Annotated in this window: 49 protein-coding genes and 1 pseudogene (2 of these 50 cut by a window edge); 21 read left to right on the top strand and 29 right to left on the bottom strand. The window is 44.7% G+C overall.

Annotation, left to right across the window (positions count from 1 at the left end; all coding sequences use genetic code 11):
* Positions 1-318, bottom strand: partial view of an AlkA N-terminal domain-containing protein gene (locus Vt282_RS14280; RefSeq protein ID WP_162063815.1) — the 5' portion only. 1,038 nt of this gene lie to the left of the window's left edge; only the first 318 of its 1,356 coding nucleotides appear in the window; its start codon is at positions 316-318; the stop codon falls past the left edge of the window.
* A 242-nt stretch (positions 319-560) separates the two neighbouring features.
* On the opposite strand from Vt282_RS14280, the gene Vt282_RS14275 reads away from it, so the two are divergent.
* The 3 genes from Vt282_RS14275 (at position 561) to Vt282_RS14265 (ending at position 4,348) form a co-directional block, all read left to right on the top strand.
* Entirely contained in the window at positions 561-764 is a 204-nt protein-coding gene (locus Vt282_RS14275; protein WP_162048624.1) for a hypothetical protein, read from the top strand.
* A gap of 512 nt (positions 765-1,276) precedes the next feature.
* Entirely contained in the window at positions 1,277-3,574 is a 2,298-nt protein-coding gene (gene pflB, locus Vt282_RS14270) for a formate C-acetyltransferase (RefSeq protein ID WP_162063814.1), read from the top strand.
* A gap of 195 nt (positions 3,575-3,769) precedes the next feature.
* Positions 3,770-4,348, top strand: a complete 579-nt coding sequence (locus Vt282_RS14265; protein WP_162063813.1) for an FMN-dependent NADH-azoreductase — start codon at positions 3,770-3,772, stop codon at positions 4,346-4,348.
* 65 nt (positions 4,349-4,413) lie between these two features.
* Here Vt282_RS14265 and Vt282_RS14260 read toward each other — a convergent pair whose 3' ends face one another.
* On the bottom strand, positions 4,414-5,295 hold the full coding sequence (locus tag Vt282_RS14260) for a LysR family transcriptional regulator (RefSeq protein WP_162063812.1): 882 nt from the start codon (positions 5,293-5,295) through the stop codon (positions 4,414-4,416).
* Between the two features lie 243 nt (positions 5,296-5,538).
* Here Vt282_RS14260 and Vt282_RS14255 point away from each other — a divergent pair, with 243 nt between their 5' ends.
* The 3 genes from Vt282_RS14255 to speB all read left to right on the top strand — a co-directional run bounded on the left by Vt282_RS14255 (position 5,539) and on the right by speB (position 9,076).
* Entirely contained in the window at positions 5,539-5,895 is a 357-nt protein-coding gene (locus Vt282_RS14255; protein ID WP_162047736.1) for a MaoP family protein, read from the top strand.
* A 343-nt stretch (positions 5,896-6,238) separates the two neighbouring features.
* Positions 6,239-8,149, top strand: coding sequence for an arginine decarboxylase (speA, locus tag Vt282_RS14250; protein ID WP_162047735.1), 1,911 nt, complete (start codon positions 6,239-6,241; stop codon positions 8,147-8,149).
* Positions 8,150-9,076 carry an agmatinase gene (speB, locus tag Vt282_RS14245; RefSeq protein WP_162047734.1) on the top strand — a complete coding sequence of 309 codons (927 nt, stop codon included), beginning with the start codon at positions 8,150-8,152 and terminating at the stop codon, positions 9,074-9,076.
* A 98-nt stretch (positions 9,077-9,174) separates the two neighbouring features.
* On the opposite strand, the gene Vt282_RS14240 is transcribed toward speB, so the two are convergent.
* The 5 genes and pseudogenes from Vt282_RS14240 to Vt282_RS21745 all read right to left on the bottom strand — a co-directional run bounded on the left by Vt282_RS14240 (position 9,175) and on the right by Vt282_RS21745 (position 13,619).
* Positions 9,175-9,447 (bottom strand): nitrogenase-stabilizing/protective protein NifW, encoded by a 273-nt coding sequence (locus Vt282_RS14240; protein WP_162064517.1) that lies wholly within the window; start codon positions 9,445-9,447, stop codon positions 9,175-9,177.
* Positions 9,448-9,584: 137 nt separating this feature from the next.
* The gene (locus tag Vt282_RS14235) at positions 9,585-10,973 is read right to left on the bottom strand and encodes an SLC13 family permease (RefSeq protein WP_162047733.1); all 1,389 of its coding nucleotides are present in this window, start codon (positions 10,971-10,973) and stop codon (positions 9,585-9,587) included.
* A gap of 118 nt (positions 10,974-11,091) precedes the next feature.
* On the bottom strand, positions 11,092-11,946 hold the full coding sequence (locus tag Vt282_RS14230; protein WP_162063811.1) for an alpha/beta hydrolase: 855 nt from the start codon (positions 11,944-11,946) through the stop codon (positions 11,092-11,094).
* A gap of 116 nt (positions 11,947-12,062) precedes the next feature.
* Positions 12,063-12,657 (bottom strand): annotated as a pseudogene (locus Vt282_RS14225) (TetR/AcrR family transcriptional regulator).
* Positions 12,658-13,478: 821 nt separating this feature from the next.
* Positions 13,479-13,619: a helix-turn-helix domain-containing protein gene (locus Vt282_RS21745; RefSeq protein ID WP_415663461.1), complete on the bottom strand. Its 141-nt coding sequence runs from the start codon at positions 13,617-13,619 to the stop codon at positions 13,479-13,481.
* Between the two features lie 997 nt (positions 13,620-14,616).
* Here Vt282_RS21745 and Vt282_RS14215 point away from each other — a divergent pair.
* Positions 14,617-15,639 (top strand): acyltransferase, encoded by a 1,023-nt coding sequence (locus Vt282_RS14215; protein WP_162063810.1) that lies wholly within the window; start codon positions 14,617-14,619, stop codon positions 15,637-15,639.
* A gap of 53 nt (positions 15,640-15,692) precedes the next feature.
* On the opposite strand, the gene Vt282_RS14210 is transcribed toward Vt282_RS14215, so the two are convergent.
* The 5 genes from Vt282_RS14210 to Vt282_RS14190 all read right to left on the bottom strand — a co-directional run bounded on the left by Vt282_RS14210 (position 15,693) and on the right by Vt282_RS14190 (position 23,889).
* Positions 15,693-16,223 carry a DNA mismatch repair protein gene (locus Vt282_RS14210; RefSeq protein WP_162063809.1) on the bottom strand — a complete coding sequence of 177 codons (531 nt, stop codon included), beginning with the start codon at positions 16,221-16,223 and terminating at the stop codon, positions 15,693-15,695.
* Positions 16,217-16,603, bottom strand: a complete 387-nt coding sequence (locus tag Vt282_RS14205) for an MAPEG family protein (protein ID WP_162047728.1) — start codon at positions 16,601-16,603, stop codon at positions 16,217-16,219. The genes Vt282_RS14210 and Vt282_RS14205 overlap by 7 nt, the downstream gene beginning before the upstream one ends.
* 130 nt (positions 16,604-16,733) lie before the next feature.
* On the bottom strand, positions 16,734-18,914 hold the full coding sequence (gene glgB, locus Vt282_RS14200) for a 1,4-alpha-glucan branching protein GlgB (RefSeq protein ID WP_162063808.1): 2,181 nt from the start codon (positions 18,912-18,914) through the stop codon (positions 16,734-16,736).
* Positions 18,915-19,203: 289 nt separating this feature from the next.
* Positions 19,204-21,393 carry a 4-alpha-glucanotransferase gene (gene malQ, locus Vt282_RS14195; RefSeq protein WP_162063807.1) on the bottom strand — a complete coding sequence of 730 codons (2,190 nt, stop codon included), beginning with the start codon at positions 21,391-21,393 and terminating at the stop codon, positions 19,204-19,206.
* Between the two features lie 42 nt (positions 21,394-21,435).
* Positions 21,436-23,889, bottom strand: coding sequence for a glycogen/starch/alpha-glucan phosphorylase (locus tag Vt282_RS14190; RefSeq protein WP_162063806.1), 2,454 nt, complete (start codon positions 23,887-23,889; stop codon positions 21,436-21,438).
* 471 nt (positions 23,890-24,360) lie between these two features.
* Here Vt282_RS14190 and malT point away from each other — a divergent pair, with 471 nt between their 5' ends.
* Positions 24,361-27,018 (top strand): HTH-type transcriptional regulator MalT, encoded by a 2,658-nt coding sequence (malT, locus tag Vt282_RS14185; RefSeq protein ID WP_162063805.1) that lies wholly within the window; start codon positions 24,361-24,363, stop codon positions 27,016-27,018.
* A gap of 7 nt (positions 27,019-27,025) precedes the next feature.
* On the opposite strand, the gene Vt282_RS14180 is transcribed toward malT, so the two are convergent.
* Entirely contained in the window at positions 27,026-27,244 is a 219-nt protein-coding gene (locus Vt282_RS14180) for a hypothetical protein (RefSeq protein ID WP_162047720.1), read from the bottom strand.
* Positions 27,245-27,443: 199 nt separating this feature from the next.
* Here Vt282_RS14180 and Vt282_RS14175 point away from each other — a divergent pair, with 199 nt between their 5' ends.
* The 3 genes from Vt282_RS14175 to ascB all read left to right on the top strand — a co-directional run bounded on the left by Vt282_RS14175 (position 27,444) and on the right by ascB (position 30,831).
* Positions 27,444-28,103, top strand: a complete 660-nt coding sequence (locus tag Vt282_RS14175; protein ID WP_162063804.1) for an NAD(P)H-dependent oxidoreductase — start codon at positions 27,444-27,446, stop codon at positions 28,101-28,103.
* A gap of 190 nt (positions 28,104-28,293) precedes the next feature.
* Entirely contained in the window at positions 28,294-29,148 is an 855-nt protein-coding gene (locus Vt282_RS14170; protein WP_162047718.1) for a tetratricopeptide repeat protein, read from the top strand.
* 285 nt (positions 29,149-29,433) lie between these two features.
* Complete coding sequence (ascB, locus tag Vt282_RS14165; protein ID WP_162063803.1) at positions 29,434-30,831, top strand: 6-phospho-beta-glucosidase; 1,398 nt, start codon at positions 29,434-29,436, stop codon at positions 30,829-30,831.
* A gap of 71 nt (positions 30,832-30,902) precedes the next feature.
* On the opposite strand, the gene Vt282_RS14160 is transcribed toward ascB, so the two are convergent.
* Positions 30,903-31,886, bottom strand: coding sequence for an MBL fold metallo-hydrolase (locus Vt282_RS14160; RefSeq protein ID WP_162063802.1), 984 nt, complete (start codon positions 31,884-31,886; stop codon positions 30,903-30,905).
* Positions 31,887-32,149: 263 nt separating this feature from the next.
* Between Vt282_RS14160 and Vt282_RS14155 the strand changes: the two genes are divergently transcribed.
* Positions 32,150-33,478 (top strand): ferredoxin reductase family protein, encoded by a 1,329-nt coding sequence (locus Vt282_RS14155; protein WP_162063801.1) that lies wholly within the window; start codon positions 32,150-32,152, stop codon positions 33,476-33,478.
* Between the two features lie 50 nt (positions 33,479-33,528).
* Here the strand turns inward: Vt282_RS14155 and Vt282_RS14150 are convergent, their stop codons facing one another.
* The 3 genes from Vt282_RS14150 to Vt282_RS14140 all read right to left on the bottom strand — a co-directional run bounded on the left by Vt282_RS14150 (position 33,529) and on the right by Vt282_RS14140 (position 36,564).
* Positions 33,529-34,515 (bottom strand): cytochrome-c peroxidase, encoded by a 987-nt coding sequence (locus tag Vt282_RS14150; protein WP_162063800.1) that lies wholly within the window; start codon positions 34,513-34,515, stop codon positions 33,529-33,531.
* Positions 34,516-34,837: 322 nt separating this feature from the next.
* A complete protein-coding gene (locus Vt282_RS14145; protein WP_162063799.1) occupies positions 34,838-35,377 on the bottom strand; it encodes a GNAT family N-acetyltransferase in 540 nt (179 codons plus the stop codon).
* Between the two features lie 17 nt (positions 35,378-35,394).
* Positions 35,395-36,564 (bottom strand): MerR family transcriptional regulator, encoded by a 1,170-nt coding sequence (locus Vt282_RS14140; RefSeq protein ID WP_162063798.1) that lies wholly within the window; start codon positions 36,562-36,564, stop codon positions 35,395-35,397.
* 167 nt (positions 36,565-36,731) lie between these two features.
* On the opposite strand from Vt282_RS14140, the gene sodC reads away from it, so the two are divergent.
* Positions 36,732-37,259 (top strand): superoxide dismutase family protein, encoded by a 528-nt coding sequence (sodC, locus tag Vt282_RS14135; protein WP_162063797.1) that lies wholly within the window; start codon positions 36,732-36,734, stop codon positions 37,257-37,259.
* Between the two features lie 51 nt (positions 37,260-37,310).
* Here sodC and Vt282_RS14130 read toward each other — a convergent pair whose 3' ends face one another.
* Complete coding sequence (locus Vt282_RS14130; RefSeq protein ID WP_162063796.1) at positions 37,311-38,183, bottom strand: LysR family transcriptional regulator; 873 nt, start codon at positions 38,181-38,183, stop codon at positions 37,311-37,313.
* 127 nt (positions 38,184-38,310) lie between these two features.
* On the opposite strand from Vt282_RS14130, the gene Vt282_RS14125 reads away from it, so the two are divergent.
* Entirely contained in the window at positions 38,311-38,739 is a 429-nt protein-coding gene (locus Vt282_RS14125; protein ID WP_162047704.1) for a PACE efflux transporter, read from the top strand.
* Between the two features lie 52 nt (positions 38,740-38,791).
* Here the strand turns inward: Vt282_RS14125 and cra are convergent, their stop codons facing one another.
* Positions 38,792-39,772: a catabolite repressor/activator gene (gene cra, locus Vt282_RS14120; RefSeq protein WP_162063795.1), complete on the bottom strand. Its 981-nt coding sequence runs from the start codon at positions 39,770-39,772 to the stop codon at positions 38,792-38,794.
* Between the two features lie 229 nt (positions 39,773-40,001).
* Here cra and fruB point away from each other — a divergent pair, with 229 nt between their 5' ends.
* Genes fruB through fruA form a run of 3 tightly spaced genes read left to right on the top strand, consistent with a single transcriptional unit; the run spans position 40,002 to position 43,857 of the window.
* Positions 40,002-41,147 carry a fused PTS fructose transporter subunit IIA/HPr protein gene (gene fruB / locus Vt282_RS14115; protein ID WP_162063794.1) on the top strand — a complete coding sequence of 382 codons (1,146 nt, stop codon included), beginning with the start codon at positions 40,002-40,004 and terminating at the stop codon, positions 41,145-41,147.
* A 9-nt stretch (positions 41,148-41,156) separates the two neighbouring features.
* A complete protein-coding gene (pfkB, locus tag Vt282_RS14110) occupies positions 41,157-42,107 on the top strand; it encodes a 1-phosphofructokinase (RefSeq protein WP_162063793.1) in 951 nt (316 codons plus the stop codon).
* Between the two features lie 28 nt (positions 42,108-42,135).
* Positions 42,136-43,857 carry a PTS fructose transporter subunit IIBC gene (gene fruA, locus Vt282_RS14105; protein ID WP_162063792.1) on the top strand — a complete coding sequence of 574 codons (1,722 nt, stop codon included), beginning with the start codon at positions 42,136-42,138 and terminating at the stop codon, positions 43,855-43,857.
* A 94-nt stretch (positions 43,858-43,951) separates the two neighbouring features.
* Here fruA and Vt282_RS14100 read toward each other — a convergent pair whose 3' ends face one another.
* Positions 43,952-45,421, bottom strand: a complete 1,470-nt coding sequence (locus tag Vt282_RS14100; RefSeq protein ID WP_162063791.1) for a glutathione synthase — start codon at positions 45,419-45,421, stop codon at positions 43,952-43,954.
* 310 nt (positions 45,422-45,731) lie between these two features.
* On the opposite strand from Vt282_RS14100, the gene Vt282_RS14095 reads away from it, so the two are divergent.
* Positions 45,732-46,478, top strand: a complete 747-nt coding sequence (locus Vt282_RS14095) for a phosphatase (RefSeq protein ID WP_162063790.1) — start codon at positions 45,732-45,734, stop codon at positions 46,476-46,478.
* A gap of 40 nt (positions 46,479-46,518) precedes the next feature.
* Here Vt282_RS14095 and Vt282_RS14090 read toward each other — a convergent pair whose 3' ends face one another.
* From Vt282_RS14090 to Vt282_RS14070, 5 genes are all read right to left on the bottom strand, one after another.
* Positions 46,519-47,583 (bottom strand): DUF4056 domain-containing protein, encoded by a 1,065-nt coding sequence (locus Vt282_RS14090; protein WP_162063789.1) that lies wholly within the window; start codon positions 47,581-47,583, stop codon positions 46,519-46,521.
* 8 nt (positions 47,584-47,591) lie between these two features.
* Positions 47,592-48,713 carry a BamA/TamA family outer membrane protein gene (locus tag Vt282_RS14085; protein ID WP_162063788.1) on the bottom strand — a complete coding sequence of 374 codons (1,122 nt, stop codon included), beginning with the start codon at positions 48,711-48,713 and terminating at the stop codon, positions 47,592-47,594.
* A 12-nt stretch (positions 48,714-48,725) separates the two neighbouring features.
* The gene (locus Vt282_RS14080) at positions 48,726-49,562 is read right to left on the bottom strand and encodes a TonB-dependent receptor (protein WP_162047688.1); all 837 of its coding nucleotides are present in this window, start codon (positions 49,560-49,562) and stop codon (positions 48,726-48,728) included.
* 452 nt (positions 49,563-50,014) lie between these two features.
* On the bottom strand, positions 50,015-50,194 hold the full coding sequence (locus Vt282_RS14075; RefSeq protein ID WP_162047686.1) for a hypothetical protein: 180 nt from the start codon (positions 50,192-50,194) through the stop codon (positions 50,015-50,017).
* Between the two features lie 89 nt (positions 50,195-50,283).
* Positions 50,284-50,709 carry a hypothetical protein gene (locus Vt282_RS14070; protein WP_162047685.1) on the bottom strand — a complete coding sequence of 142 codons (426 nt, stop codon included), beginning with the start codon at positions 50,707-50,709 and terminating at the stop codon, positions 50,284-50,286.
* Positions 50,710-51,155: 446 nt separating this feature from the next.
* Here Vt282_RS14070 and Vt282_RS14065 point away from each other — a divergent pair, with 446 nt between their 5' ends.
* Positions 51,156-51,437, top strand: a complete 282-nt coding sequence (locus Vt282_RS14065; RefSeq protein WP_162063787.1) for a hypothetical protein — start codon at positions 51,156-51,158, stop codon at positions 51,435-51,437.
* Positions 51,416-52,783 carry a methyl-accepting chemotaxis protein gene (locus Vt282_RS14060; protein ID WP_162063786.1) on the top strand — a complete coding sequence of 456 codons (1,368 nt, stop codon included), beginning with the start codon at positions 51,416-51,418 and terminating at the stop codon, positions 52,781-52,783. Before Vt282_RS14065 ends, Vt282_RS14060 begins: the two co-directional genes overlap by 22 nt.
* Before the next feature lie 79 nt (positions 52,784-52,862).
* Here the strand turns inward: Vt282_RS14060 and Vt282_RS14055 are convergent, their stop codons facing one another.
* The 4 genes from Vt282_RS14055 to Vt282_RS14040 all read right to left on the bottom strand — a co-directional run bounded on the left by Vt282_RS14055 (position 52,863) and on the right by Vt282_RS14040 (position 56,331).
* Positions 52,863-53,588, bottom strand: a complete 726-nt coding sequence (locus Vt282_RS14055; protein WP_162063785.1) for a class I SAM-dependent methyltransferase — start codon at positions 53,586-53,588, stop codon at positions 52,863-52,865.
* 129 nt (positions 53,589-53,717) lie between these two features.
* On the bottom strand, positions 53,718-54,527 hold the full coding sequence (gene yidA / locus Vt282_RS14050) for a sugar-phosphatase (RefSeq protein ID WP_162063784.1): 810 nt from the start codon (positions 54,525-54,527) through the stop codon (positions 53,718-53,720).
* A 138-nt stretch (positions 54,528-54,665) separates the two neighbouring features.
* Complete coding sequence (locus Vt282_RS14045) at positions 54,666-55,181, bottom strand: YgjV family protein (RefSeq protein WP_162047677.1); 516 nt, start codon at positions 55,179-55,181, stop codon at positions 54,666-54,668.
* An 88-nt stretch (positions 55,182-55,269) separates the two neighbouring features.
* Entirely contained in the window at positions 55,270-56,331 is a 1,062-nt protein-coding gene (locus Vt282_RS14040) for an aldose epimerase family protein (protein WP_197740109.1), read from the bottom strand.
* A 630-nt stretch (positions 56,332-56,961) separates the two neighbouring features.
* Between Vt282_RS14040 and Vt282_RS14035 the strand changes: the two genes are divergently transcribed.
* Positions 56,962-57,671: the 5' portion of a DeoR/GlpR family DNA-binding transcription regulator gene (locus Vt282_RS14035; RefSeq protein ID WP_162063783.1), read on the top strand. The gene runs 61 nt beyond the window's last position; only the first 710 of its 771 coding nucleotides appear in the window; its start codon is at positions 56,962-56,964; its stop codon lies beyond the right edge, outside the window.

Genomic DNA, 57,671 nt, shown 5'->3' with positions numbered 1-57,671 from the left:
AAGTTGCAACAAATCGTTACGTTGTAACTCACCTTGTTCGATTAAGCGTAGAGCTCGTTCAAACGTAGTGCGAGTACCTTGCCACGCCCAAGAGTTGGGAGCACTGTCTGGTCTGCATCTCAAGCATGGTCGATAGCCTGCTTGCAACGCCAACGCGACATCAGTGAAATATTCGACATTCTCTTCTTTTGGTAAGGTTGCTGGGCATATTGGACGGCAAAAAATCTTGGTGGTTTTCACCGCCACAAAAAATTGACCGTCAAAACGAGCATCACGAGTAGAGCGTGCTCGCTGAAACTGTTCAAAGCTATTGGACATGGCACTGCCTCTGTGTATCCATGGGCTTAAGTGTAATCTAACACCAATCACATACTAGCCATTTTCGGAACTCACGCCTATCAAAAAACTGTCACTAACGTAAGGCAGTATGGTCGCAAATCACAGCTTCAATAATTTGCTATTAGCAAATTGCTTAATAGTAAATTGTTGACTAATTTAAGATTAAGGGAAGGAATCCTGAATACATGAATACTAAGCAAGGAAATAACGCGGAGTTGGCTATGAACTTACATTCTTGCACCATCAAGCTAAATGATGGCTCTGTTTTGGTGTGTAAAACCGTCGAACAGTCTCTTGGGATGATAGAAAATCAAGGCATTCGAAACATTAATTGTATCGACATCGATGCCAAAGATGGTAACGCTATCTATTCATACCCTAGCTTGTCGATTGACGAATCTATCGAGAATCTCATGAACCTATAAACTCCCAACCACTATTAATAGGGAGTTATAACATTAGGCCAAGCTCGGGCACTTAAGTTAGATGAGCGTTCTTGATCATCGTGTGAGGTAACATCATCTTGATGTTACCTAGCTTAGTTTTGCTTTTTTAATGGCATTTATCACCACTCTCTTGCTCACTAATCATTTTGCGAAACAGGTATACTTTCTTTACCTTCCCTGCGCAAAACTCAATATTAATTGCGGTTAAAGCTCAAGTAAGTACTAACTTAACATCATGATAAAACGGCTATCCCATATAATATATGCGTTTTATGCATCAAAAAAATGAAATACATTCATTTTACTCATACATCATTCGGGCATAGTATTCAGCCATCGAGTTGGATTAATCAAAATCACCTGCAGGCCCTTGGTTTTCGTCCATATCAAGAATCACAAATTGTTTTTAAGTCATTAACTTATCGGTATTGAGTTTCGATAGTTAACAGACCTAATTGTATTCTTTAAATTACGTTATATAGGTATTACGCATGACTATTCCTACTACTGACATGCTTGAAGCATGGGAAGGTTTCGCTGCAGGTCAATGGCAAACCGAAGTAAACACCCGTGATTTTATCCAAACTAACTACACCCCTTATGAAGGCGATGAGTCATTCTTAGCAGATGCAACTGATGCGACGACAGCATTGTGGAACGACGTTCTTGAAGGCATCAAACAAGAAAGCCGCACTCATGCACCGCTTGATTTTGATACTGACCTACCTTCAACGATCATTTCTCATGATGCAGGCTACATCAACAAAGAGCTTGAAACCATTGTTGGTTTGCAAACTGACAAACCACTAAAACGTGCAATTATCGCCAATGGCGGTATTCGTATGGTTAAAACATCTTGTGAAGTGTACGGTCGTGAACTTGACCCAAGTGTTGAGAAAATCTTCACTGAATACCGCAAAACGCACAACAAAGTCTGCTTTGATCTTTATACCAAAGACATCCTTGCTTGCCGCAAATCAGGCATCATCACTGGTCTGCCAGATGCTTATGGTCGTGGCCGCATTATTGGCGACTACCGTCGACTTGCGTTGTATGGCATTAACTTCCTTGTTGCCGACAAACTAGAGCAAGTAAAATCTACGCAAAGCTTCCTAGAGCAAGGCCAAGATCTTGAGAAAACACTGCGCCTACGTGAAGAACTTGCCGATCAAATCCAAGCATTAAAAGACATTCGCACTATGGGTTTGAAATACGGCATTGATATGGCAAACCCTGCCCGTAGTGCACAAGAAGCCATTCAATTTACTTACTTTGGTTACCTTGCTGCCGTGAAATCACAAAACGGTGCCGCGATGTCACTTGGTCGTACATCGACATTCCTTGATGTCTACATCGAACGTGATTTAGCGAATGGTGTTATCAATGAAACTCAGGCGCAAGAGTTGATCGACCACTTCATTATGAAGCTGCGCATGGTACGTTTCCTACGCACACCTGATTACGATTCACTGTTCTCTGGTGACCCAATTTGGGCAACCGAAGCAATGGCCGGTATGGGCGTTGATGGTCGTACGCTAGTAAGTAAGACTACTTTCCGTTACCTACATACATTGCACAATATGGGCCCAGCACCAGAGCCAAATATGACGATTCTATGGTCAGAACAGCTTCCTGCTGCGTTCAAAAAATATGCCGCTAAAGTATCGATTGATACTTCATCAGTACAGTATGAAAACGACGATCTAATGCGTCCTGATTTTAACAACGATGATTACGCTATCGCTTGTTGTGTTAGCCCACAAATTGTTGGTAAAGACATGCAGTTCTTTGGGGCTCGTGCCAACTTAGCAAAAGCACTGTTGTACACCATCAATGGTGGTATTGATGAAAAATCAAAAGCACAAGTTGGTCCTAAACAGGACAAAATTGATGATGCTGTCCTTGATTTTGATCGCTTAATGCCTCGTTTTGATGCGATGCTAGATTGGCTAGCAACTCAATATGTGACTGCGCTAAACATCATTCACTACTCACATGATCGCTACAGCTACGAAGCATCATTGATGGCACTGATGGATCGCGATGTACGCCGCACTATGGCTTGTGGTATTGCGGGTTTATCTGTGGTTGCTGACTCACTAGCAGCAATCAAATACGCCAAAGTAACGCCAGTTCGTGATGAAGATGGTATCGCAGTTGATTTTGAGATTGATGGCGACTATCCAAAATTTGGTAACAACGACGCTCGCGTTGATGACATTGCTTGCGACTTGGTTGAACGCTTCATGAAGAAAATTCAGAAGATGACCATGTACCGCGAGGCGATTCCTACGCAGTCTATTCTAACCATCACCTCTAACGTGGTGTACGGTAAGAAAACTGGTAATACGCCAGATGGCCGTCGTGCTGGTATGCCATTTGGCCCTGGTGCGAACCCAATGCACGGACGTGACCAAAATGGTGCGGTAGCTTCGTTGACTTCAGTATCAAAACTACCGTTTGCCTTTGCAAAAGATGGTATCTCATACACCTTCTCTATTGTGCCAAACGCACTAGGTAAAGATATTGAGATGCAAAAACAAAACTTAGCGGCATTGATGGATGGTTATTTCCACCACGAAGCAGGCGACAATGGTGCTTTGATTGAAGGCGGTCAACACCTCAACGTTAACGTGTTAAATCGTGAGATGTTGCTTGATGCCGTTGATCACCCTGAGAAATACCCTCAGTTAACCATTCGTGTATCAGGCTATGCTGTGCGTTTTAACTCGCTCACTAAAGAACAACAACAAGACGTGATCACTCGTACATTTACAGAAAAAATGTAATCACGCAAAAAAATCCATGACTACCTTTTGGCCTGCATTATTGCAGGCCTTTTTTTTACCGAAGCCAATATTCAATTCTTGTCCTCGTTCGAAAATTTTGAATACCTTTATCTAAACCAAGGGCTTATTAAGCCACAATGACTGGATTACACTGCAAAGATACTCGACGTATCTATTTACATTTCGGAGTCAACGATGACCACTCTTGTTTTAAAATCCAGTATCCTTGGTGACTATTCTCAGTCAAACTTATTGATTGATGCTGCGTTAGAAGGCAAAACTCAACTAATAGAGCGCGACCTTGCAGCCAATCCATTACCGATGCTTGACGCTCAAGTACTGGCGGCTTTAAGCGGCAACTTTGACGACTTGCCTGAAGCGCAACAAGCTATCCTATCTCTTTCTAATCAGTTGGTAGATGAGTTAAAAGCGGCAGATCAGCTTGTTGTCGCTGCGCCAATGTATAACTTTATGGTGCCAACCCAGCTTAAAAACTGGTTTGATTTGATTGCTCGTGCGGGCGTAACCTTCTCATACACAGAACAAGGTCCAGTTGGCATGATCACAAATAAAAAGGTCATTGTCGTCACTACACGTGGCGGTCTGCATAAAGACTCACCTCGCAACTCACTAGAGAGTTATGTTGCAACGATGTTTGGTTTTATCGGCATTACCGATGTACATTTTGTTTACGCCGAAGCGCTAAATATGGGTGAGGAAGCCGCAACACGCAGCCGTGAGCAAGCACTAGCCGATTTACAAGCTTTGCTCTAACCCGCTTGGCACATGCTGCTGCCTGTAAATAACAAAAAACCTCGCCATGGCGAGGTTTTTTCGGTTTAGACTTCGGCGACTTGGCTAAGACTAAAGCTGCTGCTTGGAATGATGTTTTTCACCAATTCTTCCACTTGCTTAATCGCATCCACAGAGCTGCTCGCTTTACGGTAACTTAGATAGATTGGACGATACCAATCCTCAACACCCTCTACACGATGCAATTGGCCTGAAACAATAAACGCTTCAACTAAAGAGTTTGGAAGGTAGGCGCTGCCACCTTTTTCTAAAATGAAATCAAGCGCGATTCTGGCCGTTGATGTTCTCAAGTAAGGTGCTGGAATTTTTGAGTGGCGCTCAGCGTGCTCAGCAACAAACTTGGTGCCCCAATCGACATAAACGTATTTATCAGCAAAGACTTCCTCAACAGAACGAGGTTCAGTCGAAACCAAAGTCAGTGCCACATCCGCCACTTTTTTACAGTTCAATTCATCCGCTTTGATCTGATCAAAAGCAAACGCCATATCCAATGTGCGTTCTTGTAAGCTGCGAACCAAGGCTTCACGTCCCATCACTTCAGCGATAAAACCATAACCTTCAAAAGCTTCTGTCGTAACACTCAAACAGTTTTGCAAATAGGCATCCCAAACGTTCGGAGTGCCGCCCATGATGAGTTGTAATTTTTTGCCGCTCTCTAGTGACAGTTCCAATTTTGCTTGCTGAAGAGTGGTCACCATAACTTCGGCGTAACTAACCAAACGCTCTCCGGCAGAGGTAAGTTTAATGTTGTTGCGATCACGAATAAAAAGCTGTGTATCGAAATGACTCTCGAGTTGTTTGATACGTGCGCTTACCGCAGCTTGGGTTATATATAGATTCTCAGCAGCACGACCAAAATGGCGTACTTTAGCCAACTCTAAAAACGTTCTAAAGACTTTTACGTCCATTGTTATACCTCAGAAAATAGCGCTGCAAGATTAACAGGGAATTCCCCTACAAATAAAGTGTCAATGTGCAAAGTGTTACACGGATTTAACAATTTAATTTGATTGAGATGATAGAAATATTTTGTTCTTTTCCAACTTTACGCCTAATTTTCGCCATATACCAATGCTGATTAGGGCGAACTGACATTTAGAGGCTCATACGCACTGGTCTTCGTCCAAAACATACCATTTGAGGTCAATCGAATGTCTGACACTGAATTTCGTCAAGGCAAAAAGCGTTTTTACGACAACACTAAATTTCCACGTGGTTTTGCCAAATCAGGTAACTTTACGATAGCGGAAGAAGAAATTCTAACCGTTTACGGTGATACCATGCTGGGTCTAGAAACTGGTGAGCTAACTCCTCAGAGCGCTGAAGAGAAGCACTTCGTTAAAGTGATCGAGAACCCAGAGAATGCAAAATCTAAGCTAGAACGCGTTTGGTTAAAATACGTTCAACTCGCTCGCGGTCGTAAGCGTTTCCACACACTAAACGGTCGTAACAAGCCTGAAGCATCGGATGATTATGCTGAAGATAACAGCCTTGTTGAAGAAGACTAATCTGTTTTAAAATCGCCTCTGACATCAGAGGCGTTTTTTATCTAAAATTCACACTTATCGATTACAACATCAATTCAATATTCAACTAATTGCTTCGTTTTTCACACGAAACAAACTTCCCTTTAAGCCCCGAAAACCCTGGACAAATTCACATTTTGATACACTTGCACCGTATAGTTTTTACGCGTAAATTTATAGTCAACACGACAAATTATATTTGTTTTACTCTGTCGCCTTTTTGTCCGTTAATGCGCGCGGACACGAATGAGCTGCAATGCCGTGTCAGGTGTGATATCAGCCAAAACTGATTCATTTTCTTCTCTCTATTTTCGTGAGAATAGATGTGGAAAAAACATCCAAATTAGACCGCGTGCGTGCGGATTACAACGTTCACTACTGGAGCCAAGGTTTCTATGGCATTGATAACCAAGGTGAAGTGTACGTATCCCCTACATTAGACAAAACGCACCAAATCCCACTAAGCAATATCGTTACTCAGCTAGAACAGAAAGAGTTAAATCTGCCTGTACTGGTTCGCTTTCCTCAAATTTTGCATCAACGTGTGCATTCAATTTGTGACGCCTTTAACCAAGCGATCGATGAGTATCAATATCCAAATAAATACCTGTTGGTCTACCCAATCAAAGTAAACCAACAGAAAGAAGTGGTCGATGAGATTCTCGCCAGCCAAGCTAGCTTAGAAACTAAGCAACTTGGACTAGAAGCGGGCAGTAAACCAGAGTTACTTGCGGTACTTGGCTTGGCACAAAAAGCCAGCTCAGTGATCGTATGTAACGGTTACAAAGACCGTGAATATATTCGTCTAGCATTGATCGGTGAAAAACTGGGTCATAAAGTTTTCATCGTGTTGGAAAAGCTATCTGAACTTGACCTAGTACTAAAAGAAGCGAAAAGCCTAGGGGTAAAACCTCGTTTAGGTATTCGTATTCGCCTCGCCTCACAAGGTGCGGGTAAATGGCAAGCCAGTGGCGGCGAAAAATCTAAATTTGGTCTGTCAGCGTCTCAAGTTTTGACCGTAATCGAGCGCCTAAAACAAGAAAACCAGCTTGATGCAATGCAACTGGTGCACTTCCACCTTGGCTCACAAATGGCAAACATTCGTGATATCCGTAACGGTGTGAATGAGTCAGCGCGTTTCTACTGTGAACTACGTGAAATGGGTGCACAGATTGCCTTCTTTGATATCGGTGGCGGTCTTGCGGTTGATTACGATGGTACTCGTAGCCAATCTTCAAACTCAATGAACTACGGCCTGATTGAATACGCTCGCAATATCGTGCATACCGTCAGCGATGTATGTGACGACTACGGCCAACCAAAGCCAGTAATTATCTCTGAATCTGGTCGTTCTTTGACGGCGCATCACGCAGTACTGATCACCAACGTAATCGGCACTGAAACCTACCAACCAGAAATGGTTGAAACGCTTGAAGCGGATGCCCCTACGCTACTACAAAACATGTGGCGTAACTGGCAGAACTTGCAAGATGGTAGTGATGCTCGTGCGCTGATTGAGATCTACAACGATACTCAAGCAGACCTTGCAGAGGTGCACTCACAATTTGCAACTGGCGTGCTTAACTTGCCACAACGTGCTTGGGCTGAGCAGATGTCTTTACGCATCTACTTTGAACTAAGCCGTGCAATGAGCACCAAAAACCGTTTCCATCGCCCAATTTTGGATGAACTGAACGAGCGCTTGGCAGACAAGTTCTTTGTCAACTTCTCACTATTCCAATCTTTGCCTGATGCATGGGGTATCGATCAAGTATTCCCTGTATTGCCACTATCAGGCTTAGATGAGCTAGAAGATCGCCGCGCAGTCATGCTGGATATCACTTGTGACTCAGACGGTGCGGTTGAGCAATACGTAGAAGGTCAAGGTATCGAAACGACGTTGCCTGTTCCTGCGTGGAATACGGATAAGCCGTACCTAATGGGCTTCTTCCTCGTGGGTGCGTACCAAGAGATCCTTGGTGACATGCACAACCTGTTTGGTGATACCCACAGCGCAGTCGTGACAGTAAGCGATCAAGGCGAAGCGGTTATCGAGCGAATTGACGTTGGTGATTCAGTCGAAGACATGTTGCGTTACGTACACATTGACGTAGAGCAAATTCGAGAGCATTATCGCCAGCTCGTTACCCAACGAGTCGACCAACAAGAACAACAACAGGTACTGCAAGAGCTAGAACAAGGTCTATGCGGTTATACCTACTTAGAGGATTTCTAAATGAATGATTTGTTTACTAAAACTGATTATTCACTGTATTCAAACTCAATGAGTTTTATGCGTCGTCCATACCTACGCAACCCTATCGGCAGCGATGCTGACGTGGTTGTACTTGGTGTGCCACTAGACATGGCGACTTCTGGTCGTCCTGGCGCACGTATGGGCCCAGACGCGATTCGTCGCGCATCAGTAAACCTAGCTTGGGAAGGCAAAAAATTCCCATGGGATTTCAACGTATTTGATCGCGCTAAAGTGATTGATGCAGGTGATTTGGTCTTCGATTGTGGTGACGCAGAAGACTTCACATACCGTCTAGAAAAAGCGGCAGGTGAAATCCTAAAGAACGGTAAAACGCTAATGGCACTAGGTGGTGATCACTTTATCACGCTACCTATTCTACGTGCTTATGCGAAACACCACGGTGAAATGGCATTGATCCACTTCGATGCTCATACTGACACTTACGCAAACGGCAGTGCATACGACCACGGTACTATGTTCTACCATGCGCCTAAAGAAGGTCTAATTTCACCGAAGCACTCAGTGCAAATCGGTATTCGTACTGAATACGAGAAGCAAGATCACGGCTTCAACGTTATCAATGCGATGGAAGCAAACGACCTATCGCCAGCTGAAATCGTTGAGAAGGTACGTGCAATCGTGGGTGACAAGCCAGTTTACGTTACGTTTGATATCGACTGTCTTGATCCTGCATTTGCTCCAGGTACGGGTACACCTGTATGTGGCGGTTTGAACTCAGACAAAGTACTGAAGATCCTACGTGGCTTCGCAGGCATGAACGTTGTGGGCATGGATGTGGTAGAAGTATCACCAGCCTACGACCACGCAGATATGACTGCACTTGCTGGCGCAACTATCGCACTAGAACTGCTTTACGTATGGGCTTCTAAAAAGTCAGCTGAATAATTCAGTTAGCACTTAAGCTCTAAAAGCCTGCTATTGTTCACAATGGTGGGCTTTTTTGTATCTGCAATTAACACAACTCCCGCATGATATAACTTAACCTAACGTCTTTGGCAGGTGGTACAACCGCGACACGCTTGGCGAGTATGCTTATCTAAACGCGAACGCTGAATCTTACAATAGGCGTTTTTCAGTGCACGACGCGCCGCAAACCAATCCTCAGGCTTTTGCAAAATCAAATAGCCATTAAAACGCTTCACCAACTCAATTCTATTTTGCTCAATAAACTTGCTGTCATAACCAATCTCGAAATAGTCGAGTGCTTGCTCGATTGTGGTAAAACTGGCGATTTTTTGCTGAATATCGTTGTTCATTGATGAGTCTTGAGAAGTGATGGCTGCGGTAACATAACACATTCGCAATAGCTCGCCCATGCTGTGCACCAAGTAAAACGCCCTATCCTTTGAGCAAAAGATAGGACGTTTGATTAGACGCGATTTTCAGTCAGGCATTAAGCCCAAAATAGCATCGCTATAACCGTAAGCACTGCGATACAAACAACGTTTAGCACCACACCAACCCGCATCATTTCTGCTTGTTTAATATGGCCAGAACCAAACACAATCGCGTTCGGCGGGGTCGCTACTGGCAGCATAAAGGCGCACGATGCTGCAACTGCAATCAATACCGAAAGAATAACAGGTGACATCCCAAAGGCTTCTGCCACTGTTGCGAATACTGGAATCAATAGTGCTGCACTCGCGGTGTTACTGGCAAATTCAGTTAAGAACACCACAAACACTGCAATCACGGCGATGATAAAGAAGATACCTAGGTGTGCAATTGATTCGCTCAACGCGTTCGCGAGGAACACGCTAGTCCCTGTCGCTTTCAACACGTTACTCAAACAAATACCACCACCAAACAATAACAATACGCCCCAGTCGGCCGTTTTTTCGATATCTTTCCAATGCACAACGCGTGCAAAGTTAACGGCAACAATCGCACCTAATGCCACAATTGTGTCGAATTTAGCGTAACCACCTAACATGGCATTAATTGGTTTACTGAAAATCCAGAAGAAAACCGTGGTAGCAAAAATAAGTAGCGTAACCACTTTGCCTTTATCCCACTCGATAGGAGCGTGGTTTAACTCAAATTGGCCTTTTAGATCTGGCTTTAACATCATGTGTAACACAATGATCGCCAACGGTAATAAAATCGCAGCGGTTGGCAAGCCAAAGCTCATCCATTCCGTAAAGGTTAACCCTACTTCCGCTGCCGCAATAGCGTTTGGTGGGCTACCCACGATGGTCGCAATACCACCAATACTGGCACTGTATGCGATACCAAGCAGCACAAAGACATAGGTTTGGTGACCGCTTTCTTCGTTCACTTTGCTAAGTACGCCTAGCACTAATGGCAACATCATCGCCGTCGTCGCAGTATTACTGATCCACATAGAGAGCGCAGCAGTAACACCAAATAGCATAAACACCGCTACGCTCATTTTGCCTTTGGCAACAATCAGCACCTTATCGGCGATAACTTTATCCAACCCTTGCCGATGCATCGCTGCAGCCAGCGCAAAACCGCCTAAAAACAGGAAGATAATAGAGTTGGCGAAGTTGTTGAGTGCGGTTTGGGTGTTAAACACCCCAAAAAGAACCGCCATGATTGGAACTAAAATTGCGGTAACGGTGACATGCAGCGCTTCGGTTAACCAGAGGATGGCGACGAAAACCAGCATACTCAACCCTAAAACGACTTGAGGTTCATAGGGCAGCGTAAAGTAGAGAGTAAGAAATAGCGCAATATCTGCGAGGATAATTAGGCTGTTGCGGTTGATTAACCACTCCCGGGTATTGTTGGGCAAAGGGACACTATCGTTTCTATTCATTGTTATATTCCTTGTGAGGGCCAGTAGGCATGCAAATGATCCCACATAACCCTCTTAAGAAATATTTTGTTTTGCGAATTTGTTAACCATATCAAAATTATGGTTATGAATGTTAAAATTATGATTTACTTACTAACTTATCAAAACTACTCATTACCTGATCGCATTTCATGACTCGTCCGTGTCCCTGACCTTGTGTTGCCACCAACGACACATTTTCCATTTCTTGCGCTGCTCTTTGCGAGACGGAAAACTTGGTGAATTTATCGGCTTCATCGTGAACAATAATGGTCGCAGATTGGCGTAACTTCAATTTATTGTAGGGATCAATTGAGTGTAATGGGTAGTTGTAACCTTGCTGCAATTTATCGACCACCGCGTTGAACAAACGCATGGAATAACCTGAACGCGATACACTACCAAACAAGTTATCGAGGTAATCCAGCACTGGAGCAATCAACAATAGCGGCTTATCCACCAGCTTCGCGTGACGACATTCAATCGCAGATGCTGTCCCCATGCTATGTCCAATTAGACCTGCCACATCATCAACGCTATCGAGAATCGCATCTAAACCGTTTACAAATGCTGGAATATGCCCAAACGCCCCTTCGCTCTCACCATGAGCGGGATGGTCATAAGCTAATGCGGTGTAACCACGTGAGGCAATATGCTCCATTAAAGGGAAAAACTGACTCGCTGAACCTGACCAGCCATGAGTTAATACCCATACGGGGCCCGAGCCCAAAGAATAAGTCGTCAGCTTACCTTCTTTCGACTCCACGTAACCTTTAACTATACCCTGAGGAGATTGGTTTTTAGGTTTGGTTCTAACCGGAGTCAGTAACAACTTATGTGCTGTACGCTCAGCGTGCCTTGGTGCGACGCGGTGATGCAATCGGGTTGAAAGATTCACTAAGGTTCGTTTAAAACTGAACTTAGTTGAGGTATTAAAATAAATCTTCTCACTCATGGTACCTGTCCTTTGGGTACTTCATGGTTGCTCTCACTCAATTGACACCATTGGCGCAACAAAATCGAACGACCGTGCTTTTAATAATCAAAATAAAACGACGAGATAAACCGTCGTTATGCTTGTGAGCGCCAATCTCCTATCAGTCGCTCTACACCCTGCCAAAAATGGTCATGGCTAACCTGTTCGCCTCGCAGCGAATAAAATAACTTGGCGCTTAAGTACAAACCGTACAACTCAAAAGCAGCCTGTTCGCAATTTAGATCGGCTCTAAACTGCTGAGTATCCTTACCTTTACGCAGTTGGATAATCAGATAATCAATCCACTTCAATATCGTAGCTTGCAAATGCTGCTGCATTAATGTGTCTTTGCTGCCGGTTTCTTTCCACGCATCTAAAAACATGCAACTACCTTGAAAGGAGTGATTCCACCCGAGCCAGTTATCGAGTAACGTTTTTAGCTTATGAATAATGTCACCATCCCCAACACTACGCGCTGGGGCGATCACGCGCTCAGTGAACACCCGGTTGGCATGTTCTAGCACTGCAAGTTGCAGATTTTCTTTGGAATTAAAGTGGGCAAAAAGGCCACTTTTAGACATACCACACTGCTTAGCCAGCTCACCAATCGTTAAGCTCTCTAGCCCCGATATGCTCGCCAACTCAAACGCCTTTGTAAGAATCACTTCGAGTGACTCGACCTTTACTCATAAACACATTCTCGCTTGGTTCTATTTATAGTTTTAGCACGAACGTACTATTTTACAACCCTTAAACAAAACGTCAGACCAGATGACGTTTAGAAGAAGCGTTGTTGGGGCTATTTTGCTAAGTTGGAACTTTGGAGAGGGACGAGTTATAACAAGCTTTTGGACATTCACGAATTACGGTCTCTATTCTCTCCAAACTTTTCGGATTATTTTTAGTGTTGAAAATCAGGTAATTAATCGAACACCTTCACTTACCCACTAAAAACAAAGTTTGGGGTGAAGTACACCTGATATGTATTCAGGTACAACTTGTTCACTTTATGACCATCAAAATAGGTGCAGTGTTAGGTAAGAAGAATATACTGTTATAAGCCGGTATCGATTCCCAGTGTTTGATGAATCGTTTGCCTGAATAGCAGCGCTCTCTGAGTTAAGCTCTACGTCAAACTCAGTGTTTGAAGGCCACCCTGTAAGTAAGTTACGAGTGGTATTCATCACATACCCATCAATTATCACAGCCTTCATATGCAAATTGTCTAGTTGAACCAAGTGTAAGTTCTCAAATTTTTTAGATAGCGTGATAAGAGCTTCATGTGCGTTGATAGCGCTTTCGTCTTTAAGAGGACCGTAGACTAAATATACTGACTCTATTCTGGAGAGACTATTTGTTAACATTGATATGAATTTTTATTAACAAAATTGCTACTTATTAAAGGAGAAAAACCACTATGTGATTGAATGCTTCATCAAATGCGGCTATCCGCAAGACCCCATCTTTGATCGGAGCATCTCCAATTTCATACAGTTCACCGATAGATATTTCTAGTTCACAGCATATTTTTCAACAACACTCAGCTCTACACGAGTTGCCGTTTGATTGGCCATGCGTGTAAGAGTATTCCTATGAATCCCTGTCAACTTTGAGAATTCACTAATAGTTTTTTCTTGCAACAAGTAACTCACTAAGCTTGCATCTAATCATAATCGCCCTCCAGTAGGGCATAATAATATATTTAATTATAAAAGCTTGACACCAAGGCGGCAAACGCCTAGTTTATGCACAAAAGCCCACAACAGGGCTTAAAATAAAACTTCGCCTCCAGTGGAACTGGTAGTATCGAGAGTTTTGGACTTATTTTCAACCATTGATTTCGGCCTAAATTGCAAATCTGATTTTGAGTAATGATCATTGTAATTACCACTAGGTCGCAACTTTATTAAAGAGAACTATATGAACGAATTCGAGGCAATCAAACTTGTAGCAAACACTTTGGGAATCTCATCTTCGAGGTGTTAGCGCGACATATGAAAATCGTTGAAAATGAAGCTCATACTCTTGAGCTGATATCAATTGCAGAATATGCATTACTTATCCGCAATTGCAAATTAAATTAATTTTGGCTTAGTCGTGATCTCGCATGCGACATGCCTCTGGACAAACATAAGTTAAGTTTACTTTGCTGTTTAATTTGTATAAAACTAGATTGGTCAATGATGGCGGGATTACTGTTGTAATACATTGATGTCTGCTTTTCATGAAAGTCTCTGGCCGCGCCGAGATAACCAAAGACCTCCGCCTCCTCAATAGAGCCACTTTTAAAAGTGGCTCTGGACCTATAGAACCACAGCCCCTAACAAACCTTGGGGCAAAACCATGTTATCGCTATCACCAAACGAGAGCTATTCTGACCAACCGAAGATACCATTACACTAGGAAAAATTCAGGCTGAATTTTAGGTTTTCGGTATCGGGAATACTGAAACCTGCGGGACATACCAAGAAGCAAAAAGACACCGACAAACAGAGATTTCCCACTCAAACCAACCACTCACAAAATTGATTCACTTCTCGAAATAAATAAAATTTATAAGAAAATCTGCATAGATTGACGCTAGGTACTAGCTATTCAATGGATTACTGATAACTTCTCGGCAAACGTTTTCATTTGAATGATATTGTTATGCAAACAAATAAAATCACCAGTATCGAGCTAGGGCGACTGGTTGCGATCTTTCTTGTCGTCGCTATGCACTGCCAGATGTTCCTGACCTATTTCCTTTATCAAGACACGCCTTGGTTTGGCTACATTTTTAACCAATCGACTCGCTTTGCGGTGCCTCTGTTCTTCCTGATTTCTGGCTATCTAATGCAGCCTAAATTAATGGCTGCGCCAATGGCGACAGTAAAGAGCTTCTGCACACCACTTCTCAGAGTATTCATTGTTTGGAGCGTAATCTGCGCGTTAATGCCGTTTAATTTCCACACGGTGATGACCGAAGGTTATTTAGTCGAACGTATGGGGTATTGGAACTACCTTGGTCAAGCGCCACTTAATACGCTACTCGAAGGTGGCTTGGTGCATTTATGGTTTATTCCGGCATTAATGATCGCAGCATTGATCACTGCATTAATGGTACGTTTTAATCAAGTGCGTCTGCTACTGCCACTTGCCGCCGTTCTTTACATCTACGGCGTACTAGCTGGCAGCTACCAAAATATCACCGAACTATGGACTCCATTCTTTACTCGTAACGGCCCATTTTTCAGTACCTTGATGTTTGCTATCGGCTTCATTATTCGTCAAAACAGTATTCAGGTTAGCGCGGCTAAAGCCGCGGTACTGGCTTTGGCTGGTATGGCCGTGCACTTTATCGAAGCGTATATGTTGATGGACTACAAACAGGCATTTAACACCAATGACTTTGTATTCAGTACCATGGTCTGGGGAACAGGCGTATTTCTATTTTTGTTAGCCAAACCCAATCTAGGCAATCATGCTTGGGTATTGAATCTGTCTAAATCCGTATTGCCAATCTATGTATCACACTTGCCGATTATTATTGTCATGATGAACGTCGCGGGCTTTATGCAACTAGCAGGGCCTGCGAAAGATGCCACTGTCTTTACCGGTACCATCGTCTTAACCTTACTTCTGGTTAAAGGCATTGAAAAAACGCCTCTCAATCGCTGGCTATTCCGTTAATCACACCTTTGAAAGCTGGAACGATGTTGCAGCTTTATTCTCAATTGACTCTATTATTTTCTCGCGAGATCTCGCGCCAAAATCAACGCTAAACCAAACACTTGCAGAAATAACCCAATATTACGATACCAAGCGATCTGACTATCGAGTGCCATCACTTGTTCGCTTAAAGAAAGATTAGAGAGATAAAACGTATCAATTTGGTCACGCTGACTTTGCTGCGCCGACTCTATTAGGTCGAGAATTGAGCCCAGATTAGTGGCTGAGAGATCAGGAATGGGTACAGATAACCAAGCTCGTAACTGAGCTTGAAATGCGGTATCAAGTATCGGGGTAGAAGCGTCTTCCTGCTCGCGCTGAAGATATAAAATCGTCCACTCTTTTTTACGCTCTAAGGTTTCTACGCGGTTCCACGTCAGCTGAATCGAATAAAGGTTCTCTTGCTGCTGCTCTAGCAAACTCGCTTTGCTTTGCCCTAACCTTTCTAGCACGATACTCGACATCAATAGTGCCAACACATTGAGCACAAGCCCGATGAGCACCAACAACCAAGACGGCGGCCAAGCCAACTTAGTCGTTACCATAAGCGTTCAAAAGGCAAGTAAATTAGATTAAATACTGCCAACGCGAACAACACCGCGAAGGTGAGCTTCATACCCAATACTCGCCCTTTTAAATCACGTCCTAAAATCGCCTTCGCATGCACCACACGGCCAACGACAAATACGATACCTAAGCCATGAATTAACAGCGGATTTGCACCATTGTATTCAATTAACGCCATCAGTATTAATACGATAGGAATGTAATCTACCGCATTCCCATGAGCACTGCGAGCAATCTGCAGCTCTTCAATCCCACCATCAGCGTGCGCTACGCGGCTCTTACGACGCTGTTTGATCACTTGTATCGCCAACCAAAGCATCAGAAAAGCCAATAGTGATGCGTAGAGTGCTGTAATCATCTGTATCTCCCTGTAAAGGCGAAGCCGTATACTCAAGTAAGCTTCCTGCAACTTGAAGTCACTTGAGTATAGAAGAAAACCCAAAAAATACCCCGCTCGACGGCGGGGCATTGATGACATCAAAACAACATCAATCTACGAGCTTATAGAACAATGTTGAGAGAGGCGGCACACTCATTAGTAGCGATTGCGCCAAACCTTGGCTAGGCTCATCCATCGTTTCAAGCTCAGCAAAGACAGTAAAATCACTGCCATTGTACGAAGCTGCATCGGTATTGAGTAGCAACTCATAGCGCCCAGCAATCGGCATCCCTAAACGAAACTCGGAGTGCGGTACAGGCGTAAAGTTAGTCACAACCAAAATACGTTCACCACTGTCGCTAATACGCTCATGCGCTAAAATACTGGCATCGGCGGCATCTTGTAGACGCCACTCATAGCCGCGAGGTTCACAATCCAATTGATACAACGCGGGTTCTTTGCGATAGAGATGGTTAAGATCGCGCACTAAGTTTTGTACCCCTTGATGACGCTCAAACTGCAACAAGAACCATTGTAATTGGTCATCATGGTTCCACTCTGCCGTCTGACCTAACTCTGCACCCATAAAGTTGAGTTTCTTACCCGGTTGACCATACATATAGCCCAAATACGCTCTTAGATTCGCCGTTTGCTGCCATTCATCGCCTGGCATCTTGTTATGAATCGAGCCTTTGCCATACACCACTTCATCATGAGAAAGCGACAAGACGTAGTTTTCACTGTGGGCATAAATCAAAGGGAAAGTAATCGTGTTGTGGTGGTATTTACGATGCACGGGATCTTCTTGAATATAACTCAAGCTATCGTGCATCCAGCCCATATTCCACTTAAAGCCAAAGCCTAGCCCACCCACATAGGTTGGTGCGGAGACACCAGGGAAAGCCGTTGATTCTTCAGCAATCGTCATCGCATTCGGGAAGTGCTTATAGACCTCTTCATTCATCCACTTCAGCGTTGCAATTGCATCGTAGTTTTCATTGCCGCCATCGATGTTCGGAATCCACTGATCGTGACTACGCGAGTAATCGAGATAAAGCATCGACGCCACAGCATCAACACGAATACCATCGATATGGAACATATCAAACCAATACAGCGCATTGGAAACTAGGAAGCGACGCACATGCTCGCGCCCCATATCGTAGATAAATGAGTTCCAGTCTTGGTGCCAGCCACGACGCGGATCTGGGTCATGGAATAGCGGAGTACCATCAAAGTTAGCGAGGCCATGATCATCAGAAGGGAAATGCGCAGGTACCCAATCTAGCACCACACCAATACCCGCTTGGTGACAAATATCGACAAAGTATTTGAAATCATCTGGCGTACCGAAGCGACTGGTTGGTGCAAATAACCCGACAGGTTGGTAGCCCCAAGAACCATAAAATGGATGTTCAGAAACTGGCATCAACTCAACATGGGTGTAACCCATTTCCGTTAAGTAAGGCACCAATTGGTCTGCTAAATCTCGATAGTTTAGGAATTGGCCCTCCTCGTCGCGACGCCAAGAGCCTGCATGCAACTCGTAAAACGACAATGCTTGTTTGCGTTTATCAGTCACGGGGCGAGATTGCCATTGGCTGTCTTGCCATTGGTAAGCACGATGGTCATACGTCACTGATGAGAACGAAGGATGCTGCTCAGCAAAACTTCCCCACGGGTCTGCTTTGTGTGGTAGCGACTCCCCTGATGGGCCTTTTAATTCAAATTTATAGCGAACCCCTTGGTCGAGGTTAGGAATGAAAATCCCCCAAATGCCATAATCTAAACGCTGCATTGGCGTGCGGCGGCCATCCCAATGGTTAAAATCCGCGATCAAACTACACGCGCTTGCGTGAGGTGCATACACTAAAAAGCGCACGCCTGAAATGGTTTGTCCATCACGCTCAAGCGAAATAAATTGCGCCCCCATCTGACGGTACATGTGTTTAGGCGTGTGTAAATCTTCATATTCCGCATAGATGGCGTGGTATTGGTACGGATCATCAAGGATTTGTTCCGTGCCTGACCAATTGACCGCTAATTGATAGTGAGTCAAACGCAATTGTTGCTTCTGACTTAATACGAAACCCGCATCACTTTCTTTTGCCATTGGTAAGCGTGAACCATCATCCAACACAACTTCCACGCTCTCCGCACCCGGCATCCAAACTCGCAATACATCGTTTGGAGAGTCAAGATAAGGACCTAAAAATGAAAACGGGTCGGCAAAAGCAGCGTTAGAAAGTTGATGATAAGCCTGCGCTTTTTTTTCAACAGTGATGTTCAAGTTAATCTCTCCCTGACCTAACTTCTATGGTGATAGATCAACATCTACAACATTTCAGAAGTGTTTTTATTGTTTTGCATCGAGTAAGACTCATTGCAGCAAGTAAAAACCGACACTGACTCAAGCATGCTTGTGGTCAGAGCGGCAAAAACGCCCATCAACAAAATGATGAACGTCAAAATTGTTCCAATCACGCAACATATTAACCAAATTGCACGATAAAAGGGGCGAATTTGCGAATAATTTCACCCCAATTGAGTCGAATGTGATTGTCGTCGCGTCGATTTGTCTATGGACAAATGTTTTCGGCTTCAGCCCTCACTTGTGTTAAACGCTGAGCAATATGATTAACACTCGCAAGTTCAAATAGGTGCTCTAGATCCATCGATAATTTACGACGCCAGTTAGGGTATTCATTAACCGTGCCCGGAATGTTTACTGGTTGATCCATCTCCAACCAATCTTCAAGTTGCACACTGAGTAATGCAGAGGCACCAGCGGCGACATGCAACTGTAAACCTTGCGCCAAACTGGCATCCATCGCCACGGTCGAAGCATCTCGTCCAACACTACTTGGCAAGAAACCATGCCAATTGACCGAATCGAGAATGCCTTGTTTGCATCTCAAACGGTTATCGAACAATCCTTGCAACTGTTGCTCGTCAGGATAGAGACCGAGTTCTCGTCCAAGTTTGAGGTCATCACAATGCCAGAAACCGCGCAACGTTGGCATATCATGAGTACACAACGTCGCCATCGCTTGTGTTGCGTAGTGCTTCGGTGAAATGTACCCACCGTCTTGCTTAGACGTTTCAAAGAAAAACACTTTGTAAGAATGCACACCAGCATCACGCAATATATCGACGATTTCATCTGGCACAGTGCCCAAATCTTCGCCGATTACGCTGCATTGGTGACGATGAGACTCTAATGCCAAAATCGCCAACATCTCTTTCACTGGGTAATAGAGATAAGCACCTTGCGTCGCATCCTCGCCTTTAGGTATCCACCATAGGCGCAACAACCCAAGCACGTGATCAATCCTCAGCGCACCACAATGCAGCATATTCGCCCGCAGCAATGCGATAAATGGCGCATAAGCCGTTGTTTGCAGCGTATCTGGATTAAGCGGAGGCAAGCCCCAGTTTTGTCCCAGAGGTCCCAAGATATCTGGCGGTGCACCAACACTGACACTCGTGACCAAATCGCCCGTATCCGCCCAAGTTTCTGAGCCTGAATCGGCAACACCAACTGCCAAATCGCGATAAAGACCAATCGCCATGCCTTTACTTTGCGCCAATTGTTGCGCTTCGTTGATTTGGCAATCCGCTAACCATTGCATGTACATGTACAAGTGCACTTGGTCGCGCTGTTGCTCAATAAAGGCTTGCACGGCCGGAGCATCGAATTTCTGATACTGTTCAGGAAAAACCGGCCAGCCCCAAATACCTTCCTGTTGCTGAGACAAGTGAGCATGCAACGCATCAAACGCAGCTTGCTGCAATAAGCTGTCACCGCCTTGCTCAACAAACTCAAGGAACTGCTCGCCACGTAGGCTGTTGGCATCTAGATGGCGCTGTTTAAACTCCGCAAACAGCAGTGGTAAAACACTTAACTTAAGCTTTGCAACCTCTGTGTAGTTAACCCAATGAGAGTCGCGAGCCTGCTGTAAACGGGCTTGAAACTCATTACTGCCGACCACTTGCTGCGCATCAACTGATAATGCAAATTCAGGAACCGAAGCGACATCGATATAAAGCACGTTTAGCCAGCGGCGAGACGATGGGCTATAGGGACTGGCCGCTTCAGGGTTGGCTGGGAAAAGCGCATGAATTGGGTTGAGACCAACAAAATCTCCACCGCGTGATGCAATTTCTGCCACCAGCTGCTTCAAATCCCCAAAATCACCCATCCCCCAGTTGTGATGACTCTTGAGCGTATAGAGTTGAACGCTAGGGCCCCACATTTTTTTGCCTTGTTGCAATGCGCTCTGCTTAAAGCATTCCCGTGGCGTAACAATCAGGGTGGCGTTGAACGGTGACTTTTGGGCTTTCTTTGTGACGGTAAGCTGGTGATAACCCCAGGCCAAACCGTTTGGCAAAGTGAGAGTTACCCCTTGTTCACTGGCTCGTTCATCACGTACCACTTGCTCAGTCACTTTGCCCTTAATGACCTCACCCTGCTCCGTGGTAATCTGCCAACTAAAATCATTAAGCTTTTGCTTAGCATCAAGATAAAGTTGGTATTCGTTTGCTTCGTCTTCGCGCAACACAATCACAGGAGCAAGGACTGGGCGCTGGCTTTTACTATTTACACTCGCCAGCAACGCTTGATCGCTAGACGTATCGAAGCCAAGCGCTGTGAGTAAGCGCTCTAACGTTTCACTCGACACAAAGGCCTTATTGCCCCAAGCATCAAGATAAGAATCGGCAAGATTGGCTGCTTGCGCAGCTTGTTTTAGAACCGTTTGATTTAGCATTGAGCTCTCCGAAGGCCATCGTTAAAGATGGCCTTCTGCTGGTTATCGTTTGACGCTTTCCAAATGCCAAATATTATTGACGTAATCACGAATACTGCGGTCAGAACTGAATTTACCCACTAACGCCGTATTGAGAATGGCTTTTTTCGCCCAACCGGTTTGATCTCGATATTGAGCATCAATCGCCTCATGCGCTTCCACGTAAGAGGCAAAGTCCGCCAACACTAGGTATGGATCACCACCGTCGAGCAAACTATGGTATGTCGCAGCCAGTTTACCCGGTTGACCCGGAGTAAATTCATCCCCCACCAGCAACTCTAGTGATGCTTTGAGCAGTGGATCGGCGTTGTAGTAAGCATAAGGGTTATAGCCTGACGCATGCAGGCGTTCGACTTCATCTACTTCTAAACCAAAGATATAGATATTGTCATCTCCCACTTCCTCGCGGATTTCAACATTAGCACCATCCATCGTACCGATGGTTAAGGCACCATTGAGCGCCATCTTCATGTTACCTGTACCTGACGCTTCTTTACCGGCGGTTGAAATTTGCTCAGACACATCGGCGGCAGGAATAATGATCTCCGCCATGCTGACGCGGTAATCCGGCAAGAACACCACTTTCAGTTTGTTGTTGATGCGCGGGTCGTGATTCACTTTTTCCGCAATCTTGTTGATGGCGTAAATGATCTCTTTCGCCAAGTGGTAACCCGGTGCTGCTTTGGCGGCAAAAATAAACACTCTTGGCACCATGTCAAAATCAGGATCATTAATTAAACGGTGATACATCGACAGTATGTGCAACATATTTAAATGCTGACGCTTGTACTCATGCAGACGTTTAATTTGCACATCGAAAATCGCATTAGTATCGAGCTCGATATCCATATTTTGTTTAACCCAATCAGCCAAACGTTGCTTATTGGCTTTTTTCACCGCCATAAACTGCTGTTGGAATTCGCCGTCATCTGCGTACTGCGATAGCGCTTCAAGTTGATCAAGATCGGCAGGCCACTGGTCACCTAATTTTTCAGTGATCAAGGCACTTAAAGCTGGGTTGCAGAATTTCAACCAACGACGCGGTGTAATACCGTTCGTCACATTGGTTAAGCGACCTGGATAAAGCTCATTAAATTCAGGGAAAAGATCGCGTTTCACCAATTCAGAGTGCAATGCAGCCACCCCGTTAACCGCATAAGAGCCAACCACACATAGGTTTGCCATGCGTACCATGCGGTGGAAACCTTCTTGAATGATCGACAACTTACGTTGTTTCGATACATCATCAGGCCATTTCGCACGTACTTCTTTCAAGAACAAATGGTTGATTTGATATATGATTTCCATATGTCTTGGCAACAAACGTTGAATCAGTGATTCACTCCAAGTCTCAAGTGCTTCTGGCAATAGCGTATGGTTGGTGTAGGCGAATGTTTTTGAACAGATCGACCATGCTTCATCCCAACTCATGCCTTTTTCATCGATAAAGATGCGCATCAACTCAGGGATGGCAATGGTTGGGTGTGTATCATTCAATTGAATGGTTTCGTATTTAGGCAATGAGGCCAGTGTATGCCCCGCCTGCTCATGACGGCGCAGAATATCACGCACTGATGCTGCACTATGGAAGTACTGTTGCATCAAACGCAGTGTTTTACCTTTCTCATGGTTATCATTTGGGTAAAGAACCTTGGTAATGTTGCCCGCATCGATAAGAGCATGCTGCGCTTCAAAGTAGTTACCATTGTTAAAACTCTCTAGCGAGAACGGGGCGATGGCCTTACATTCCCACAAACGCAGTGGATAAACCGTTTCACTTTGATAACCAACAACAGGAATATCCCATGGCATGGCTTTTACTGTCATACCCGGAACCCAGCGGCGCTGCTCTCGACCATTATCCATCGTCACTTCTACGTGACCAAAAAAGCCAATTTCTTGCGCTAATTCTGGACGAGCAATCTCCCACGGATACCCTTCGACACCACACCAAGCATCCGGAGCTTCTTTCTGGTGGCAATCGACAAACGATTGTTTAAATAAACCGTATTCATAGTGCAAGCCGTAGCCAACACTTGGGTATTCTTGAGCCGCCAACGAATCCATAAAACAAGCGGCAAGGCGACCAAGACCACCATTACCCAGTGACGGATCGCGTTCTTCTTCAAGCAAGTCGGCTAAATTTTGCCCGAGCTCTTCCATCGCATGCGCAACTTGTTCATACAGGCCCATGCTGATCAGGTTATTCCCCGTCAAACGGCCAATCAGAAACTCAAGCGACAAATAGTTAACGCTTTTCGCATTCAGAATTCTTGGGTCTTGCTCGGTATGTAATAAATCGAGTGTGGTGTATTCCCCCAGAGCACGTCCCATCGCGAGATACCATGCACGGCTTGAAGCCTGTTCGACGGTCGTCGCATACGTTGAACTGAGGTGGTTTTTGACACTTTTTTGGAATGAAGCTACATCAAACTGCTTTTGCTGTGTTGGTTTCATCGATGAATTCTCTTCTTATTTTCCTAGCACTATCCTGCAAAGGGGTGAATCTAGTTGCATCATCCTACAGACAGCAAAACAGGGCGTAGATAAAAAGGCGTAGATAACCGTTCACCTTCAAACCGCAACATAGATCACACCAACCAAGTATTCACTCATCACTAAACGTGACATTTCTCTTGAACACTCATGATTTAGCTTAGTTGTGAAAAGATAAGGTTCTCGATGACAAAGCGACGACAAAGTGTCATTACGAGAAATTGATCACATTTCATCGACCGTAGTGCCGAAAGAGACCGTAACAAAGAGGAGATGATTTAACCGATAACATGTCTAAAATCGCACTTATTGTGAGATACGTCACGCCCAGACGGCGTAGAACAAAAACTTAGGTGATATTTTGTACTCAGTGCGCGATGCTGACACCAAATCAGGATGATTTTATCCCATTGATAGAAGGACAATATCGGCATGTGGATCGCGGCAAAACTTTGTCAACCAGGCGGCCTAACCGCTCACGTTTCACGCCCCAAAATAGAACAGCGTTTAGAGCATGCGGCAAATGCAAAGGTTGTGCTATTTCGTGCCCCTACCGGATATGGCAAAACATGCGCTCTAACTCACTGGCTAAAAAGTAAAAAAAACATTGGTTGGTTTAACATCGGTCCGCAAGACAATGCGCCTCAACAGTTTGCCAATTATTTTCTCGCCGCATTACAACAAGCCATTGATTATCAATTGGCTCCTCAATCTGACATTGAACCCTTTGATTTAACTTCTGCATTTAGCCATGCATTAGCGCAGATCGACACACTAAAAAAGCCTTGTTACTTGGTACTAGAAGATTTTCATCATATCCAAAAGAAATCGATTCTTGATGCGTTGCGCGACTTTATCCCATTGCTCCCACCCAAATTAGTGTTGGTCATGACTAGCCGGACACAGCCCAATATTGGGTTAGGCAAATTGCGCGTAAGAGGCTTACTACTTGAGTTTACGCCGACAGAACTGGCGTTTACTCAGCAAGAGACAGAATACTTTCTAGAACAAAAAATGACTCGCCGTTTATCCCAACAGCAAATGGCGCAAATACACCATCAAATCGATGGTTGGCCAGCGGCACTTGAACTCTTCGCTTTGCAATTGTCAGCAGCTCAAGAAGAAGACTTATTCGCCCCAGAGCAAGTGACACCCGAATTAAATACTCAAGCAGTATGGCAATATTTGATCGAAGAGATCTTTCGCGATCTCGACCACAACACACAAAGCTTTTTGCTCCAATGTGCCGTTCTTGAACGTTTTAACCCAACGTTAGCACGTGAAGTTACGCAGCATGTTGATAGCTACCAAATGCTTGAAACGCTACTCAATCACGGCTTGTTTATTGAATCGGTACCATCGCAAAATAACTGGTATCGCTTTCAGCGCTTATTTGCTCAATTTCTCAATCATGAACGTACCCTGCGACAACCACAGTTGGAGAGCACTCTCAATCAACGTGCAGCAAAAGGCTGGTTAAAAATCGGCAATGATCAACTGGCGCTTCACCATGCACATGAGGCCAAAGATCATCTGCTCACCAAAGAGATTATTCATCAATATGGTTGGCAATGGCTTAATAAAGGTGAGGTCATTCAATTGCAGCAAGCCTTGTCTGCTCTTCCTTGCATCATGATTGAGCGAGACTTTTCCCTGCGCCTACTGCATGCGTGGGTCATGTGCGAGTTGGGTGACCATCAAAAATTAACCGAACAACTCGACGCGATATCAGAGCAAGAGTTAAGCCTGCATCAGCATAGCGAACTGCTAACGCTGAAAGCGAAGATTGCACTTGAGCATAATCCCCAAATTGCTTTGGATCTTGCCCAACAAGCGCTCAGTCAACTTGGTACTGATGCTTACTACAATCGAATTGTCGCGACATCCGTCATTGCTCAAGCGAACTTTCAACTAGGACATTTGCAACGCGCCCTGCCCTTGACCCAACAAAGTGAAAAATTGGCGCGCCAATATCAAACCAGTGATTATGTTATTTGGGCAGTGCTGCAACAAAGTCAGATTGTTTTAGCGCAAGGCTACCCTCAGGCAGCGTTTGATCTACAAGAGAAAGCGCTTAACTTATTGCAACCCGATCAACTCGATTGGCAGGCGCGCATTATTGTTCACCGTGCAGAATTATTGCTGAGCTGGGGTAAAGTCTCTGAATCCAAGGCATTGATTTTGAGATTAATAAAGCCTCACGCAGAACTAAGCGATCATATTCACCTGCAATGTTACGCTCTGCTAATACGCATGGCACTCATCACCCACAATCTAAGCAAAGCTCGTCGATACTATGGAGAGCTCGATGCGAAGCTTACTTTAGTCAACATCGATGATGGGCAGCGAGCTTCCATTGATTTAGCTTTACTGCTCTATTGGCGAACATCGCAAGACGATGAATCTATTCGGTTTTGGCTTAACCACGCGCAAGCTCCGAGCCGCAATCACAACCAAGTCACACAATTACAATCACGCAATATTGCTCGTGCACAATTCTATTTATCACTGAACAGTCAAGCGGCCGACACTTTGCATCAACTTCAGCAGCAAGCGTTTCAGCACCAACTTATCACTGACCAAATAAAAAATACGGTACTACAAGCACTTGTGAGCCGCCAAAACGGCAATCTAGCTTTATTGGATTCGTTAAATGCGGTGAGTCAAAGCGGCCTATTTGGTGAATATTTGCATGATTTCGACGCGTTTGCCCCAATGTTTAGGAGCTCATCGTTACAGGCACAATTAGATCAGCTGACTCGACACCGAGTCGAACAACTGCTGCAAGTCAATGCGCACGTGAAACGCAACCACCAAATACATTTCGACCAACCATTTGTGACGCGCTTGCTAAGCCAACAAGCATTACCTCAAGCCGTGCTCAATAGTCCACTCACCCAACGTGAATGGCAGGTTCTTGGATTGATCTATGCGGGAATGAGTAACGATCAAATTGCCCAGCAATTCGATGTAGCGGGAACCACAATTAAAACTCATATTCGTAACCTGTATCAAAAGCTCAATATCACCACCCGCAAACAAGCTGTCGCGACGGCTGAAACGCTAGTCAAACTGGCCGAATACGAATAACAACAGATTAGGGTTCGATTTCACCAATCGAATACAAGACTAATTCCGGCGGATTGGAGCCCATGCCAAGTGAGTGAATATCCTCACCTTCCGCCTTCAATTGCTCGATAATGTCTAAGCCCATTTGCTGCTCAACGCCAATAATAATCGGCATCTCCGATGCCGAAACACCAAAACGGGTGGCAATCAAAAGTTGTTTTACTTTGTCTTTGCTCGTTTCATCCATGTGATCTTACCTTGATTTATCTCGCTCTAATTCAGCGTAGCACCATCTGATTTATTTCGATTATCAATATTTCTTTGATAATGTTTCAACCGCTAGCTAGTTTCTCTCACCCACATTCGCTCATAGAATGCATTTCGTTGACAGGGCAAACGCCCTCAAGAATATAAAAACTCTGAATAGAAAAATACAGGATACGACGATGACTCACCCAATTATTGCTGACCTACAATCTCGCTACACTGCAAAACGTTACGACGCAGAAAAACGCATTCCACAAGCAGACCTTGATGTGATTTACGAAGCGATTCGCCTGTCAGCGTCATCTATCAACTCTCAACCTTGGAAATTCATCGTTATTGAAAGTGATGAAGCAAAACAGCGCTTCCACGACACTTTCGCTAACAAACATCAGTTCAACCAACCGCATGCAAAAGAGGCATCACACACCATTTTGTTTGCGTACAACCCGAACTACACCAAAGACAACTACAAAAAAGTGGTTGATGCAGAGGTTACTTCTGGTCACCTACCAGCAGATATGTACAACAACATGCTTGACGGTGCTTACACGTTTGCTGAAGCAAACACTGATGAAAATGGTTTCAACGGTAACTGGACTCGTGCACAAACTTACCTAGCACTAGGTAACACACTACACGTGCTAGCTCGCCTTGGTATCGACTCAACCACAATGGAAGGTGTTGATCCTGAGCTAATCGGTGAACTGTTCAAAGAAGAACTAGACGGTTACGTATGTGAAGTTGCACTAGCAATGGGTTACCACAAAGACGGTGATGACTATAACTTTGGTAAGCCAAAAGCGCGCCTACCAATGGCAGACGTACTTCAAGTTCTATAATCACCACGTCATCCTGTTAAAGCCTCGCCAATGCGGGGCTTTTTGTTATCTTCACGATAGCAAAACCATCCTTCGTTCAACACTAATTCATCAGGTACTTCAAAGAAGTGACTTTGCGTTATCGTATAGCAATCTGCTACTGTAAAAAGAACCCAAAAAAACACACAATATTTTTACAAAGGGATGCTAAATGCGCGCAATTTTTTCACTTATATTTCTACTCCTTGCCACACTTAGCTCTACAGTTGGAGCACAAGAAAAATACTCAGAATCGGATATGCTCGATAGACCCCTCATGGAGCGCTATATCCTTGATGAACTGAAATCACTACGAGAATCGCAACAAGATTTGGAGCGACGCTTAGTGATCGATATTACTAATCGAGAGTTGGCCGTGGCCGATAAATCACTCAATTACGCCAATGTCACCGTTACCTACTTTTTCTATATTATCGCTGGTGTGGCATCCCTGATCGCCTTTGTTGGTTGGCAGTCGATTCGCGAGTTAAAAGTGAATACCAAAGAAATGGCCGACAAGCGCCTCGAAGGCATTGCACAAGAATATGAGAAGAAATTTATCGCCCTTGAGCGGGACTTAAAACGTAAAACTCGCATCATTACTGAAAACAACAAAGAGATTGAAATAATCAATGAAGTGCATAACTTGTGGCTACGTGCGCAAAGTATGCAAACCCCAGAGCAAAAAATCGCCGTCTACGACGAAATTCTGCATATTCGCCCTGGCGATCTTGAAGCGCTAACTTACAAAGCCGATGCCGCCATGGAAGCCAACGAATACAACTGGGCACTCAGCCTGTGTAATCGTGTTTTAGAACTCGACGATACTAACGGTCCAGCACTCTATCAACGCGCCTGTGCTTTTGCTCGTCTTGGTGTCGAAGAGCAAGCGATTGATGATTTAACTCGCGCCATTGAGGCCAGCCCTTCAATTCGAGATTTAATTGCGCACGAACAAGATCTGGAATCTTTGCATGGCAACAAGCGTTTTGAAGCTTTGTTGGAGACCTATTCAGAAGAACAATAGGCTCTCCATTACGCAAGCCGCGCTCGCGGCTTGCTCTCTGTTGTCACTCATTCAGTTCTATTACCACGAATTCCATGACATCAGTTTCACTAAATTGATTTAATTATCACCACCTCTTCACCAAATTCTCATCTTAGCTCACTTTCTGACAACACAGTTCTACCGCTGACAAGTGAAATACGGATAATCAAAAACCATATAACTAAAATTTAGGCACACCTAAAAGCACTATGCTTGAGGTTATGTGTCGCTGTTTTTTTGCTTGTAACGCTATGAGAATAACCTATGACGACGACAACCTTTCCTAATGACTTTTTATGGGGCGGCGCTATCGCAGCTAACCAAGTTGAAGGTTCATATCTAACCGATGGTAAAGGACTTTCGACTTCAGATATGCTGCCAAATGGCATTTTAAGCCCACATCAAACCCGTGAAGAACGCACGCCGGGTATCAAAGATTTGGCGATCGATTTCTACCATCGCTACCCTGAAGATATCGCGCTATTTAAAGAAATGGGATTTACCTGTCTGCGCCTCTCTATCGCTTGGACGCGCATCTATCCAAATGGTGATGAGTTAGAGCCAAACCAAGCTGGTTTAGAATACTACGACAAAATCTTTGCTGAACTAGCAGCGCACAACATCACTCCGTTTGTGACCCTTTCTCACTACGAAATGCCTTATGCACTGGTAGAAAACTACGGTGGTTGGGGAAGTCGTAAACTGATTGAGTTCTTTACCCGTTATGCACGTACCGTGTTTGAGCGCTACAAAGACAGCGTCAAACTATGGCTAACGTTTAACGAAATCAACATGTCGCTACACGCGCCATTCACTGGTGTTGGCTTGCAAGAAGACGCGAGCGAACAAGATATCTTCCAAGCGATTCACCACCAATTAGTTGCTAGTGCAGAAACGGTGCAGTTATGTCATCAAATCATCCCTGACGCCAAAATTGGTAACATGCTGCTAGGTGCAATCGCCTACCCGCACACTTGCCATCCAGATGATGTGATTGCCACCATGCATGAGAATAACCAGTGGCTATTCTTTGGTGATGTGCAAACTCGTGGTCGCTACCCAGGTTACATGCTGCGTTACTTCCGCGACAACAACATCACGATTGAAATGGCGGATGGCGATGTTGAAACGCTGGCCGCGGCGAGTGTCGACTTTATATCGTTCAGCTACTACGCCTCGGGATGTGCCAGTGCGAATGACCATGAGAAAGAAGTGGGCAATATCGTTGCAGGTGTACCAAACCCATACCTAGAGAAAAGCCAATGGGGCTGGCTGATTGACCCGAAAGGTTTGCGTATTTTGCTTAACTTCCTTTACGACCGTTACCAAAAGCCACTGTTCATTGTGGAAAATGGTCTAGGCGCTCGCGATGAAGTGACGGCTGACGGTGAAATTATCGATGACTACCGCATCTCATACTTGAACGATCACCTAGTACAAGCGCGTGAAGCGATTGAAGATGGCGTTGAGTTGATGGGCTACACCACATGGGGACCTATCGATTTAGTGGCAAACTCCACTGCTGAAATGAGCAAACGCTACGGCTTTATCTATGTTGACCGTGACAATGAAGGCAATGGCGAACTGACCCGCCTACGCAAAAAGAGCTTCTACTGGTACCAAGAAGTGATCAAAACTCAAGGTGCTTCACTCAAAATATAAAGCGCTATCTTGAGCGCTAAAACAAAGCCAGTCATCATCGACTGGCTTTGATATTTAAGTTCTTAAAATGATCAGAAACTTAGCGCATCACCCTGAGCTGGGAAGTGAAATTTCACCCCAAGCTTATTTGCTTCATCAAGCTGACGCTTAATCACTGTTTGTGGGTCTTCGCCTTTCTTCAAGCTGTATTTGATATGGCTAATCACCACATCAAGATCGTTCAGACTGCCTTTACCGGCTAAAGTCTCAAGCGCGGTCAGCTCTTTGAGTAGCCAATTTGGCGTCAAGTGACCAAACAGTGCTTTATCTGGTGTTTGGTTAGTAAACGACACTTCAATCACAATGCCTTTCAGCTTATCTTGCTTCACAAACGGAGCCAGTGTTGACCACACTTTGCTTAGCGCATCGCTCTTCTCTACCGCATCTGGGCCAGTATCACCAAAATAAACGAAGACATCGCCAGCTTTGTCTTTGAGCATAAATGCCGTTGACTGACCACCAGAGTGCGCAAGCGGCATCGCCATCACTTGCATGCTGGTGCCTTTCACCTCTTGCCATTGAAACTCTGGAAGATCGGTGTAAGTGTATTTGCTGAGTTTAAAGCCGAGACCTTCGTTGCCAAAGTTTGGCCAAGCCGACCAGTTGAAGTAGTTATTCATCAAGGCTTCATTGGTAGCTGACAAGCCGTAAATAGGTTTGTGGCTATCATCTGGTGAGCTAATAATCATACCCGCCACATGGTCAAGGTGAGCGTGACTGATCAAATAACCTTTTACGCGTTCTTTCAGTAAGTAACCGACTTTGGTGTATTTCGAATCTGCTGGCACTTGCACATCTTCAAATGCGCCTTTTTGTTCGGAAACAATCAAACCGTTCACTACCGAACCCGCATCAAGCATCACGTAATTATCATCTTGCTCACTTTTAAGCATAAATGCGGTTAGGTTACCGTCTTGGATCCCGCCTTTACTTCCCAACGTTACGGTTTCAAAGCTGGCGGCATTCACACCAAAAGACAAACAACCAATCAATAGCGCTAGTTTCGTTTTCAACATACTTATCCTTATTACGGCTTGGTGCCATTTATGAATCACCCAATGATTAGCTCGTGGAAGCTAAACCAAAGGCAAACGATAAACCCATTTTATTACAGATAATTAGATCAATACGGTGAATGATGAATCGAATCTTTTATCGAAAGCATTAGCCACATTTATAAATTTATCCTCAGCATCAGATTTACATTTGTTTACCTATGCTGACCGCAGCTTACATTGCAGAGGGTAAGATCTCTTTATCTTGAAATGGGAATCTGACCATGAACAAACTCTATACATACGTAGCGCTCATTGTCGCAGCCTGTAGCTTAATTTGGTTACAAGCAGAGCCGACCATTTTTAGCAATACCAATTTTATGCAATGGCGCAGCGCGCTAATGCAACTTACCGGTGTGGTATCACTACTGCTCCTCGCCATCACCATGTTATTAGCACTGCGCTTACCCGCGATTGAACGCTTAACTGCAGGACTTGATAAGTCATACCGTTTGCACAAATGGGTCGCTATCTATGGCGTGATCATTGGGGCTGCACATTGGCTGCTTGCCATCGTGCCGAAAAAATTGGTTGCTTGGGGTATCATCGCTCGTCCAGTAAAAGGCGCTGGCCAACAATTCGATCCAGATTCACTGCAAGCCACTATCATGGGTTTACGTGGTGGTGCTGAGTCCATTGGTGAATGGGGTATCTACCTGTTTATCGCACTGACTCTCATCGCACTATTTGCACCAATTAAATACAAACGCTTTCGTATTACCCATAAAATCATGGCGCTTGTGTTTGTCGTTATCGCTTACCACTCAGTGATATTAATCAAACCCGCCTACTGGAGCAGTCTCATTACACCGCTTGTCGTTGGATTGGCGCTGATTGGTACGATTGCCGCGATCATTAGCTTGCTGGGTTTGATTGGTAAACGTAAAACTCACCACGGCAAAATTGGGAGTATTCACCACGATAGCGACAGCCACACCACCAATGTGCGGGTGACTTTACCAAAATGGTCAGGACATAAAGCAGGACAATTTGCTTTTCTTAAAGTAGAAGGTGAAGAGCCGCATCCATTTACGATTACTTCTGATGCCAGTCAGCCTTACGTCGAGTTTTCGATTAAAGCACTGGGTGACTTTACGACTAACCTGCCTAAACTGTTAAAGGTTGGCGACCCGGTGCAAATTGAAGGCCCATATGGTGACTTTGACTTTAATGATGATAAATCACAAATTTGGATTGCCGGAGGCATTGGTTGCGCGGCATTTAAGGCTCGCTTAGCGGAATTGAAAAACAGCAGTGCGCCGGTCACGTTTTATTATTGTACCCAAGCGCCATCACCAACATTAATCGCGGATCTCGAACACGCAGCGGCGAAAGCGAACATTGAGTTTCATGTCATCGATACCCGTGTGATGCGCTTTCTCACTATCGAAGAAATTATTCGTAGAAAGAGTCATATCGAACCGTTCGATATTAATCAAAGCAGCATCTGGTTTTGCGGCCCGCTTGGGTTTGGCCAAGCGTTGAAGAAACAGCTCAGCGGTCAACAATACAACTTGAATCACTTCCACACTGAGCTATTTAACTTCCGATAAAAAAAGGGGCTCTATGAGCCCCTAGGTAACGCACCGATTGAACCGCTATTTTAGATATTAGGTCTTGCGGTTTCTAGGCTCGAAGGTGGTAAATGCGGCAAAGTTACTTGTGGTAATTCACCAGTGAGCGAACGTAAAAACTCGGCAATTTTTACTGCTTCTTGCTCATTTACACCCATGCCTAACTGAATATCTGCCATCAACATGATCGCATCCTCCAAGTCCCAAACTGAGCCATCATGGAAGTACGGATAGGTAAGATCTATGTTGCGCAGCGTTGGAACTTTAAACACGAACTTATCGAAGTCCTTACCCGTGATAGCCTTGCGTCCTACGTCTGGATTATCGGTTACAAACGGCTTCACTAGACCCATTTTTTGATACATCTGACCACCAGCAAGTGGGCCTGAGTGGCAAGTGGTGCACCCTTTTTGTTTAAATAGGTTGTAGCCTTCCAATTGCACTTGAGTCAGCGCGGTATCATCACCTTGCAGCCATTTATCAAATGGGGCATTTGGCGTACGCAGCGTTTTTTCAAATGTAGCGATGGCATCGGTCACTTCAGTAATCGTGATTTCATCCACGCCATAAGCTTGTTTAAACAGCGCTCGATATTGCGGAATCGAACGCAATGTATCAAGCGCGAGCTCATGGGTTAAGGCCATCTCTAAAGGGTTCTCGATAGGTCCGGCGGCTTGCTCTTGCAAGTCTTTGGCACGACCATTCCAGAACTGAACAAAGTTCAGATCTGAGTTGAACACGGTTGGCGAGTTGATTGGACCAATTGCCCATTTATGACCAATAGAGGTTGGTAGGTTATCGACCCCACCACGGGCAAGGTTATGACAAGAGTTACACGAAATGGTATTTGAGGCTGAAAGACGTGGTTCAAACCATAAGGTCTTACCCAGTTCCACTTTCTTAGCGTCTAGACCCACTGCAGGTTCGATAACTTTGATCGGCTCTTGAGCTTGCCGATCAGCGTAAGCGCCAAAAGAAATTATCGACAGTACAGACATTGCTATTATTGTTTTCATTGAGACTTCCTCTCTCAGAGATATAACAACCTCACTAGGCTGGCGTTTTTCTACCCGAAACGCTCTGGTGCCTAAATTAATGCAAACAATTACTCGCACAAAATGTAAAAAATCGATAAAGCTAATAGAAATAATCGATGTTAAAAACCATTAACACATGTACACCTTGTGGCACATAGCCCTAGCTCTATAGATCACCAAATATTTACAAAAAAAACCAAAAATCAATCAATTCATCATTTGATTTACATCAATTTTGAGAAGTCATCTAAAACGCAAAAGGGATGACTCATGCCATCCCTCATTACGGCAATGAAAACAATTACCAATATTGTTGGTTATTGAGTGCAGGAGCACAACGGGTTTCACCCGCAATCGAACCAAACTCGCTACCATCAAGTCTCAGACCCAACCAACCGTGTGGATAGCTCAATACCAACGGTGCTTTGAGTTGATCTTCCGTTATCTGAGCAAACCCCACTTTACCGTAAAAGCTTGGGTCGCCGTATGTCGCAACCACATCGACGCCTTGCTGCTTAAGGTTATCAAGACCAAACTGAATCAGTTTTTGCCCCACGCCATTACCTTGTGCATGAGTGGCTACCGCTGCAGGAGAAAGTAAATAAGCGCGTAGATTATTTTCAGCAATTTTAAGCTCAGTAAACACAATACAGCCGATCAGCGCTTCATCGTCTAAAGCACCGACGATCGTCATCTCTTGTTCTGGTGTGGTTACCACCAGTTGCTCGGCTAATTCGCCAATCACTTTACCTTCATCCACACCTTCCGAATCGCTAAAAGTAGCAGTAAATAATTCCGTAATTTGTGCTTTGTGGTTAAGTGCTAACGTCGTTAATTTCATATTCGTTCTCTTGTTCATTAAGCTTTAGCCAATACAAACATTTGGTAATCAAACTCAGGTTTGTGGTGATAAAAAATATCCAACTCAGCCTGAATATCAATAAGCGCTTGTGAGCCAATCAATTGCGTTTTTAGTTCATTGGCACGTTGCTGAAGCGGTTGATAATAATTTTGCCAAGCCTGATCGCTTAGCGCGAAATGCTTGATAACTCGATAGCCCGAGGCTTCGATTTGCTTGATACGTTTCGCCACTGTCTGCATATCAGGATAACCGCTGGCCCAAAATTGAGCGGCTTCCTCACTCGGTGCATCACTACTCCAAACGATGTCACTCACAACAAGCAAACCTTGCGGGGTTAAAAACTCACGCCAGTATTTAAGCGCTTTCTCAACACCCATGATGTAGGCACAACCTTCGGCCCAAATCAGGTCAAAGGATTGTTTAGTAAAAGGCAGTTCTGACATATCGCCAATAGCAGGGACAACTTGTTCCGCATAACCCAACTCTTTGGCACGTTCCATCAATCGGTCTAATGCTCCTTGATGATTATCGAGCGCAGTGATTGGCACTGGTAAATGCTCAGCTAATACGGTCGTTGCAATTCCTTGCCCACAGCCAATTTCTAATACTGCAGTCGGTTTTTGCGGCAAAGCGTTCAGTGCGGCCAATGTATCGCCTTCGCTACCCGGCCCCCAACGATCCAGTGGGGAATACACTTGCTCAAAGTCAGCCATATAGCTTTCATGAGTATTCATATCTTTAGATAACCATCGTAATCGCTGCGCATCCACATCACTAAAGCCTTGCATTTTTAGCCAAGCTAAATGGGCGTCGGGCGCAACTTTATCTAACATTTCATGCCACCCTGAAAGTGGCTTCTCACCTAACAATGCCGCCAACAAATCCCGCGCTTGCTGCTTATGCGCAATCTCCGCATCGAGCTGTTGTAAACGGTCACGCAATAACGCTTGCTCAATTTTGGCCTCCAAACACGCCTTGCATTCCTTTAAGGTCAAGCCGCCATTTTGCAGTTGTTGGATTAAGGTCAAACGTTGTACATCCATATCGCTATACATGCGATAACCATTGCTCATGCGCTTCCCGGAGATTAACCCTAACTTTTCGTAATAGAGCAAAGCGGTACGTGACAGGCCAACCCGTTCACCCAATTCGGAGATACGATACATTGATATGTAACCTATAAAATCTGTTGCGATTGTCAGTATAGAAGGAATGTTAAACTGTAAAGCTATAGACAGGTCAAACACTATCGAGAAAATATTTTATTTGCTGAGCAAAGCGATGATTTTTCACCATACTTATGGTTTACGTCATGCGCTAAAAAGGAAAAAAGATGAAACGAACCTTACTTGCTTTAGCACTTTGCTCGATTTCCAGCTTTGCATTGGCCGATAGCTCTGCCAATGATGAAATCAGTGTAGAGATGATTGATCTCAATAGCGGCAATTCAGCCGGCACGATAGTGATCACCGCTAGCCAATATGGCACTGTCTTTACCCCGAACTTAACCGGATTAACTCCAGGCCAACACGGTTTTCATGTGCACACCAATCCATCCTGTGACAGTGTTGAAAAAGACGGAAAAACGGTTGTAGGAGGCGCAGCGGGCGGACACTACGATCCTGCTAACACTGGTAAACATGGTCAGCCTTGGACGGATGATAATCACTTGGGCGATCTACCTGCGCTGTTTGTCGATAGTGATGGCAAAGCCACCTCGCCAGTAATCGCACCAAGAGTGAAACTCGCCGACCTCGATGGTCGAGCGTTGATGATTCATGCCGGAGGTGACAACTATTCTGATAAACCAGCACCGCTTGGTGGTGGTGGGGCTCGCATGGTGTGCGGCGTAATGAAATAAAATCTTAATTGAGAACCCCAAGTCATTGTCATGCCGCGGGGTTCTATTGAGTTAAAGGTTTTGTAAGCGCTCAATCAAACGCTGTAACACAGGACCAGAGCTTTGCGTTCGTGAGACTAAACAGCCTGTCGTGGTTAGCCAACCATTCAACTCATGCGCCACAGGCAGCGCCACTAACTTACTTTTGTCGATATAGGGTTTGGCCATCACCTCAGGTACCACCGCCCAACCAATGCCTTTGCAGGCTAAGTCGAGCAGCAATCCATGGGTATTTGCGTGCCAATAGTTACCGCTAATGCCATAGCTAAACCACAGCTCTTTTTTAGAACCGCTGCGATGAATAATCTGTCGATGCCGCTTTAAATCAACATCTCGAACCAAGCTTAGTGAAGCCAATTCATGGCTTGGGGCCACCACGTTTAAAAATCGCATCTGACCTAAGGTAAAGAAATCCATGTCTTCACGCAGTTCACCATCGGCAAAGATCAGTCCAATATGAGCTTGGTTAGAGCGAACCCACTCCTCAATATCAAAGGTGCTGCCACTTACTACATCAATATTAGTGATGGGAAATTCGTGTGATAACTCGGCCAAAATCGACAGCAACTCATCGTTAAGTAAGCAATCATCAATGGCGATAGTCAGGCTGTGCTCCACTGATTGTTCAAGAGCTACCACTTTTTGATCAAAAAAGTGCTGTTGATGCAAGATAGATTTGGCAATGGGGAGTAACGCCTGTCCTGCTGGCGTCAATTGGGGAATATTCTTTTCACGGGTGAATAACTCTTGATTAATCGCCAACTCAAGATTAGCGATGGCTTGGCTAACCCCAGATTGCACTCGCCCTAACTTGCGAGCGGCAGCAGAAAAAGAGCCGCTATCGCAAACGGCGACAAAAATCTTCAATTGTTCAAAACTGTACATAGCACCACCTTCCATATCGACCTTTGCAAGCTATCACAGTTTGTGATGGCTTTTAACTTTTGTTTTCTACCCATTTGCGCATAATCCTCGGCCTTATTACCGAATTGAATACTTGCTTGGAGCCTATATGCGACGTATCGAACGCGTATTTCATGCCGTGCTGTTTGAAGTGCTGGCGATTTCATTAACTATCGTTGGTTTGGCGGTCTTTACCGATCATGAAATCATGAAGCTATCAGGAACAATGATAGTCGTTGCGACCATGGCGATGGTGTGGAATATGATATTTAATTGGGTGTTCGACCAATACGTACCGGGTAAAAAAGAACTGCGTTCACTGAAAACACGTATCTGTCATGTGGTGCTATTTGAGTTGGGCTTGCTGTTTTTCACCGTACCAGTGATCGCTTATATTCTTGAAGTTAGCATTCTGGATGCCCTAGTGATGGACATTGGTATGACGATCTTTATTACTTTGTATGCCTTTGTCTTTAACCTTGCCTATGACCATATTCGAGCTTGGGTGATCAGCCGCAAATCACCAACACTGGCGTGAAAGACTATATAACAAAGCCAGCATAACGCTGGCTTTGTCTATTTGAGTGAAACTAGTTACGCACAACGATCTGCCGCGGCACCAATTCTACCCCCGCTTCATAGCGTTTCGATGCGGCATTAAGCGCCAAAGCCAACGCACTGTCTGCAATAATTTCAAACTGCTGGGGCAAAGAGTTGACTTTAAATGGCAGAAAATCGAGTAGACGATTATCACCAAAGGTCGCTAGTTTAATATTTGCTGCCATGTGTGGGGCTTTAAGCAGTTCATCTAACACCCCTTCAAGTAGCGTGTAAGAGGTAGTGATGATCGCTTCAGGTACCGCGTTGTCTTTTACCCAGCGAGCAAAGATACGCTGTCCTTCTTCACGGTGAAAGTGCTCACCATAACCCACTTGCACTTCTAAACCATTTTCATTCGCGACCGAGCGAATTCCTTGCTCACGAATAGTAGAGACCGTCAGTTCAGGTAAAGCGCCAATCACACCAATGGTTTTAACCTTGGGAGACACAATCGATTGTGCCAACTCATAAGCACCGCTGAAATCTTCACTCAAAACACAACAAAAATGCTCGTCGTCTAACGGACGGTCAATCGCTACCACCGGTGTGCCTCGATTTTGCAGTGCAAGATAGAATTCATTGGCATCGGGAATACTACTGGCAACAAACAGGGCATCGACCTTGCGACTTACCAAGGCTTCAACCACAGCACGCTCAGTCTCTGGATTATCATCGGAACACGCGATAAGAATTTGATACCCCGCCTTACGCGAGTTTTGCTCCAGCAATTTAGCTAGGCGAGCATAACTGGTGTTTTCCAAATCCGGAATAATCAAACCAAATGAACGGCTGCTGCCAACACGTAAGGCACTGGCAGCGATATCCGGACGGTAATTATGCTGCTCAACAACCGCCATCACTTTTTGCTGCGTTTTTTGGCTGATTCGATACTGCTGTGCTTTGCCATTTATCACATAGCTTGCTGTGGTTTTTGATACGCCAGCTAACTTGGCAATTTCATCTAAAGTCATGCTCGATCCGATGTTTTGTGGATGAGATCAAAATTTAAAAAAGATGATCACTAACTTATTTGCATTATATGCTGAATCGATACAGCATAAAAGCTGAAAGGATTCAGCAAAGTTCGAAAATGTAGTTGGCATCGCAACTTCGACTACAATCACAGCATTTGCTGAATTTTTTTAACCGCTCGCTGAACCGATTCAGCTAAAGCTAATAAATCAAACCAATGAGGCTCATATGCTTAAGCTTTCCATTCAGGACATCACGCTAAATCAAGCGCATGAGGATAAGCAATCTGCTATTGCATTCCTTGCCCAGCAACTGACTGACAACGGTCTGGTTGAAGCAAACTACCTTGCCGGCATGCAAGCGCGTGAAGCGCAAAACTCTACCTTCCTTGGTAATGGCATCGCCATTCCTCACGGTACGACCGATACACGTGACCTCGTTAAACAAACGGGTGTTGCGATTGCTCACTTTCCTAATGGTGTAGATTGGGGTGACGGTAACACGGTCTACTTGGCGATCGGTATCGCCGCTAAAAGCGATGAGCACTTAGGAATTTTAAAACAACTGACCAAAGTGCTTGGCGAAGATGGTGTTGAACAAGCTCTACAAAACGCACAGAGCGCAGAGCAAATCATTGCGCTACTTAACGGTGAGACTCAATTAGCCATCGAATTTGATGCTAGCCACATTCAGTTGGATTTCCCGGCCAGCGATATGATTCAAATGGCAGCGGTTAGCGCAGGCCTATTAAAGAACTCAGGCAGTGTTGATACCGCTTTTGTCGCTGACGTAGTAGCGAAAAACCCAACTCACCTTGGTGAAGGGGTGTGGCTCGTCAGCTCCAATAAAGGCGTAAACCAAACGGGTATGGCGTTCGTCACCACCATTAACCAATGTCATTTTGAAAACCAAGATGTAAAAGCGCTGATTGCGTTTGCTGGCTGTAACAGTGCTCATCGCGCTCAGCTTAGCACTATCACTGCACTGATCGCTGACCAAGCAATTGGTTCACTACTGAGCAAATCAGCACTGGAGCTGATCGCATTGTTTAACCCTGCGACCGCTGAACAGGCAAGCACGCCAGCAAGTAACGGTGACGCTAATAGTGCGATTTACAAAATCCGTAATGCGCATGGTCTGCATGCTCGCCCTGGAGCGATGTTGGTTGCTTGTGCGAAGAAATTTGAAAGTGCAATTACCGTACGCAACCTCGATAGCGATAGCCAGGCGGTCAATGCTAAGAGCCTGATGAAAGTGATTGGTCTGGGTGTGAAACATGGCCACCAGCTTGAGTTCACCGCAAACGGTGATGATGCGCAAGCAGCCCTTGAAGCCATTGGTCAAGCGATTGAATCTGGCCTAGGTGAAGGTTAAGGAGCGAACATGAGTAATAAAGTTGTCACCATTACGCTAAACCCTGCTCTTGATTTAACTGGCTCACTCGATTGCCTGCGCCAAGGTAGTGTGAGCTTGGTTAATCACAGCGATTTTCATGCCGCTGGTAAAGGCGTAAATGTGGCTAAAGTACTGTCTGATCTCGGCGCACAAGTGACAGTTACAGGCTTTCTTGGCCAAGATAACCAAGAGCTGTTTTGCCAGCTGTTTGAACAAATCAATGCGCAAGATCGCTTTGTACGAGTGCAAGGGGCAACCCGCATTAACGTTAAGCTAGTAGAGCAAAATGGCACGGTGAGTGACATCAACTTCCCTGGCGTGAGCGTTGATAGCCAAGCAATTACTGAATTTGAGCACACGCTTGATGAGCTTTGCCAAGATCACGATTACTTTGTCTTAGCGGGCAGCTTACCAACCGGCGTTACACCTGAGCTTTGTGCAAAGTGGATTGAACTGCTGAAACAACGTGGCAAAAAAGTCATTTTTGATTCAAGCCGCGCGGCGCTAAAAGCCGGTCTTACTGCCTCACCATGGCTGATAAAACCAAACGATGAAGAGCTGTCTGACTTAGTAGGTCGTGACATTCATACCGAACAGGAAATCACTCAAGTCGCGGAACAAATCAACCACGATGGCGTTGAGAACGTTGTGGTCTCTCGCGGTGCGAATGGCGTGATGTGGCTTAACCAAGGCCAATGGCTCGCATCGAAGCCACCCAAAATGCAAGTTGTCAGCACTGTGGGTGCTGGTGACACGCTGGTGGCCGGTATGTGCTGGGGTCATATGCAAAACATGCCAAAACCTGAGCTACTGCAATTTGCTACTGCCCTGTCTGCTTTGGCGGTAAGCCAAGTCGGTGTCGGAGTCAGTGACCTAGATACTTTGAACGAATTAAAACAACAAATTGAAATCAAACCAATTTCGTCGCTAAGTGAATAGCGAAAACTCGAACAAAAAGGTCGATGTTATGAACGTAACCATTATTACCGCTTGTCCTAGTGGCGTTGCCAACAGCATCATCGCAGCGGGGCTATTAGAGAAAGCAGCACAATCTTTGGGTTGGGCTGCCAATATTGAATGTCAATCTGAAGTCGTACCAAGTACGCCGATCACCCCAGAACAAATCGCAGCCAGCGACTGGGTACTTATCGCAGCCAATCGTGAAGTGGATGATACGCGTTTTGTGGGCAAAAAAGTCGCACGTGTATCGATTGATCAAGTGATTGCCAATGCCGAGCAAACTCTGCAAACAGCCGCAGAACAAGCACAGCCGCTAACCATCAGCAGTGTGATTGCCAGTGACCCTAAAGGTGTGAAGAAAATCGTGGCAATCACCGCTTGTCCAACGGGTGTTGCTCATACCTTTATGGCGGCAGAAGCCCTTGATGAAGAAGGTAAACGTCGTGGTCACCAAATTAAGGTAGAAACTCGCGGTTCCGTTGGTGCGAAAAACCAACTGAGTGAGCAAGAAATTGCTGAAGCAGATTTGGTTATCATCGCTGCAGACATCGAAGTACCACTGGATCGTTTCCATGGCAAAAAGATGTACCGCACTAAAACCGGCCCAGCACTAAAGAAAACCGCAGAAGAGATGGATAAAGCGTTCGAACAAGCGACGGTTTACCAACACTCTGGCGCAGCAAACTCAGGCAGCACGACAGAAGAGAAAAAGGGCGTTTACAAACACCTAATGACCGGTGTATCGCACATGCTTCCTGTCGTAGTGGCCGGTGGTTTGATTATCGCGCTGTCATTTGTATTTGGTATTGAGGCATTCAAAGAAGAAGGCACATTAGCGGCAGCACTGATGACCATTGGTGGCGGTTCAGCGTTCGCACTGATGATTCCGGTACTGGCTGGTTACATTGCATTCTCTATTGCTGACCGTCCGGGTCTGGCTCCGGGTTTGATTGGCGGTATGCTAGCAAGCTCTACAGGCGCAGGTTTCCTTGGTGGTATCGCTGCAGGTTTTATTGCCGGTTACGCAGCGAAGTTTATTGCTGACAAAGTGCAACTCCCGCAATCGATGGAAGCGCTAAAACCCATCCTAATCATTCCATTTGTTGCCAGCTTATTCACTGGTCTTGTAATGATTTACATCGTGGGTGGTCCGGTATCTGGCATCATGGCGGCACTAACTGAATTCCTTAACAACATGGGTTCAGCAAACGCAGTATTACTTGGTGTGATTCTAGGCGCAATGATGTGTTTCGACCTTGGTGGTCCGGTAAACAAAGCGGCTTACACTTTTGGTGTTGGTCTACTCGCATCACAAACTTACGCGCCGATGGCAGCCATCATGGCAGCGGGTATGGTTCCAGCTCTGGGTATGGGTCTGGCAACCTTCCTTGCTAAAGAGAAGTTTGCGCCAAGCGAGCGTGAGGCAGGCAAAGCATCCTTTGTGCTAGGTTTGTGCTTTATCTCTGAAGGTGCGATTCCATTTGCAGCAAAAGATCCAATGCGTGTGATCCCTGCATGTATGGCAGGCGGTGCGTTAACAGGTGCTCTTTCAATGTTGTTTGGTGCCAAGTTGATGGCTCCTCACGGTGGTCTATTTGTACTACTGATTCCAAATGCGATTTCTCCAGTACTGCTTTACCTAGTAGCGATTGCTGCAGGTACCGCGCTAACTGGCTTTAGCTACGCTTTCCTAAAAGCTCGTGAAGACAAAGTCACCGCAGCGGCATAATCGATGACATCTTCCCCCTAAGATTTCATCATATGCCCAATAATAAAAACGCCACTTTTTAGTGGCGTTTTTATTTATCTGCTGTTCGCTTGGTTTAATCAACCAGCATCAAAGAGTCCAAAATACCCTTACCGCTGTGAATACCACCTTCGTTTTCACTCGCCGGTTTACTGCGAATCAAATAGCCCGCATAACCGGCAAAATCCGTCACGGGTTTACCTTGGTAATGGGCCGTAAACAGACCGATTTCACTGATCAAATCGTCCACTATCGTTTGCTTGGCATCGCGAACCGCAACCGTTGGAGTTTCTCGCTCATGTGGATACAAACGCTGCATCAATGCCCAAGCGTCATACTCATGCGGTTTCAGCTGATGGAGTTTTTCGCTAATCTGCTCGCCAAAAATGCAGTGACCACCACCTTCGCCTTGGTTTTTCAGTACCCATTGGTTTTGATCTGCATGTTGTTCAAACCACTCGATGGTTTGTGCCGTGACAGGTTTCATTTCCGCTAACACACTTTTCACCAACATCGCTTCTTCCAGCGTTAATCCCCAATGCAAATATTGCTGCGCGGGCATCTCGGTCAAAATCATCTGCATTGATTTACTGGTGGCTAATTGCTGGCCAATCGTAGCGTTCATCGCAACATAGTGCTGCTCGATAAATACACGGGTTTGACTTAGCGTTTCACAGCAATTTATCTCTTCAATCTCTGGATCGCAGTAGTCTGACTCTTGATAGCCCGCTCGCAGATAAACCGTATCTACGCCGCCAATGCCATCCAACATCAAACGATGGTTTTCACCGCTAGAGAGCTGATGGCTTAACTGCGCAAATGTGCGTCTTACGGTACGAACCCCTTGCTTTTGCAGTTCCTGCTCAAGCAGATGTTGGTCATAAACATTATCTTCATTTGGTTGCACCACCATCAAAAACAGTGGCTTACCTTCGTCCGCAAAATGAGCACGTACTTGTTTCGCCGCTGTCGCAATGCCTAAAGCTAACTGCTCCATACCATGATTATCGGCATAACTTGCTTGAGAATTTACCTGCCAAGGCTGGGTAGCATCTGCCCACTGCTCAGCCAAGTAGCGATGAAGTTCACTCGCACGCTGACCAAATGGCGCCATACCCGCAGCGATGCCATTGAATTCAATGACTTTCGCACCTAGCTCACGATCATCCATATAATCGGTACGCATCAGGAGCAAGGGCTGACGTTTTGCTTGAAGTCCATCAGAGTGCAACTGAGCATGCATCGCCATCAAACGTGCAAAAAACGGCTCAGCTTTGGCCATAGAGCTCAACGTTTGCTGCAAAAACGCATGGTCTTCAGCCACGTGACTCACAAGCTTTGCGATAAGCGGGGTCACTTTGAGCAGATGCTGGTACATGTCACGCTTTAACGTAGTCGGCGCAATACTAAAAGGGCAATGGCGAGCGGTATTATCCGCCTGCTTAAACGCAACGCCGTGCATGATGGCCCACTCACACACATCTTCGATCAGTTGTTGAGTCAGCAAAGGTTTAATTTGGTCCAATGGTTTTGGCGTGTTATTCATTTTCTAGTCACACAAAGTAGTTGTACGTCTTTATCTCTAAGACGACACTCGCCAGAAAAAGACGACGCAGTTTAAGAATTTTTTAACCGTGAATAGAAATTTCTCAACCACCGAGTTAAAGGGAAATTTGCTCCATCAAACTTGTCCTCTTTTGCTAAGGGGATTCGCTTGCAAGCCAATAGGTTAGCGCGCAAAATGTACTCAACTGGCATGTTTTTCTTTCCATACAGCCAACCTCAATCAGCACATGAAATCGCTGATATTTCGTCAGTAAGATGACATTAGTGCACCGAAATTTCCGGAGGGAACAGTGAAAATTGTTGTCGATACCCACACTCATACGGTCGCAAGTGGTCACGCTTATAGCACCATTACTGAAAACGCATTAGCGGCGCAAAGCAAAGGTTTACAAATCCTTTGTAACACCGATCACGCACCACAGATGCCCGGTTCTCCTCACATATGGCACTTTTCTAACCAGCGCGTTATTCCCCGTTTTCTCAATGGTGTTGGTATTATTCGCGGCGTTGAAGTGAACACCCTCAATACTCAAGGGGAGATTGACTACCATGATGACAACGGCGACTACGTCGATTGGTTTCTCGCCAGTTTTCATGAACCCGTATTTAAACCAGCGACCGAAGCAGAGCATACTGAAGCCCTGCTCAATGTGATTAAAAGTGGACGCGTGGATGCACTAGGCCACCTCGGTAATCCTAATTTTAAATTTGATATTGAAACCGTATTGGCGTGCGCCAAAGAACATAACGTGGCAATTGAAGTCAACAACTCTTCACTCACAGGAATGAGCCGTGTCGGTAGTATTCCTAACTGTGATGAAATCGTGCGAGTCGGTAAAGAACTTGGGGTGTACTTTACGACTGGGTCTGACGCCCATTTTTGGAGTGAAATTGGCGAACTTGAACATGCTCAAGCGTTACTCGAAGAATACCAAGTCGATGAAGAAAAAATCATCACCTCTAGCACCAGCCGTTTTCTTAACTTCTTACTACTGCGTGGCAAGCGACCAATTGTAGAGTTTGCTGAGTTGTACTGATGTAAATGACCCCCTTAGCCTAAGCTAAGGGGTTATTTGTTTAACGTTGCGGGTGTGTTTTTTCATCGCTCATGCGTGCAAAATCAGCCAGCGCTTGAAAATGGTGTGATTGCCATACTGCCTCGCTTTTTAGCGACTGAGGTAACTCAGCAAAAGCCCCCTCTTTTTTGTCAGCAATCAATTCTAATCGAACCCAATCCTCAATGGGCTGTTCATCCGCGAACTCAGGCTCTAGAGACAATGTCATGCTTGCTCCGGGCGCATGAGGAAGTAAGCTCAGCGCAAGATGATAATCTCGAAACAGCACGACCCATTTATCGGGTAAACGTCGAGAACTATCCCACCATTGACCGTCTAACTGCTGCATCTTCTGACGTGCAATGGCTTTGGGTTGTACATCCAACTTATTGAGTGCAGAGTGGAAACGTAAATCCATCATGTGTTGAAATTCACGCTTCGTTACGCTCGGGTGTTCTAATAAAATATGTTGAGCGATCAGCGCTCCTAACATATTGGAATAGAGATCCTCAGAAGAGAACGCTGATGCGTACTCCTTAAAGCCACTCACTGATACCATACCAAACCACTGAGCGATTTCGTGCCATTGAGCAAGTCGAAAAGCAGTAAAGGCGGCTGCTTTAGCACTGCGCTCATTTCGCTCTTTGCTATAAAAATCCGTCGGATGTTCAATCCAACGAATCTGCCGCACTCGCAACTCCGCTGGCAATGTCACTTGTACATTTTCGCCAAGATTTTGCTGATTGAGTTTATAAAGGTAGAAAGTGTAATCTGCAGTATCACGCACATGAGCGGTATCAATAAAGCCTCCCAACCGAGTATATAGAATGCCGTTTTTCTCATCGGCAAAGCCGAATAAACTGCCAGCAACTGACTCACCGCCATCATTATAGTGGTGCGCCCCTATATCCTCGTCGCCAAGCACGTTCTCTAGCGAGAAAAACGGAACGGGAATCGCGCCAACTTGCGCCTTAAGATCCATTCCAAACGCGCAACACGGACGCACACCGACAGGTGCTTTAGGAACCTCAGCTTGCACACTGTTAATACTGCACAAGCTCCATAAGAGTAATACTACCTTTTTCACTGACCCTCCTAGAAGGCTTCGTTGATCTGAAAATAAAATCCTGTACTGTCTTTTCCGACTCCAAAATCGACTCGCACATTGATGCGAGCTTTAAATGCAAAACGATAACCCACACCAACGGTGGGTAACCAATCGCTTTCAAATAATTGATGATAATGTTCTGCGACATTACCTGCGCCTAACCAGGCAACAACCCCATGGCGCCCATTAATGGTATGGCGCACTTCAAGCTGGGTTGAAATCTGGTTTTTGTCTCGATATTGACCTTGGTAATAGCCACGCATACGTTGATCATCGCCAAGTAAGGCGTAATCAAACCAAGGGGCATCACCCAAAATTGATTGTGAATAAATTTCCATCGCGATGATGGTATCTTTCGACCACATTTGGTAATGGCGAATGTTTGCTGTCAAATTGTCGTAATCGCTATCACTGCCTAACTCGGTTCGATTCGCAATCCATTCGATATCAATGAACTGCCCTCGTTGCGGGTTCGGCTCGAAATCTCGCGTATCGTACTCAATGCCCACCAACGATCCACTTGATGTCGCGTCTTGCATCTCTGCTGGCAGAATGTCGCCATCAAGCCCTTCGACATTGGTGTAAGTTTGCCATTGCCACCCCAGTTTCAAATAAGTACTAGGCGCAATTTCTAATGCGACTTTAGGGCTTAACAATAAACGCTGAGCATCGTATTGGGTTTTAGTTTGATCACTTTCTGCGGCCGATTTACCGACGCCCCAATAGTAGCCCGGAGTATGGCTAATCGATGCCTCACCAAGCAGGCGAATTCGGTCTTGTTTGAGATAGGTGCGGTTATTCACGCCAAGGCCATAAGAGCCTGACGTGGAAACATAAGAACTCACCGTCAAAGTAGAATAGGGATCGCTCGGTAGCCAGCCTGCCGGCGTATAGAGTCCAACCGCGGCCATGCCAATACCAAACCCTTGTTCTGGGTTTACAAACGGCCCTGGCAAAACGCCCCAATCGATGGCTTTGCTATGATCAACCGTTTCGCTTGAACCAAGATCTTCAAGCAATTGCTCAAACCAACCATTCGTTGGCTCTGCGGCATTCGTTGATAGCGGTGATAAACCGATGCTTACCACCAACGCTACAATCCGTTTCACCTTGAACGCTTCCTAAAAACGACGCTCTAGAGAAAGAAACGCACTTTCTCGCTCACCAAAACCCATTTCGCCCACAATATTCCAACTGCGGTTAATTCCATACTGAAAACCAGCAAGAGTGTTCCATTCTGAAACCAAACGTTGTTTGACATCAAAACGCCCATCCAGAGGAATATTCAAATCACGCAATTCTCCAGATAGCTCTTGCTCAACGTTTTGATACATCGCCCCCACCCATACACGTAATGGCGTACCATTTTTGGTAAAGTCATAACCAAGACGCGGAGAGACAACATAGGAGTCAATAGATCCGTCAATTACTGTCAGCGATGTTTGCGTGTAGTTAGCATCCACTAGAGCAAACCACTGCTTATAACCACCAGCTAAGACAAAACCTGCACCTTTCAGATCGCCATCCAAATCCAGACGAAAATCCTCAATTCTATGTTTGATTTTTAGTGGCGGAAGCAGAGGATGTAGTTTTACTTGCGCATCAACATTTACCGCTGTAGATGAATACCCTTCAAGTTTCCCAACCAAGCCATAAATATTGAGAAATGGAAACAACCAAACATCCGCACGCAAGGTAAATACGTCAGTAACTTGCTTACCCGGCTCTGCCTTCATATCTAAATCAAGACCCGGAATGTTGATATTACTTAGAGCAATCGAATCAACATTGATCCCCTGCTCCATCGACATATAACTGAGGTTTAAGCCAAATGGCTTAGGTAGCTGGTAACCACGCGCCTCAGCCTCTTCTTTCCAAATAGGTAACGTAAAAGAGTCTGCACTGGCGGTAGAAGCGATCAAACAAGAGGTGGCAAACAACAAAGGGGAGAATTTCATGCTTCAATTTCAATTGGGACATTACTTGGTTATCAGCCAACCTCATGATTGGCATAGGTCTAAAATGTCTAGATTAATACTCGCTTTACATTCGATATAAAGCACTAGTGTAAGGAAAAAGGAGACAGATTATTGTTATAGGTTTTCTGACTATTTGTGATTGAAATAATATCGTCAAAGGCGAAAAAAGTAAACTTGTGAGTTTACTATCAATGCGATACCTACGAAGGCTTTCAACCATCGAATTCTGAGCTAGATTTAAACACAAACGCCTTACATGTCATGCGTTACATACTTCTTAAGGCACTTCTTTTTCTGCCGCAGTTTGTACCATATAAATAGCGGCAATAAAGTAAAACGATCAAACTAAAAATTTATCAAAGACCACAAAATCGACATGACAAAAAAAAGCAGCCTGTTATGGCTGCTTTTGAAATTTACACAAAAACGCTTTATTGATGGTGGATACCATTAAAAATACCACCAAAAATCAAACCGATAACCCCAAAAATCACGCTTAAAATTAGCATTGCTGGAATCGCTGCTATCGATAGTTTGACCAAAAAGACCACCATCGACATAAATGGCATTTTAATATCAACCACTGTGACTTGATTTTGATCGTCAGACATACACTCTCCTTGAATAACATAATTTACTCTTCTCAAGTGTAATCAAGCCTTTCTGACTTCGCACAATACGACGCTTTTCAGGCGACTTATTACATCACGCACTCTTGGGCATCTTTGGCCTTTTCGATTGCTTTCTCTACGACCGTTTGCGCTTCCTGAGTACCAATCGTTTCGAGAATTCCGTTCACCCACTTCTCAGCGGTTGATTCTGAGGTAGCATCAACTAGGCAGTTGTAGGTTGCTGCAATATGATCTTCAACTTGAGTAACCACTTCCGGTTTTGAATAGTCAGCATTCACTGCCTCTTCTACTGATGCCGCGAACTCTTTTGCTTTGTCTGTTGCTTCACCAAATTGTTCGAAATTTAGCTGACTAAGATCCAAGTCATCGACACGCTGTTGTAAGCTATCTACCGCATCATTTGCAGCTTGTTGAGCCTGATCAATTGCTTTGTTCGCATCGTCACAACCAGTTAGAGCCAAGGCCAAACCCAGTGCTACTAGGTAATGTTTCATACTTATTCTCATCATCGTTTTAAGCAACACGCGATATGCGTGTTATATCTACGGATAATAATAGATTCAAAGATAAGATCAAACCTATCAATAAGCATTCAATTGCTTATTGTTTTACGTATTCACAGCATCAGATAACGACAAATTTGGAGAGTAACATTTAAAATTATCGCTGAATATTCAGAATAAATTTCATAATTAATATTAATTATATCAAATACACCAATCGAAATAATGACACTCATTCCAATCGATATTTATAAAATATATACAACAAAATTTTCATTATTTATTTTTTATTCTAAGAAATAGAAGACTGATCGCATAAAGCTACACAATGACTGCAACTATTGGGAAAGACGTGACTAGATTCTCATTAATCATGTTTTTGATTAATTAATTTGCTCATGGATGATACAGCAAAACTAACAAGTGCAATAAATCTTATGAACATTATCAAAAACTCTAACCTAAAAACGCAACTCTATTGCTTAGCTGGCGTCTCTATCGTTGGTTTTACGCTAATGGTTGCTATCTTTCTTAGCTACTTGCACTCAACCCAAAGCTATTTGAACGGGCGCATTAAAAGTAACTACGAATACTCAATGAGTAGTGCCGCTATGAGCGACGAACTTTGGCAAATCCGCGTTGATTACTTTCGTTCTGTGTATTCTCTCAATGAACGAAAAATGTACGAAGGAAACTCATGGCATGGAAAGAAAATTTAGATAAACATATCGCCGCTGATTTTCTATCCTTCCCTCAGCCTGACGTGATAAATAACATCATTAAAATGAGCCAAATATATGTTGATAACATTAAACAGGCTGAAAAAATATTTAATCAATTTGACCAAGGCGAAATCACATTAGAAGAAAGAGATCAATGGATGCAAATTAATGCAGATAATGGCTTAGCATTAATTGAAGCAATAAATAAGTTAATGTCCATCTCACATGATTACTCTAACCAACGAATTGCAGAAAGCGATCATGCTCTTCAGCAATCATTGATTAATATCGTTGTCGCCACAGCAATCGCAGCGACGCTGTTACTCCTCATGGCCTATCTCATTATTCGACATATTGTCGGGGCTGTGGACACGCTACGCATGGGTATTCAAGCACTGTCTGAAGGTGACTTAACTCAACAGCTACCTGACCTTGGTAAAAATGAGTTAGGCAATTTAGCGCGCCAATACAATCAATCGGCCAGTAAACTCAGCCAAACGATGCACGAATTAACCAACGTAAGTAGCAGCGTATCAGCAGCCGCAACCGAGCTTGCAGCCATTACAACGCAATCCATGCAAAATGCGCAAGATGAACTGAGCCGCGTTGAACAAATTGCCACTGCCTCGCAACAAATGGCAGCAACTGCCACTGAAGTAAGCCAAAATGCTGATATGGCCGAGACCGCTGCTCAACAAGCGACACAAAACGTGGCAAAAGGTAGCCAAGCATTAGAAGAGTCCGAACAGTTATCAATGCAAATGACAGCATCGATTGAAGACACTGGTGGCATCATGTCTGAGTTAAGAGGACATGTAGAAAAGATTGGATCCGTGATCAGCCTAATCAATGATGTCTCTGAGCAGACCAATCTATTGGCACTGAATGCCGCGATAGAAGCCGCTCGAGCAGGAGAACAAGGACGCGGATTTGCCGTGGTGGCTGACGAAGTGCGTAACCTCGCAGCAAAAACCCAATCGGCGACGGTCGACATTTCCATGATTATTGAGAACCTGCAACAACAATCCCAAGTTGCAGAAGCCTCTATGGAGATGAATATGACGTTGATTGATCAAAACAACCAGTGCCAACAAACCCTAAAATCGACCTTCGTCGATATTCAACAAGCCGTCATTCAAATCTCTGATCAAAATGCTTTGGTTGCCTCAGCATCAGAAGAACAAGCCGCAACCAGTGCCGATATATCACATCATATCGTCTCGACATCCAATCTGGTTAATCAGAATGTTGAAAGCTCCGAGCAAATTTCTCAAGCTTCCGATGAGCTATCGCATTTGTCCGAAGCTCAGCAATCGATGTTGGCGTTCTTTAAAGTCGGTTGATAGACAGTGTTCAACTTCACCATAGACAAAAAAGTCAGCCTTTACCGGCTGACTTTCCTTTTTTGTAGACGACTGGTTTTTACTCTTGGGGTAGCTTTGGCAATCGATATACCGAGACATAAGTCTCTGCCATTAATTGATGCTGAACGCTGATTTCATCGAGCATTGCCACCACGGTTTCAAAGCTGTTTTCGCCTCCAAAACGCGCCATCAACGGCACTAAACGTTTGGTAGATGAGAACAAAACATGAGCTAGCTGTCTTGAACTAACTTCAATCGCCAGCAAATTTTTACCCGAAGAAACCACATCGAACTGATCGTAGTCATCAAAGTTAATCGCGTGATCATAATGCTCGGCCGAGACTTTAAGGTCGATACCCAGCAATTGCATGTAATCGCCCATCAATACATCAAAATCGTACACCACAATCAGCGCATCATCACAGCACACTCGCGCTAACTCTTTTACCAATGCATCCGATTTGGCGTAAAACAGCGATCCAGCAAAAGTCACCACATCGATTGCGCTGTCGGCAAATGGCAGAGCTTCACCCGTTCCTAAGCTATAGTGAATATTGTCTCGCTGCTGCGCTTGAGCCAGCATTGCCTCGCTAGGCTCAACACCATATACCACCTGACAAAACTGACTCAGAGGTACAGTTGATACGCCCGTACCGCAACCGACATCGAGACCAACTTCAAATCGATTAAAGTCAGCAAACACCTGATGCAATATTTTTTCATGAATCGGTGGACGGTACGCACCGTAATGTTTGGATACTTCTTGGTTATATAGTTCGCTCAATTGAGGCTCCGATAATGCGAATATTTGCGTGCATGATAAGCATCAATAGCGATGATCTCTTTAAAGCAACTCACAAAAACAACAATGCCCAGCGCGGTGGCTGGGCATTCGTATTCAAGCGATCACAAGTTATTTATTAAGAATGAATTCTTCAATAACCAGTGCCACGCCATCTTCATCATTTGACGCGGTAATGTGGTTTGCTAGCGCTTTGACGTCATCCGTTGCGTTACCCATAGCAACACCTAGACCCGCGTATTCAAGCATGTGTGAATCATTGCCCGCATCCCCCATACAAATGACTTGGCTAGCATCTAAGCCTAAATGCTCAGCCAGCATCGCAACACCTGTACCCTTATTACTCTTTGGGTTCATGATTTCTAAGAAAAATGGCGCGCTTTGCACGATAGTGTATTGCTCATAAAGTTCCGCAGGTAGCTGCGCAATCGCCGCACTTAACACTTCCGGCTCATCGATCAGCATCACTTTGATAATTTCATCGTCATCCGCTAGCTCTGAAAAATCCATCACCGTGGTTGAGATTTGGTTAATCTTCGCTTCGTGCTGAGTGTAGTAGTTATCAGCTGGCGTGATTAGGCCATGCTCAGAGGAAAACGCATGCACATGGCAACCCAACTCACGAGCGAGATTGGCGATATTCTTGGCATCCAAACCCGTTAGGATCTGCTTACGGATCACTTCTTTGCTCGCAATGCGCTGTACTAGAGACGCGTTGTAACTCAATACGTAATCCTGATCGCTCGTCATGCCAAGCTCATCCAAATAACGTACCATACCATCAACCGGGCGGCCTGATGCTAGCACCACAACCACACCTTGCTCACGAGCAGCTTGGATGGCTTGTTTCGTGCGTGGGCTAATTGTTTTATTTGAAGTAAGCAGTGTGCCGTCCATATCTAAGGCAACAAGTTTGTACATGTCTAATTCCAATCAGTAAGCTATTTTGAGAACAGAATCATAATCAATTCACCGCATGAACTCGACACAATTTTGAGAATCCCATCGACCGATTTCATATATGGTTGACCACCATCAACTTATACTCGAGTTCCCTCATTATGCTTGTGTCGCCGCCTGTTGCAACTTATTGCGACGGTGCAGACGGAAAATGGTAATGCATAGAATTGTGTTATTAAACAGATCGTTAACTACACCACCATAGGAACCGTTAACGATAGAGTTAAGCAACCAAAACACATTACAAGTTAAAAAGGTAAAGCGCATCGTCATGCCTTTAGCGCAGAATAACGCGTAGCAACTGATCAGTGAGGCCATCATCGGTAACAGATCTTTAGGCTCTGAATAGAGCGCCGCACTGAGCACCAGTTGGACGACAACAAAAACCCAGAAAACTTTTTTGCCGCTGTATTTAAGCGAGACCAAAGCACGAAATGAGTTAATCAGTAAATTTGCTGAAGCAACAATCGCCCCCATCAATGCATAATGCGTGGCAAAGGTTAAGCAAGACAAACAAATACACGCCCTCACACGCCTATCATCAACACTCGAAACGGCACACAAGTTAATCGCAAATCCAACAAATCCCAACGCTTGAACCCAAATTTCGTTCATGCTTTTCCCTTAATAAAGCCATCACATTGGCTTGGTTTGAACCTCAAAAAGGGCGCAAATCGCGCCCTCAACATGACTGAATCAAAATTTAACGCAGAGTAAAACGGTGAATGGTTTTCTCTTCAAAGACTTGCCCTGGGTTCAAACGAACCGATGGGAAATGCGCTTGATTTGGACTATCTGGGTAATGTTGCGTTTCTAAACACATCCCTGCGCATGCTTCATATTTGTAGCCATTGCGACCGAACCACGGCTTATTAGAGAGTTTAAACCCGTTGTAGAACTGAACCGCGGGTTGAGTGGTTAGCACTGTCATTACACGGCCAGATTCAGGATGATACAACTCAGCCGCAAGCGCATACTCGCCTTCGGTAACCTTACGATTCACTATCAAATTGTGGTCGATACCACCATCAGCCATCATGGCTCTATTGGTTGCGATCAAAGTTGGCTGAGTAAAATCAAGTCCGGTGCCTTTAACACTCAAAATCTCACCGGTTGGAATAGATTGCTGATCAACTGGCGTGTAGTAATCACAATGCAGTTGTAACTCATGTCCATCAATACTGCCGCTGTCATGACCGGCAAGATTGTAGTAACTATGGTTGACCAAATTGACCACGGTTGATTTATCGGTGGTTGCCTTAAAATTGTAATGAACTTGATTGTGATTATCTAAGCCAATGCTATGTGTCACTAGAAGATTGCCGCCATAGCCTGATTCACCATCGGGTGAAACACGAGAGAAATGCAGATAAATCGCATCATCTTGCTGCTCAATCGCGTAATTCCACACGTATTTATCAAACCCTTTGCTACCGCCATGTAAATGTTGGCTGGTTGGTAATTCATTGGTCTCAAGTTGGAACACTTCACCATCTAACTCATAGCGTCCGTCTTTAATACGATTGGCATAACGGCCAGCGATAGCACCAAAGAATGGATGACCACCTAAATACTTGTCTAGATTCTCATAGCCAAGCACAACATCGGCTAACTGACCATCTTTAGCTGGTACTTCCAACGAGGTAACAATACAACCGTAATTGGTCACCTGTAGTTGCATACCTTGGTTGTTTTTAAGGGAAAAGCGCTTAACAGGTATTGGCTGCCCTTCAACCATACCCCAATCTTCAATTATCAGTTCCACATCAATACCTATTTTATTGTTATATCAGAGCACGCAGCCTGATTTGTACTCCTTTGAGAGCGCCAAATGCTGACCGTCGCTCGAGAGCCGATACACGCTCCAAACTACTCGGTACTATAGTGATAATTGGAGATTAAACCACCTTGCGTGTCACATTTTGTTGTTTTTTGTCATTTTAATGAGTTGTGTGATTACTGTCGCTTTAAAAAACAAGCTGAGGTTGTATAGTTGATGCATATACAACCTCGGAACGTATTGAAGAATAGGCAAAAATTCACCTAAACAGAATTAGCCTATTGCCACTACTCCGATTTGTCCTTGTCATTGAATGTTTCAAAACAGCTCAAAAAAAGACAAAAGCCACTGTATATGTTACAGTGGTCACGAATGGTTGTTACTAGATCGAAAATAACGTTTTATAGCATGAGGAACTATTGCAGATATATATGATTGATATTGAAAGAAATGTATGTGAAAGCATGCCTCGTTCTTTTGCCATCATCGTGTTTATTTCTGCGGTAATCCAATAACGTAGTAAACCTTATGCTGTGATTTTTCGGTGCTCATCTAGCAGTAATTGCCAGCATGACGCCAACCATTGTATCAGCTTAACGAAGAGTATCGGTTACTGTGATTAATCCAAGACAAGACCAATTACTTAAGCTTATCAATGATCAAGGGTATTGTACCAACGAAGATCTAGCGAAGATTCTTGATGTATCAACGCAAACGATTCGACGTGATATTAAGAAGCTTGGCAGTGATAAGCTATTGATTCGCCACCATGGTGGGGCAAGTTCTTTGCAAACCAAGGCGAACCTTGATTATGAAGTTCGTATCGTTTCAGAAACCGATGAAAAGAACGCGATTGCCAGAGAGATTGCTAACATGATCCCTGACAATTCGACCATCTTTCTTACTATCGGGACGACTGCTGAAACTATCGCACGACATTTGCTCGAGAAACGAAATCTACAAATCATTACGAATAGCTTGCGTGTCGCCAACGTATTGCACGTCAACAACTCGTTCGATGTCTCTGTCCCTAGCGGCAAAGTAAAAGCATCTAACGGTGGTATTGTTGGCACTGAAGTTAATGAATTTATTACAAATTTCCGTTTTGACTACTTCATTACAAGCATTGCATCTATTGATGTAGACGGCACTTTGCTGGAATACGATTTGTTTGAATCGTCAGTAAGTAAAGCGGTAATGCAAGCAGCGCGTAATGTGATTGTTGCAGCGGACTCTACCAAGTTCATTCCTCGCGGCTCGGTAGAATTAGGACATTTAGATACGGTTGATCACCTCTTTACCGACCAACCTTTGTCTTCTGCTCT

Origin of the sequence: Vibrio taketomensis, from assembly GCF_009938165.1 — a bacterium.
GTDB lineage: Bacteria > Pseudomonadota > Gammaproteobacteria > Enterobacterales > Vibrionaceae > Vibrio > Vibrio taketomensis.
Note: the sequence above shows the minus strand (reverse complement) of the source record. Positions and strands in the feature narration are given on the sequence as shown.

What these genes read in the sequence shown, in the direction of transcription:
- Vt282_RS14275 (WP_162048624.1), top strand. Translation starts at nt 561, where the DNA reads ATGAACTTACATTCTTGCACCATCAAGCTAAATGATGGCTCTGTTTTG.
- pflB (WP_162063814.1), top strand. Translation starts at nt 1,277, where the DNA reads ATGACTATTCCTACTACTGACATGCTTGAAGCATGGGAAGGTTTCGCT.
- Vt282_RS14265 (WP_162063813.1), top strand. Translation starts at nt 3,770, where the DNA reads ATGACCACTCTTGTTTTAAAATCCAGTATCCTTGGTGACTATTCTCAG.
- Vt282_RS14260 (WP_162063812.1), bottom strand. Translation starts at nt 5,295, where the DNA reads ATGGACGTAAAAGTCTTTAGAACGTTTTTAGAGTTGGCTAAAGTACGC.
- Vt282_RS14255 (WP_162047736.1), top strand. Translation starts at nt 5,539, where the DNA reads ATGTCTGACACTGAATTTCGTCAAGGCAAAAAGCGTTTTTACGACAAC.
- speB (WP_162047734.1), top strand. Translation starts at nt 8,150, where the DNA reads ATGAATGATTTGTTTACTAAAACTGATTATTCACTGTATTCAAACTCA.
- Vt282_RS14240 (WP_162064517.1), bottom strand. Translation starts at nt 9,447, where the DNA reads ATGAACAACGATATTCAGCAAAAAATCGCCAGTTTTACCACAATCGAG.
- Vt282_RS14235 (WP_162047733.1), bottom strand. Translation starts at nt 10,973, where the DNA reads ATGAATAGAAACGATAGTGTCCCTTTGCCCAACAATACCCGGGAGTGG.
- Vt282_RS14230 (WP_162063811.1), bottom strand. Translation starts at nt 11,946, where the DNA reads ATGAGTGAGAAGATTTATTTTAATACCTCAACTAAGTTCAGTTTTAAA.
- Vt282_RS14215 (WP_162063810.1), top strand. Translation starts at nt 14,617, where the DNA reads ATGCAAACAAATAAAATCACCAGTATCGAGCTAGGGCGACTGGTTGCG.
- Vt282_RS14210 (WP_162063809.1), bottom strand. Translation starts at nt 16,223, where the DNA reads ATGGTAACGACTAAGTTGGCTTGGCCGCCGTCTTGGTTGTTGGTGCTC.
- Vt282_RS14205 (WP_162047728.1), bottom strand. Translation starts at nt 16,603, where the DNA reads ATGATTACAGCACTCTACGCATCACTATTGGCTTTTCTGATGCTTTGG.
- malQ (WP_162063807.1), bottom strand. Translation starts at nt 21,393, where the DNA reads ATGCTAAATCAAACGGTTCTAAAACAAGCTGCGCAAGCAGCCAATCTT.
- Vt282_RS14190 (WP_162063806.1), bottom strand. Translation starts at nt 23,889, where the DNA reads ATGAAACCAACACAGCAAAAGCAGTTTGATGTAGCTTCATTCCAAAAA.
- malT (WP_162063805.1), top strand. Translation starts at nt 24,361, where the DNA reads ATGTGGATCGCGGCAAAACTTTGTCAACCAGGCGGCCTAACCGCTCAC.
- Vt282_RS14180 (WP_162047720.1), bottom strand. Translation starts at nt 27,244, where the DNA reads ATGGATGAAACGAGCAAAGACAAAGTAAAACAACTTTTGATTGCCACC.
- Vt282_RS14175 (WP_162063804.1), top strand. Translation starts at nt 27,444, where the DNA reads ATGACTCACCCAATTATTGCTGACCTACAATCTCGCTACACTGCAAAA.
- Vt282_RS14170 (WP_162047718.1), top strand. Translation starts at nt 28,294, where the DNA reads ATGCGCGCAATTTTTTCACTTATATTTCTACTCCTTGCCACACTTAGC.
- ascB (WP_162063803.1), top strand. Translation starts at nt 29,434, where the DNA reads ATGACGACGACAACCTTTCCTAATGACTTTTTATGGGGCGGCGCTATC.
- Vt282_RS14160 (WP_162063802.1), bottom strand. Translation starts at nt 31,886, where the DNA reads ATGTTGAAAACGAAACTAGCGCTATTGATTGGTTGTTTGTCTTTTGGT.
- Vt282_RS14155 (WP_162063801.1), top strand. Translation starts at nt 32,150, where the DNA reads ATGAACAAACTCTATACATACGTAGCGCTCATTGTCGCAGCCTGTAGC.
- Vt282_RS14150 (WP_162063800.1), bottom strand. Translation starts at nt 34,515, where the DNA reads ATGAAAACAATAATAGCAATGTCTGTACTGTCGATAATTTCTTTTGGC.
- Vt282_RS14145 (WP_162063799.1), bottom strand. Translation starts at nt 35,377, where the DNA reads ATGAAATTAACGACGTTAGCACTTAACCACAAAGCACAAATTACGGAA.
- Vt282_RS14140 (WP_162063798.1), bottom strand. Translation starts at nt 36,564, where the DNA reads ATGTATCGTATCTCCGAATTGGGTGAACGGGTTGGCCTGTCACGTACC.
- sodC (WP_162063797.1), top strand. Translation starts at nt 36,732, where the DNA reads ATGAAACGAACCTTACTTGCTTTAGCACTTTGCTCGATTTCCAGCTTT.
- Vt282_RS14130 (WP_162063796.1), bottom strand. Translation starts at nt 38,183, where the DNA reads ATGTACAGTTTTGAACAATTGAAGATTTTTGTCGCCGTTTGCGATAGC.
- Vt282_RS14125 (WP_162047704.1), top strand. Translation starts at nt 38,311, where the DNA reads ATGCGACGTATCGAACGCGTATTTCATGCCGTGCTGTTTGAAGTGCTG.
- cra (WP_162063795.1), bottom strand. Translation starts at nt 39,772, where the DNA reads ATGACTTTAGATGAAATTGCCAAGTTAGCTGGCGTATCAAAAACCACA.
- fruB (WP_162063794.1), top strand. Translation starts at nt 40,002, where the DNA reads ATGCTTAAGCTTTCCATTCAGGACATCACGCTAAATCAAGCGCATGAG.
- pfkB (WP_162063793.1), top strand. Translation starts at nt 41,157, where the DNA reads ATGAGTAATAAAGTTGTCACCATTACGCTAAACCCTGCTCTTGATTTA.
- fruA (WP_162063792.1), top strand. Translation starts at nt 42,136, where the DNA reads ATGAACGTAACCATTATTACCGCTTGTCCTAGTGGCGTTGCCAACAGC.
- Vt282_RS14100 (WP_162063791.1), bottom strand. Translation starts at nt 45,421, where the DNA reads ATGAATAACACGCCAAAACCATTGGACCAAATTAAACCTTTGCTGACT.
- Vt282_RS14080 (WP_162047688.1), bottom strand. Translation starts at nt 49,562, where the DNA reads ATGAAATTCTCCCCTTTGTTGTTTGCCACCTCTTGTTTGATCGCTTCT.
- Vt282_RS14075 (WP_162047686.1), bottom strand. Translation starts at nt 50,194, where the DNA reads ATGTCTGACGATCAAAATCAAGTCACAGTGGTTGATATTAAAATGCCA.
- Vt282_RS14070 (WP_162047685.1), bottom strand. Translation starts at nt 50,709, where the DNA reads ATGAAACATTACCTAGTAGCACTGGGTTTGGCCTTGGCTCTAACTGGT.
- Vt282_RS14065 (WP_162063787.1), top strand. Translation starts at nt 51,156, where the DNA reads ATGAACATTATCAAAAACTCTAACCTAAAAACGCAACTCTATTGCTTA.
- Vt282_RS14060 (WP_162063786.1), top strand. Translation starts at nt 51,416, where the DNA reads ATGGCATGGAAAGAAAATTTAGATAAACATATCGCCGCTGATTTTCTA.
- yidA (WP_162063784.1), bottom strand. Translation starts at nt 54,527, where the DNA reads ATGTACAAACTTGTTGCCTTAGATATGGACGGCACACTGCTTACTTCA.
- Vt282_RS14045 (WP_162047677.1), bottom strand. Translation starts at nt 55,181, where the DNA reads ATGAACGAAATTTGGGTTCAAGCGTTGGGATTTGTTGGATTTGCGATT.